The sequence below is a fragment of the Picosynechococcus sp. PCC 8807 genome (genome assembly GCF_001693295.1).
GTDB lineage: Bacteria > Cyanobacteriota > Cyanobacteriia > Cyanobacteriales > MRBY01 > MRBY01.
The window spans coordinates 2853716-2910186 of record NZ_CP016483.1 but is presented as its reverse complement, the minus strand read 5'-3'; the positions used below and the strand labels follow the sequence as shown (position 1 = coordinate 2910186).

Genomic DNA, 56471 nt, shown 5'->3' with positions numbered 1-56471 from the left:
GGTAGCCAAGCCGAGGGGAAGGCCCCCGAAACCACGAATCAAATGAAAAAGTCATAGCAAAATAAAAATGAAGAACCCATAATTATGGTCCATGAGTGTATTGCCGTAATAATCTTGTATTACGTCATTAAAGCCGCGCAAAATGTAGCTTTCGTCACTAAGAAAAAAATTTATACTCCTTAAGATGAACCTTGGACTCAAGGATAATTTTTAATGAGCTGTATCTCCCCAGGGGATGTTGTTACCCACCAAGCCCTCAGCGGCCGTTGAGTCATATCCGTTGCATCACTTGGGTTTCTACCCTGTGGCGATCGCCCCTCCGCACACCCCTATGGATATTCATAAAAACCAATGCTGATGAACATTGCCGATAAAATCGTGATTCTCCATCAAGCGGAGTTGCAGGGGAACATCTGGGAAAAAATCCTCCATTCCCAAGGGCTACAGTCTGTGATCTTGCCCTTCAGCGTTGATCTGCAGGGAGAGCTCCTGGATTTGGCGGCGGCCCAACAATCTTTACCCAACTTGATTTTATTAGAGCAACAACTACCCAGCTTTGATACGGCGAAATTTTGCCAGTGGATGCAAAGCTTTGAGCAACCGATTCCAGTGATTTTAATTGCGGCCCAAACCCGTAAGGTGGCCCCGGCTGATCGAGAAACGGCGATCGCCAATGGAGCAGCGGATCTTTTACCTCAATTTGATCTCAATAGCATCGCGATCGAAGCCGTCAGTGGCCTCAAAACTGTCGCCAAGGTGCTGGGAAATATCAACATCGTCAACAATACCCTCGTCACCTGCATCATGGAACTGAAACGGGAGTTAGAAGCGGGTCAAGAATTTCCCGTTGCTCCCCCTGTCGTGTCTTCAAATACACCTGAACTAAAACCGCCCGCGCCGACCGTTGCCTCACCACCACCGGAAGCCCCTGCCCCCAAAACCCGTAAATATCGAGGCCGCGATTATTAAACTCCAGAGCGATCAATAAAAACCATGGCATAATAGCTTCGCCTCAGGTTAAGGCTTTGTACCATGGATCAAGTTTGGCGAGATAAATTTTGGGTACGGGATTGGCAACCAGGCGATCGCGCCGATGCGGCCAAGGTCATTGAACAGGTTTTAAAAGAGTACGGTTTACCTTGGGAACCGGAAGGAGCCGACGAGGAATTATTTAATATCGAAACCTATTATTGGCAGCAGGGTGGGGAATTTTGGGTCATCGAGCAGGCCGGAACCATTGTCGGCACTGCCGCCTACTACTCCATTCCTAAAGGCAACAAGGCCGTCGAAATCCGCAAGATGTACCTTCTGCCTGAAGTGCGGGGCCAGGGTTTAGGAAAATATCTCCTGGAGGAACTCGAAAAGGCGATCGCCAACCGGGGCTTTGCAGAAATCTGGATCGAAACTGTCACTGTTCTCAAGGAAGCGGTTCAACTCTATGAAAGCCAAGGCTATCAACCGATGACCGATGTCGAAACCGCCCGCTGTGACCTCGCTTATATAAAAAAACTTTGATCTCAAAAATAAATACCTGTGCGCTTCTGGAACAAGAAAAAAGCCCCACCAAAGATGAGGCCCAGAATTTAAGTCAATGTGTTCGGAAAAACTTGAGTCGTACTGCTCCGATCAGAACCTTAGAAGGTAAACGTTGTTCTAAGGGTACCGATCCAGGCACTATCTTCACCAAAAGCGCCTTCAGCAGAATTATTCAACCAAATCACGCCCGGTGTAATCGAGATATTGTCATTGATTTGGTACTTATAAAATCCTTCAATGTGAAGCGGCGTTTTATTGTCGCTCAGTAGTCCGCCAGATTCGCCATCACTATAGGGAGGTGCCCCCGCAAAAATACCAAGCACATTCCCTTCTTTACCCAGGTCGGCAAATGCGAGTCCTCCACCATAACTGTAAATCTCTACATCATTAGCATCGGTGTACATCCCAAAGCCACTAAGAGAAATTTTGTCAGAAATCTGGAAGGCAACCTGTGCTCCGTAGCTGTTCGCCTCAACGGTGGTATCGACATAGTTTCCGAATAAAGTACCGACAACTGGGGTGCCGCCGCCTGCATCAAAGATGGCATTCCCTCCTGTGTGGTAGCTATTGACATAGGTCAAACCTAAACCTAGGCGATCGCCAAGATTAAAATCTAATTGAGCCAGAGCTGCATATTCACCATTGAATAAACCATTACCTTCCGTCGGATCTGCCGCATTGTCTGCCAGATAGCCAAGACTTGCACCAATACTGTCAGAGAAATTAAAGCTTAGAGCGGCCCCAGCGCCACCACCGATACGATAAATCGGGCTTTCCGAAGCAAAGGTAGATAGCGCACCATTGCCACCATCAAAGTCTTCAAAGTAGGGATTATAGGTACTGTTTACATAATCACTATGGATCCCACCAGTCGCCGCAATGTAAAGATTGCCTTTTTCACCCAACGGTCTATAGTAAGCGAGCCAATCGACAATAACATCATTCCCGCCAGTATTACCAAGGTTAAATGTCTGTAGACCCATGCCCCCCGCAGAAGAATCCAGCAAGGCCTCTGCATTGCCTGCCGCAAGACGCGTAATGAGTTTATCTTTGCCAGTGAAACTGGTTTCTAGGGTCAGACGAACTCGGTCTTGGAAAACCGTTTGGGTGTCATCATCATCAACGGTCTGCTCACTAAAATAGTCTTTGAATTGTGCCTTGACAAGATCAAGTTCTTCCTCGGTGAGCGGGTCAGGGCCGCCAACATTTCGAGCGACATCATTGACGCGGGGATCAGTTAAGAGATTTTCTACATCATTCAGGAAAGCAATTACGCCCCCTGTACCTTGGTAGGCATCGATTCCCTTGAAAAATGGATTACCCGTTTCGTCAAAATCTCTAATGAGTTCACTTTCTTCGATCAAAAGCAGATTAATCCGAGAACGAACCGCCCTTGCCAACTGACCCTCGCCAATAATTGCGCCCCAACGGGGGTTAGTGGGGGGATTGGCATCTACAGGAAGAACAAGTTCACCGAGGCGTAGGGGGATCGAATCAGGATTACCGCCTTGTTGTGACTCAGCGTCTCCATTTTCACCGCCGTCTTCGCCTTCACCGCCTTCGTCTCCGACTCGTTCCGTGTAAAAAGTTAGAGAATCATCAAGGGGGTTAGTATCGCCAAAAGCATCGGTCACTGCAAAAATGACTTCTCCTTTGAGCTTCGTGGTTGTGGAAAACTGGTGATCTTCGAGAAATTCAACGCGACCTTCGAGATCATCAACGTGGGCACCGAGGGTAGCCAGTTCCGCTTCAAATTCATTAATCAAACGACGGAGTGCAGCAAGATCTTCGGGGGTTACTTCAGAACCACCACTTTGGATCATCCGCTCGATTTGTTGTAAACAAGCGTTTAGACCAGCCGCAAATTCATAACGACTGAGGGGACGGCTACCGCGAAATGTACCATCAGGATAACCAACGATACAGTTGTAGTTTTCAACGAGATTACGCAGTGCATCAAAGGCCCAGTCAGAGGGAGAGACATCACTAAGCTGGAAAACGCTATTAACCTGGGCAAGGTCATCTTGAGTGTAGTGATTGATTTGATCAAGAAGCGCTGTGTTTGCTTGGACTGTACTGGGACTGGCCAAAGACATCCCGGCTGTCGCCGCAGCAATAGGTAATGCACGCCAAAGGGCGATAGATGTTTTCATAGAGGACTCCTCACACAAATTGTCACATAAATCTTGAACAACAATGTGTTTCGCACATATTACACATAACAACTGAGTGCTTCATCACTCCATAGAAAGATTTAATTTTTTGAATAAAGTGATGTCCTGTCGTCAAGTTTAAATCAGCAGAAATTCACGATGGCGATCGCCAAAATTATGAAATCTGAAGTTTTAATCATTGTTCTATCGCTAGAGCGGTGTGGATAAATAATTTGCTTCTTCTAGGAAGTCTTTGAGGGCGGCGGGGAAAGAATCATAGGTCAATAAGCCCCCCTCGCAATTGCCCTGATCATCAAAATTGCCCCGGCATTCTTCGAGGCCCCAATCACTGGTTCTGTCGTAGCGATTGAGCATTAAATTCCAGCCCGCTTGGGTTTCACCGAGGATGGCCTTTGTCGCCACATAGCCCGCCAGCATCCCATTCACTTCATAGCCTTCTGTTTCTGCATTTTGAATCGCGGCCCACATCGCTTGGAGTCGTTCCCGGTGGAGGGGGTAAAACCGTTCTTCTTGGGAGACATCCTGTAAAGTTAAACCGTCTAGCTGCCAAACTTGCACGGGCGGAAAACTGCCAGCATAGCTACTGTAGCGATAGAGAAACCGATTATCACTGGTGACATATTCATAAATACCATTGCCATCGGGATCTTCGACGGGAATTGGCCCCCCATCAAAGGCCCCTAAATCGACCACTTCCCAGGTATTGTTGTCGGGATTTTGGGTGAAAATTTGCACCATGGCACAGCAATGGGCACCACCGGAATATTGGGAAAAAATCACCTCTGGGAAGTCATTATTAGGATCCATCTCCGCGATTTGCACCAGGCTATACATCATAAAGGAACTGTCTTCTGTCCGCCGTAACACTTCTCGCTCATCCACCTGAATGGTCAAAGTCGGGACATAGTTGCTCCAGCCCTCTGGATTGGTTTGTTCGGCATAGCTGAGATTCGCCGTTACTCCCTGGCTGGTAATACTTCCAGAGTGATCGGGGGTTTCGTAATCAAATTCTAGAGTTGCGACCTCGGCCTGGGCACCACTGCTGAAGCCTAGGGGAAAAAGTGCTGTGCTAATAAAAAAAGTGGCGATCGCCTTTTTGATACCCATTGCTATCTCTAAATTCTCAGGAGTTTTCTTTCAAATGGTAGGCAACGCCGTTGGGCCACTGACCCAAAAGTTCAGAAAATGTTGTAGTCTCCCCCAAGCTACAAAATAAAAAAACACCCCCATCTAGGAGGTGCCACAATAAATTCCAAGCCGTCAATGCTGTTCGGTAGACCTTAATAAGCGTCCTGGAGTTCGTAAAAATCAGGGGAAACATAGTCTTTCCGCAGCGGCCAGCCGATCCAATCTTCCGGCATCAAAATCCGCTTTAGGTTGGGGTGTCCTTCATAGACAATGCCGTACATGTCATAGCTTTCCCGCTCTTGCCAGTCGGCCCCTTTCCAGATCCAATACACCGAAGGTACCACTGGATTTTCTCTCGGTAGAAATACCTTAACGCGGACTTCTTCTGGGTCAGTCACGTTGTCTCCGACCTTCAGCAAATGGTAGAAACTCACCAATTCTTTGCCTGGCCCCAAATCATAGGCCCCTTGACATTGGAGATAATTAAACCCAAAGGCATAGAGAGCAGTGCAGAGGGGAATTAGGAGATCAGCATCGACTTTAATAATCTCGATACCAGAGTGATCTCGCTCTAAGGATTCGTGGCTAAAACCGTTTTCTGTCAACAATTGGGAGACAGCACCCGCCTCGACAATAGCGGCTTCTTCGGGGGTGGGGTTTTGATTTTCTTCTGCCATCGCTTAGGCCTCCTCTCTTTGTTTTGCGGTCAGCAGTGCAGGGGGAACAGGCATTCCCATCGCTTCGGTGAGTTCTTTCGGGGGGTTATTCCAGGTATCCATGCCCAGATATTTCCCGGTGAGAATTGGCTCTACCACTTTCATGCTGTGGGCGGTGCTGTAGTAGCGGTGGGTCTGTTCTGTTTTTAAAGACCGTTCTTGAATGGTTTCGTTAGAAACTTTTTTGCGCAATTTGATAATGGCATCAATGATGGCTTCTGGTCTGGGGGGACAACCGGGAATATACAGATCCACCGGAATCAGCTTATCCACGCCCCGAACGGCAGTGGTGGAGTCGCTACTGAACATCCCGCCGGTAATGGTGCAAGCGCCCATGGCGATGACATATTTCGGTTCGGGCATTTCTTCGTAAAGACGCACCAAGGCCGGGGCCATTTTCATGGTGACGGTACCAGCGACCAAAATTAGATCTGCTTGACGAGGACTAGAACGGGGCACGAGGCCAAAGCGGTCGAAGTCAAAGCGGGAGCCAAGGAGGGCGGCAAATTCGATAAAACAGCAGGCTGTCCCGTACAGGAGCGGCCACAGACTAGAGAGGCGCGCCCAGTTGTAGAGGTCATCAACGGTGGTGAGGATGACATTCTCCGAGAGATCTTGGGTGACCTGCGATCGCCCCATGGGGTTGAGCAGTTTTTCGGTTTGCTGTTGTTCAAAGGATGTCGGATTCATGACCATTCAAGGGCTCCTTTTCTCCAGGCGTACACAAGGGCAATCACGAGGATTGCGATAAAAATGAGGGCTTCAACAAAGGCAAGTAGGCCGAGTTGGTTAAAGGCCACCGCCCATGGGTAAAGGAAAACGGTTTCCACATCGAAGACAACGAACACCAAGGCGAACATATAGTAGCGGATGTTGAATTGAATCCACGCGCCGCCGATGGGTTCCATCCCTGATTCGTAGGTGGTTTTGCGTTCAGGCCCGCCCCCTTTAGGACGCAGCAGTTTCGATGCGGTGAGGGCAAGGATCGGGACTAGGCTACTGACGATGAGAAAGCCTAGGAAATATTCATAGCCGGAGAGGACAAACACTGGTGTTGTAATACCTCGCAGTTTTTTGACTTGGAATTTTTATGTCCTATCCAGTATAAAACCTATCCCGGCGGGATCATAGGTAGATGCTCCTAATCAATGACATAAGTGAGAGTTGAGGATTGGAACGCTCTTGTACTGGAGGCGATCGCCTTTACTGGCTAAGCGGAGCCAAAACCAGCGACCGGGCTTCGACAATGCTCAACCCTCGTTAATTTGTCAGCCCTCGTTAATTCTTCATTTTTGGTAATGCGACTCGTTTTGACATTCCGCCAAAACATGAAGACGATCCCAATCGCTATTCATCAAAGCTAACTTTTTCGCCCGACTCCAACCCTGCACCTGCTTCTCCCGATAAAAAGCATTGGCTACATGATCATAAATATTCTGCATAAACCAATTTAACAGGCAAACGTTTCTTCGTATGATTAGCCCCCTGCCCATTTTGATGCTGCCATAAACGCCGCTCTAAATCCTTCGTACTACCCGTATAAAACGATCCATCGGCACATTCCAAAATGTACATATGGGGCATAGTTGAACTCCTTGTTGTCAAAAGATCGGGCTTCGACTCCGCTCAGCCTTCATCTGTCTTAAAAGCTGGTTGAGCGAAGCCGAAACCAGCGACAAACCCAACATCGACCCAATACTAGCCAAAATTTCTGCACTCTCTTGGTCAAGCTCTGCGATCGCCTTTAAAGTCTCCTCTGGTTTGCGTAATGGTTCTTCCTCCGGTGCATTGGAATTTTTGCCGACAGATCCAACGATTCCAGATCAACTGGATAAGAGGCAAAAAGACGTCATTCAAAAAGATTTATGGTTTCTTCGGCTATGAAGCAACGTTTTGAGGGAATTTTTCGGCACAATCACAGTAGAGGCATTCGGTAGTAGAGGAGAAAAAAGCCATGGCGAAAAAGAATGATACGGCGGCATTGTTGGGAGCCTTGGTGATCACCTTGGGGTTATTGGGCGCTGGTGGCTGGTGGTTTCTCCAACAAAATCAATCTCTCCAGTTGCCGACTTCCCTGGGAGATGTAATTGGCCAGGGGGAAACCGCAAATCGCCTTAGTCGAGGGGAAAGGTTACTGCTCCAAGGCGATCGCCAACCGGAAAAAGAACAGGGAATTGCGGCCTATGGAACAGGAGATTTTCCGGAAGCAATTCGGCTCTTTCAAGCTTCTCTCCAGATCAGTCCTAACGATCCTGAAACTTTGATTTATCTGAATAACGCAAAAATCCGCCAGCAAACTGCCAATCCCCAGGCGATCGCCGTAGTGGTCTCTTTACCAGTGGATACCGATACAAGCGGCGCGAAGGAAATTTTGCGGGGTGTAGCCCAGGCCCAGAAGGAAGCCCTCGATGGGGGTCGCGGATTTTTGGTGGTACTTGCTGATGATGATGGGGATCCGGCGATCGCCGCTGAGGTGGCCCAAGCCCTCGCGGATCAAGCGGACATTTTGGGGGTGGTGGGTCATTTTAGTAGTGATACCAGTTTGGCGGCGGCCCAAATCTATGAGGCCGAGAACCTGGTGATGATTTCCCCCACGAGTACGGCGGTGTCCCTCTCCACGGCAGGGGATTATATTTTTCGGACGGTGCCCAGCGATCGCTTCACGGGGACAGCCCTGGCCAACTATCTTTTAGAGCGTCTGAATCAGCGGCAGGTAGTGGTGTTTTTTAACAGTACCAGTGGCTATAGTAATTCCCTCAAGGACAGCCTCACCACAGAACTCTTTACCCGTGGTGGCACCGTGGTGGCCGAGGTGGATGTGAGTCCAGGGGGATTTAATGGTGCCCAAGCTCTCACGGACGCGAAAAATAAAGGGGTAACGGCGATCGCCCTCGTCACCGATACCCCGACCCTCAACCAAGCGCTCCAGATCATCCAGGTGAATGAAAATCAGTTGCCTATTGTCGCTGGGGATAGTCTCTACAAGCCAGAAACCCTACAAATTGGTGGGCGCGATGCCGTGGATATGGTGGTGGCGATTCCTTGGCACATTTTGAACCATACCAATGGCACCTTTCCTCAGGTGTCCCGCGCTCTGTGGGGGGGTGATGTGAACTGGCGCACAGCCCTGAGTTACGATGCGGCGATCGCCCTCATGACCGGGATTCAACAAAGTGCCACACCCGATCGTCAAGGTTTGCAACAAATTCTCGCTAATCCAAATTTTTCCGCAGCGGGGGCAGCCCAAACGATTCAATTTTTGCCGTCGGGCGATCGCAACCAGGCCTTGGAAATGGTCACCGTCCAACCAGGGGAACGGTCGGGCTTTGGCTATGATTTTGTGCCAGTGCCCTAGGTGATGCTGATCTGGGCTTGGCTTACGGGGGACTTAACAATCCGACCAATGATCGCGCTTTGGGGATGACCTCCACTTTGTAATGTTTTTAGGCAAGTGTGGGCATTTTCTGGGGCGATCGCCGCCAAGAGTCCGCCGGAGGTCTGGGGGTCAAAAAGTAATTCATAGTCTGGCCGTTGCCGTTGAGCTGGGGTGACTTGAATAAACTGTTCGGCGGTGTGGTTTTGGGGCGCGAGGGAACTGGTTAAACCCCGTTGCAGAGTCTCCCTGGCCCCCTCCAAAATAGGCAATTGATCAAGGTAGATTTCAGCCCCTAAACCGCTGGGTTGCAACATTTCCAGAAGATGGCCTGCTAGTCCAAACCCAGTCACGTCGGTACAGGCCGTGGCCCCATGGTTTCGTAAAATCGCCGCCGCTATTTTATTGGACTGCACCATCGAGGCGATCGCCCCATCGAGCCAATGTCCTTTGGCTTGTCCTTGCATTTCTGCGGCGAAAAGAGTGCCTGTCCCTAAAGGTTTCGTTAGAATTAACAGCTGATCTAGCTTTAGCTCAGTTTTGCGCCAAATTGCGTCTTTTTGCAACAAACCATTGCAGGTCAAGCCCAGCCCCAGTTGATCCGCTTCATTGGTATGGCCGCCAATTAAAGCAATATTGTCCCGATTTAAAATTTCGACAACCCCTGCCAGCAATTGTTGCAACATTCCCTGTTGTACCCTCGCTTTCCCGTGGGGCAATGTGGCAAGGACGAGAACACTGTGGGGAGTTGCACCCATACTGTAAAGATCGCTCAGGCAATGATGGGTGACAATTTGGCCAAGTAGAAAGGGATCGTTGATTAAGCTCGGAAAATAATCAATGGTTTGGACGAGGAGTTGGTCCCTGGGAATTTGAATAATCGCCGCATCATCGGGTTGATCTAGACCGACGATCACATCGGCATGGGTAGGTAAGTTTAAGCCCTTGAAGCTGCTCGCTAAGATATCTTTGCTGACCTTAGCACCGCAACCAGCACAATACATTTTAGGTTGTTCTTGGGCTGGAAATTTGCTTGTCCGGGACATCTGAGGCAAGTCGGCAAATTGCGCCATAAATTTGCGATCAATGTGGTCTTTCCAGTGCCACAACAGAGGCGATCGCCAACTCAATTTTCCCCAGGTTGCAAAGGCCTGTTTGTCCCCCGTGCCAATGAGCGCAAGATAACGTTTTTGGGGATGGTAGGCTTCTAATGTTTCGCCCAGGATAACCCGCTGTAAATTCCGCAGTAATGGTTTCCCCTGGCGCACCGCAAAAACCCCCGCTTTGGGTCGCGGTTCGTCGCGCATGGTGGCAATATCGCCAGCGGCAAACACAAAAGGATGGGAAGGCGATCGCAGGGTTTGATCTACCAACACAAAACCGCGGTTATCAGTTTGCAGACCGCTTTCTTTGATCCAAGAGGGGGCTGCTGCCTGGGTCACCCAAATCACTTTGCCTGTCAGCACCAATCCCGACTGACACCGTACCCCCGTAGGTGTCACTTCAACGACCGTTTCCTGGAGATGGACTTGGACATTCCGCTGTTGCAGCAGCTTTTGCGCTTGGCGACTGACTTCAAGATTTTGGTTGGTGCCCATAAGTTGCTGGCCCCGGTGGACGAGGTGCAACTCTAATAATTCGGGCAAAGCTAAACGTTGGCTGAGGGCATGGTGAATATTAAAGGCGAGTTCTGTGCCCCCAGCCCCGCCCCCGACAATGATGATCCGTTGGGGTTGATCAGGCGCTTGGTTTGCTGTGTCGAGAATTCGTTGCCAAGCGTCGAGAAATTGGGGGACAGGTTTCGCGGCGATCGCATAGGCTTTTACCCCAGGGATCGTTTCCGTGGCCGGGGTACTACCAATATCCAGGGAAAGGTAATCAAAGCGGACAGGGGGACGATTTTCACAATGGACAACTTTTTGGTCAAGATCAAGGCCAATCACTTGATCTTTTAAAAAGTCTGCCTGGGCGAAGTGGGCCAAGCGCCGTAGATCGATGTGGGTTTCTTCGTAGCCATAAAAACCCGCCACATAGCCCGGCAACATCCCAGAATAGGGCGTATAGGTGACATTACTGATCAAGGTTAACCGCGCCTTGGCTCGCGGCTGCATCCCCCACATTTTTAAGGCGATCGCATGGCTATGACCCCCCCCAACAAAAACAAGATCACTCATTTTCTTAAATCCCAGGCCCCGGAAACGATGAAAAAGCTGCTGCTTGCTACCCTACCGCAAGCCAAGGTCAGAACGCTTAAAATCAATAAAAATCACCGCCATTGACCCCCATGACAACTTCTTCTCGTTTTTCTGCTGCCGAACGCATTGCTTCTTTAAAAACGGCGATCGCCGGTGGTGTGACTGCTGGATTACTGAGCTTCGGACTTTTGCTACTCCATCGTTTGGTTGGTTCTGAGGGGTTGCCCTTAAATTTTGGGGGCGGCCTTGGCACCCTCACCTTGCTGGTTAATCTGGGTACTTCCGCCCTATCCGGTGCCCTGTTTGCCCTGACTTACCGCTATGCGGTGCGCACCGATGATAATCCCCAATTAAATGCTGGGGTGATTGCGGCGTTTGCCCTGGTGCGGGGGGTAGCCCTGGTGGATGCGGGATCGGCGATCGCCCAAAAGGGTTGGCCCTTTGTGGCGGCCTGTGGCGAAAATTTTGTGGTCTTTGGTTTGACGGCTTTGGCGTTGAATTTCGGGAGGCAACAGGGCTGGCTTACACCATTTAAATAAACTTTTAGAATTCGGTAGCTCGGTAAAATAAGACCGTTCTTTCCCATTGTTTGCCTGTGTTAATTTCTGGCGATCGCCCTAGCCGTCTTTGTCCCTGCGGCAGTCAAAAGCCTTTGGCCCAATGTTGTGCCCCTTATCTTCAAGGTCAACTGGCTGCCCCCACCGCCGAAGCCCTGATGCAATCGCGCTACACCGCCTACTGTTTTCGGGATGTGGATTACCTGCTGAAGACGGAACATCCCAGCCGCCATACTGCCAATAGTCGCCAATTGATTACGGCAACGGCGAATAGCGTTTCTTGGTTGAGTTTAACTGTTCTCGCGACGGCAGCGGGCCAACCCCAGGACGAAACGGGCATGGTGGAATTTGTCGCCGTTTACCAGAAAGGAAAAACCGTGGGGCAACTCCACGAGCGATCGCAATTCATTAAAGAAAAAGGCCGCTGGTTTTACCTCGAAGGGGACATTCTGCCGCCCCTACAACCGAAGAAAAATGAACCCTGCTGGTGTAACAGTGGCAAAAAATTTAAACAATGCCACGGCAAGAAACGCTAAAGGGGCAAGCTTAGTTGAGGATCTTGCAACTGTTCAATAATTTTGAGATGGGCTTTTGAGAAAGGATAATCCTTGAGGCTTTGGAGCGATACCCAGCCTGCCCCCGATAAATTTACCCGATAAATTTGCGGTTCCACCTGGATTTTGAAATGGGTGTAGGCATGAAAAACCGTGTTTAAACGGCGTTCGTATTGTGCCCCCGGAAATAAATCCGTGAGTAAGGGCTGAATATTGCCTTCCTGGTTCGGAAATTCCCACAAGCCTCCCAAAAGTCCGTCCTGGGGCCGCTGCTGGATAAAAACTCGATTCTCCAGATTAAAGGCGATCGCCGCCACTATTTTTTTCGTGGGAATTTGTTTTTTCGGGGCCTTGCGGGGAAAATCCGTCGGTTGATGCTTGAGATAGGCAGTGCAATGGTTTTGCCAAGGACAGCGGGGACAAGCTGGGGTTTTCGCCGTGCAGAGGGTCGCCCCCAAATCCATCAAAGCTTGGTTAAAATCCCTGGGATTTTCTGGATCGAGCAAGTTTTCTGAAACATCCCATAGTTCATTCAACGCTTTAGCAGGCGGCACCTCTAGGGCAATTAACCGCGCCAAAACCCGTTTCACATTGCCATCGAGGATTGCTAACGGTAAATTGCGAGCCGAACTGAGAATGCCTCCAGCCGTCGTCCGCCCAATTCCCTTGAGGCGCAGAATCTTGTCTAAATCTTCAGGAAACTGCCCTGCAAAATCCGTCACCACCTGTTGCGCGGCCTGGTGGAGATTCCGCGCCCGGGCGTAATATCCCAACCCTTCCCACTGCTTTAAAACAGCCTGTAAATCCGCTGCGGCTAAGGCTTCCACCGTCGGGAACTGTTCTAACCACCGTTCGTAGTAGGGAATCACCGTTTTTACCTGGGTTTGCTGGAGCATGATCTCCGAAATCCAGACCCGATAAATATCCGGTTCGTTGCGCCAGGGTAATGTACGGCCCGCCCGCTGGTACCAATCCAAAAGCGATCGCCGCATCACTGTCAGATTTTCCGGTGTCCACAGGGCTACCATGGTCAAAAAAATTCTCCCTTAATGCAAAAAGAGCCTCAGCCAAAACTGAAGCTCTCTTTAGGTTTAGTACCCCCAAGGGAATTCGAATCCCTGTCGCCTCCGTGAAAGGGAGGTGTCCTAGGCCACTAGACGATGGGGGCTTGCGGACTGAGCAGAAGCGTTTCTGTTTGTTTCGCTTGCGACTCACAGTTATACAATCTAACTGAAGAATTTTGAGATGTCAACCCTTTTCCCAAAACTTTTTGGGAGGATTCATCTAACGGGAAATGGCCTGCTGGGTTGTCCGATTTTCAGCCACTGGGTTGCCCTCGCCCCGCACCGCCTGGAACATCCCAAACCGACACAGGCCCGTACCAAAGGCTAGGCGCATGAGCAGAATGGTCGGAATTTCCCGTACTGACTTGATAAAACCGGGTAGACCGTATTGCAGCCAACCCCAGGGCCGAATTGCGCCGACCCAAATTGTGTGCAACCAGGAAGGAAGGGTTTCTCGGCTCCAATCGGCGTTAATCACGTGATCTTGAACAAGACCTGTCTCCTCTAGCAGTTCCGAAAAGCCTTCGATGCTCGAAAATTTCGGGTGAGCCCATTGGTCAAGGAGTTGGGTCATCACGGGTTTTTCCCACCAGTTGAGGGGAATTTGGCGATCGTCCCGTTGGTTCCAGTCGGCGACAACTAATTTTCCACCGGGCTTCAGTACCCGAAGCAGTTCCTGGGCAAAAATCGCCTTATCGGGCATATGAGGGCCAGCTTCTACAGACCAAACCACATCAAAGCTACCATCGGCGAAGGATAAATTCATCGCATCATCAACGGCAAATTTCGCAGTCAATCCTGGGGTCGTAAGTTGGGTTGCCCGCTCCACTTGCTTGGGACTGATGGTGATCCCAGTTACGTCAAAGCCATAGTCTCGCGCGAGGATGCGGCTACTGCCACCGATGCCACAGCCCACATCCAGCACTTTGGTTCCAGGGGGTAATTGATCCAAACCGCCCCAGCGCACCATCTCATGGACAAAATCTGCCTTGGCTTTGAGGAAATTTTTCGCCCTCGGGGGGTTGCCATAGTGACCAAGGTGAATGTGTTCGCCCCAGTAATATTCCAGGATGCCGTCCTCTGTCCATTCGTCGTAGGAGTCGGCGACGGTGTCGGCAGATTGGTAACGGCGGGCTGTCAGCAGATAGCTAATGAGGGCGATCGCCAAAATTGTGGCACTAATCCCCAGGGCAAGGAGCAAGATATTCATGGGTTGAGTTTGCGTGAACTGCGGCAAAAAGGGCTCAAATTATCCTAACTGATCCACGCCGGGAGACAGGCGATCGCCTGTTTTAAAGCTTTGAGAATCGAAAAATCTATCCCAGGGAAGGTTGCTTTTACATCGTTGACCAGAAGCAGATTCTATATATTTTTGTTAAGTTGGACGGGCATCTACTGCAAAATATTCACTTTTTTTGATTTTTACGCAGCTTCAAGCATCTTTTTTTATGAATTTAGACTTTCTTACCCGAAGTATTTTGGGGAATACCCTCGCCGCCTATGCCATGGCGATCGCCGTGCTGGTGGTGGGCTTTCTCCTGATCAATGGGTTCAGGGCGCTCATTCTCAGTTCACTGCGGCGCTGGGCCAAAAAGACCCAAACGACCCTCGATCCGCGCATCACGAAAATTCTTAGTCAGTCCCTAGTGCGTCTCCTCTATGTGGGGAACGTTTTTTTGGCGATTGGGAATCTCAACTTGCACCCCATTCTGAACCAAGCGGTGCGGGCTTTGACGGTTATTGCCACGACGGTGATCGGCATTCAGCTCATTTCCCAATTGGCAGAATATGCGATTCGCTCTTACCTCCTGCGCAAAGGCGACATTGAGCTAGAACAGAGTTTTAGTGCGCTGATGCCCATTTTGCGCGCCATACTCTGGGCTATCGGTGCGGTCTTCCTCCTGGATAACCTTGGCTTTGATATCTCTGCTGTGGTTGCCAGTCTGGGGATTGGGGGTTTGGCGATCGCCTTTGCGGCCCAGGGGATTTTAACGGATTTATTCAGTTACTTTTCCATCGTCCTCGACCGTCCCTTTGCCCTGGGAGACTTTATTATCGTGGGCGATTTCATCGGTACCGTCGAATATATCGGCATCAAAACCACGAGGCTCAAGAGTCTCAGCGGCGAAGAAATCGTCATGGCCAACACCGACCTCACAGGCTCCCGCATCCGCAACTTTAAGCACATGAAGCGGCGACGGATTGTCTTTAATCTCGGTGTGCTTTACGAAACGCCTAAAGAAAAATTAGAAATTATTCCGGCCCTCATCCAGGACATCATTAGCGCCCAGGAACAGGTTAGTTTCGACCGGGCTCACTTTGCCAACTATGGCGATTTTAGTTTGAACTACGAAATTGTCTACTACGTTGAAAGTAGTGACTACGCCCTCTACATGGACACCCAACAGAAAATTAATCTAGCCATCTTTGAGGCGTTCAGTCAGCGGAACATTGAATTCGCCTACCCGACGAATGTGACCTACGTCCAGGGCTTAAATACCAACGCCGAAAAGGCGATCGCCCCAGAAACTGCCACGAACAGTTAATTCATTGAATTATTGATCACAGTGCTGCCCCCAAGTTTTAAATTTGGGGGTTTTTTCTGACCAGATATCGCCCCCAGCCACAAAATTTCGTCATAATAATCAACTGTTGCGTATTTCCCCAAAAGCGATGCCCCTTGCCCCCCTCAGTTGGCCAGAACTCGAAGCCCTCACCAATTTTCAGCTTGACTACGAAAACGGCCCGACCAACGCTCAATCCTGTTTACGGCTCTTTGGTCAGTCAGAAAGCGATATTCGGGTGACTTTCTACCGGGATAACCATGCCTGGTGTCCCTACTGCCAAAAGGTCTGGCTCTGGCTAGAGGAAATGCGCATCCCCTACCGCATCAAGAAAGTAACCATGTTTTGCTACGGCGAAAAAGAAGCCTGGTACAAACAAAAAGTCCCCTCTGGCATGCTGCCAGCCCTGGAACTCGATGGACGCATGATCACCGAGAGCGACGATATTTTGCTCGCCTTAGAACAGGCATTTGGGCCGCTCACTTTCAGTCTGACGGATCCCAGAGTTTTGCCCCTGCGTCGCCTCGAAAGATTACTATTCCGCGCCTGGTGCAATTGGCTCTGTCGACCACCGCTATTTCCCGGACAAGATAAAGAGGGCCGCCGCAAGTTTATCCAAGTGGTGCAACAGGTAGAAGAAGCCCTAGCCGCCACCCCAGGCCCTTACTTCCTCGAAGAATTTAGCGTTGTTGATGTGAGCTTTACGCCCTACGTAGAGCGGATGAATGCCAGCCTCTACTACTACAAAGGCTATTCCCTGCGGGAGGAAAATCCTGGATTTGCCGCCTGGTTTGACGCCATGGAAACCCGTGCAACCTATCGGGGTACCCAGAGTGATTTCCATACCCATGTCCATGACCTTCCCCCACAAATGGGCGGCTGCTATGCCAACGGGGAACCCCAAGCTTTAGAGAACCAGCTCAAAGTTGATGAAGGGGATTGGTTCGGGCTGCCGGATGTCGCTTACCCTGAGCCAGCCAACGCCAAACAAGAAGCCCTGTACCGGGTGATTAAACATCGTCGCAATATTGTTAAGGTTAACCCTGCCAACGATCAATTTTTTGACCAAGCGTTGCGCTGTGCCCTGACCGCCATGATGACAGGAGAAGTTTGTGAACCGCCCCAGGATGCCGACAAAGCCCTGCGGTATCTGCGCGATCGCCTGAATGTACCGAGAGATATGTCGATCTATGCGGCGAAACATTTACGGACGGCTTTGGAAAATACCGCGAAACTGGCTGGCGAGAGACAAGGGGAACCAATCCCGGTGCGCCACCGCCGCGACCAAGATCCGGTTAATTTTCGTTAGGGCTGGTTAGATGTTGATAATTTCCACGGGTTCCAGGGGATCTGCTGGGGTAAAGTCAAAGATTTGACTGTAGAAATAAAATTCACTGTCGAGGGCTTTTTTAATATTTTCAGCTTGGCGAAAACCATGCTGCTCTCCTTCAAAAGGAACGTAGGCGACGGGTAAACCTTTGGTTTTAATCGCTTCTACCATCATTTCCGCTTGGTTGGGGGGGACGACTTTATCCTCTAAGCCCTGGAAGAAAATAACGGGACAGGCGAGTTTTTCGGTGAAATGGATCGGCGATCGCCTGATGTATTTTTCCTTTTCTGCGGGATATTTACCGATGAGGCGGTCGAGGTAGCGGGCCTCAAATTTGTGGGTATCGGTGGCGAGCACTTCCAGGTCAGAAATGCCGTAATAACTGGCTCCGGCTTTAAAGACATCATGGAAGGTGAGGGCGGCTAAGGTTGTGTACCCCCCGGCACTGCCCCCAGCGATCGCCAATTTTTCCCCGTCAGCTAACCCCTTTGCCACGAGATATTTCGCCACGTTGACACAATCCTGCACATCGACAATGCCCCAATTGCCATCAAGGCGTTGGTGATATTCCCGACCATAGCCCGTGCTGCCGCCGTAATTTACATCTACAAAAGCAAAACCCCGACTCGTCCAATATTGAATCCGCAGGTTTAAGCTCGCTGCAGCCATCGCCGTGGGGCCACCGTGACTTTTTACCAAGAGAGGTGGTGCCGTATCCGCAGGGGCTTGGAAATCTTGGTTTGTTGGGGGGTAATACCAGGCGTGGGCGGTGAGGCCGTTTTCCGTGGGAAAGGCGATCGCCTGGGGTTGAGACAGATAGCCAGGATCAATTTTTAACGTGCTGGCTTCCGTGACCCGTACCGTTTCCCCCGTAAACAGATCCAGGGTAACAATGGCGGTGGGTTGGGTGGCAGTACCGCCGATAAAGGCAATCATTTCCCCCTGCACCTGGAGGTCACTAATGCTGCTGTAGGGGACGGGGATCGGCGTAAGGGCACGGCGGTCGGGGTTGAGGGTCGCCAGTTTCCAAGTGCCGTGATCGTTGTAGGTGCAGACTAGGGTCGTTTCATCGATAAAGCCGAGGATCGATTCCCCAAAAACCCAGTGGGGATAGCCAAATTCCGCTTCGGCAGGATAAACCGCTTGGATAGTTCCCTCAACGTAGCGATAGAGGTTCCAATAGCCGCTGCGATCGCCACTGAAATACAACACACCACCGGGCGACCAACGGGGTTCAACGACGGATTCACCATTGCCCCCAGCTACGAGCGTTTTTTCTCCTAAGGTGCCATCCCCTTGAATCGCGGCGATCCAAAGTTGGCTGTTGTCCCAGGGCATATCGGGGTGATCCCAACTAACCCAGGCGAGGGTTTTCCCATCGGGGGAAAGACGGGGCGAAGTGTAGAAATCATTGCCTTCAACAAGGACTTGAAGGTCGCCGGAATCGAGGGTGATCGCCACCAAATCGTTTTTGGGTTCGTGGCCTGGGACGCTGTGGTCTTCGCTAACACAAATTAAACGGTTGCGGGCTGCATCAAGAATGAAATCAGCATAGCGGCGTTGATTTTCTGGGGTTAAGGCTTGGGGTTCCTGGTTTGGCGCTTGGACATAGACGCGGCGATCGCCATCGTTGGAAAAATAAACGGTGCCAGCTTCCGTAATTAAAAAAGCACCACCACCATACTCATGGACACGACTACGCACATTAAAATCCGGCGGCGTAATATCAACTGTCGTTCCATCGCCATTGCGTTTTACCAGCACACTGCGCCCTTTTTCCTGGGGTCTGCCCTCAAGCCAGTAAAGATTTGTACCAGCCCAGGCCACCGCCCCTAAACCAATGCTGCTCGAAACAATCAGGTCGGAGGTAATCGGCGATCGCCAAGTGCCGTAGGGGGCGGTTTGCGGAGTGGCCATGGTAGAAAAAACCCAAGAAAATTCAAACTGATTATTACTCTACCTTTTGGGAAGCCAGGCCCACAATGGTTATTGGCTTGTACAAATGGAATCGACCACCTCACAGCCGGAGCCAAAATCACTACACACATCGAGGGCTGCTGCCTCGGCGCTCTCAATATCAGCCCCCCAGCCGCTGCCATAGGCCTCTGGCCCCATGGCGATCGCCCCACAGGCATTGCGGAACCAAACCAAGGCTTGGCAATCACCAGACGCAGCAAAAAATTCACAATCTTCCACAGCGGCTTGCTCGGCCTCTGCTTGGGTGGGTACATCAATCACATAGCCATATTCCCCGGTGGCCTCCGAAAAGGCGATCGCCCCAAAAAAGACGCCATCAGTCGGGGCGGTAATAACCGGATCGGGTGTTGTTGGTGTGGGGGTTGTCGGGGTTGCTGGCGTGGTCGGATTAGTGGGGTTAGGATTTGGGTTTTCTCCATTTCCCGGTGGCGTTGTCCCCGGATTTGGATTACTGGGCGTTACCCCTGGTTGGACTTCCCCGGCAATTTGACGTTGTTGCACCACTTGATAAAGTTGGTAGCCACCCAGTCCCAGTAGCCCTAAACCCAGGAGTAATCCCCAGGGAGCGCCGCGTTTTTTGGAACTGTTTTGTTGTAAATCTGCCGCCGAAAAAGAAAGCTCTTCGGCCACGTGATAGGTCGGTGGGGCCTGGCCTCCCCCGGTAATCTCTGTTGGCGGTGTGACCGGCGTACCAGCCGCAGCATTAGCATTGGAACCCGTGCCAACTGGTGCTGTGGCAATGGTAGAGGCAACGATGGTCGGTAAAATTTCTGGCATGACCTCCGTGGCTTGATTGTTAGGCATCGCCGCTGTAAGGGCCGCCCGCATTGCCTTAGCCGTCATAAACCGTTCTTTCGGATTGGGCTTAATGGCAAAATTCAGCACCGCCACCAGATGTTGATCCGCGATATTTTGACTGGGCCAGGTTAATTCGCCGGTGATGGGATCATGTTGAAAATCTTGGGGCATCATTCCGGTGAGGAGATAGACCATCGTCAGGGCGAGGGCATACAAGTCACTCGAAAAAACAGGCCGACCGGACGCCTGTTCCGGGGGCATAAACCCAGGGGTACCGATCACGATGGAGCTTTTTGGGGTGGCACCACTGCTCATCATTTGGGTGCCCATAATTTCCCGGACTGCGCCAAAGTCAATTAGTACCGGTTTTTTGTCCGCTGCGCGCAGAATGATATTTTCTGGCTTAATGTCCCGGTGGATAATTTGCTTGGTTTCAATAAATTCCAAAATATCGAGGGTATCCACTAAGATTTGCCGGACGGTGGCGGCGGACTGGGGCCCTTCATTTTTTAAAAGTGCCTCTAGGGTTTGGCCTTCGATGTACTCCTGGACGAGGTAAAATTTGCCATCTTCTTCGAAATAGGCATAGAGGCTCGGAATTTGGGGATTGCTGCCGAGTTCTTCTAGTAATACGGCTTCCCGTTGGAAACGTTCCTGCACCAGACGATAGATTTCGGATTGATCCTCAATGGGCCGAAGCTGTTTTGCGACCCGGATGGGCTGGGAGGGCATGTAGCTGTCTTTTACGAGGTATGTGACGCCAAATCCTCCACTACCCAACTCACGGAGAATTTGATATCGACCAGAACCGATTGTCTGTTTCGTCATGGCTTCAGGTTATATTTCGCGATGTCAAAGGAGTACTTGGGGCCTTTGATGCTTTCATCATAAACGGAGAATCTCAAAAGTCTGGTTAGAGGTGAGAAATTCCCACTGCAAAAAGGCGATCGCCCTCTACTTACCGTCAAATATCAAGGCCGCCCCTGGGAAAATTTTGTTTCTAAAACCAACGTCCACCATGGAAACGCCACAGGGGAAATAAGATGCGCATCAAACTCTGGGACACCACAAAGATCCCCAGCCAAACCGAGCCGTAGTGAATCACAAACCAGGTTAAAGACAGATCTGCCGTTAGGGGTAAGGCGACGCCCGCAAAATTCGGTAAGCCAGCCCACAAAAACAAAAAGAATATCCCTTCCCAGAGGGCCGCCAGCCATTGTAGAATCGCCGGCCAATCTTGATCCCAACGGTAATTTTGTAAATAGATGTAAAGACAGTCCCAGCCAAGGCCAAAAACGGTGATGTAACCCCAAACCGCCCAATAGACAGCACCAACGGGATTACCCCAGAGTCCCTCTGCAAAGCAGACTGTGAGGAGGGCACCCACCGTACCCATCAAAAGAAGTCGAGTTTGCCAGCGGCCAAGGAGTGTTGGGGTCATGGGGCTTGATTGTTAATCCATTTAAACCATTGGGATAGGGAAGCCAGGGGATGCAAAGGGCGCACCTGGGAAGCATTTTCCTGAGCCAAGGCTTCTACTGATTTTAGGGCACAGTATTGCAACCCCAAAAAGCTATCGACGGCGGCATGGGGGCCACCAAAGGTAATGGCGCCGGCGGCGTACATTCGTCCTGAGCGGTTACGCATTTCCGGCATTTCAAAATCATTGTTCACCTGGAAGCGGCCAAGGGCATTCAGGGTCAGTTGGTAATGGGTCACGAGGTCATTGAGCAGGGGGGTGGATTTGACTTTACCATCGAGACCCGTGGCGTCAATGATGTAGTTGGCGGTGAGGGTGAGTTCCCCTGTGATGCCTTTTTCGCGAATCCGCGTCACCGGACGTCCTTGGGCATCGGGTTCGACGGCTACGACATCCCCAAAAACGATTCGATACCAGCCTTTATCTAAACCCGTTTGGATAATATCGCGCCAGTCGTGGCGATCGGCGGTGGTGGTGCCGCCCCAATCGGCCAGGAGGTTAGTGCGTTCCCTGGGGGCAGCGTTTTCTAATTGTTCGCGCAGGGTGCCGCCCCAACAGGCCTTAGGCCAATTAAACGGTTGCAGTTCAAAATGGTTGCTCACGGGTCGCTGGGCCAGGCCAAATTTATTTCCCACGGGTTTTGGCGATCGCATTAGGTGCAAGATCGAAATGTTGGGGTTACGGCGGCGGGCTTCGTAGATGCGCTGGATCACCCTAGAGGCGACAATCCCCCGACCCCGAATCAAGACTGTCCCCCCCTGGCGTTCGAGGGTGCTATAGACGTGGTCATGCTCTTCGTAGGCATTGACGACCGTTTTAAAATCCCCTGTTTTTTCGCGGTAGTCCTGGAGATCTGGCAAAAATTGGATCACCGGATATCCGGTACACAGATGAACATAACGGCCAATGACAAAGGCATGGCGGCCCCGTCCCGCAGAATAGGCGATCGCATAACGACCATCATCGGTTTTCCGGATTGCCCGTACCCGCCCAAAGCGATACATATGGTGCCACCCAATCCGTGCCGCCTCCCGGTCAATAGATTTGAAGACATTGCCAGAACGAGGCGTATAGGTTTCCGTCAAAATCGGTTCCGTGAAGACCTGCCAGAGATGCCGTAGAGCTGCCTGGAAATGTCCCCGCAAAAAATCGCCGTAGGCTTCCCGTAGCGCATAGCTCGGCCAACCCCAGAGATTATCCGGACAAGAATCAGAATTAGACCGCAACCGCTCGTGGGCAGGAATTTGCGAGTTTAAGCAGAGCCGTTGGTAGCGGCCATAGGGTTTTCCTTCTAGGCCCAAAGCACGAACTTGCTGGGCCGGCACCCCGTAAACCCGTAAAAAATCAACCCAGATATAACTGCCAAGCCCGGCCCCAATGGCCACATAGTCTATCTCTTCGACGGGTAATCCGGTGGCATATAACTGTTGAGGACTGACATACTGCGCTTGAAATTCTGCGGGGGGAAAGGTTTCTAATGGGGAACTGCTGCTGGGGGGATCCGGCAGTTGTTGGTCTGGCACCTGAATAAAAGAATCGCTGGAGCGGCGCTGGGTCGCAGGTTGGTTGGGGGCGGTGGTGGTAATCGAAATTTCATAGGGGCCAATCCGCACCACATCCCCAGATTTCAAGCTCCTTTGGGTTTGGCGCTGGCCATTCACAAACACGCCATTGCTACTATTTTGATCCCCAATCCACAGTTGATCGGCCTGGAGAGAAATGAGGGCATGGTATCGAGAAACTTGGGAGCTATTGAGGGTTAATTTGGCGACAGGTTGTCCATTGGCGATCGCCGCTGGCATGCTGTTGGCATCACGACCAATGGCAATGGGTAATCCCAGGGCTAAGGTTTGCATGTCACTTGTGAGGGGATCTTTCCAGCTTAACCAGACCTGCTGCAATGTTGTCATATCAATGAATTCTGAGGAGAAACAAGAGAAACCCTAGGACTGTGGCCGCACCATCATCACCGTATTTGCGGCGGCTAAGGAAAATCCACACCAGGGACACCCTTGTTTAAGCACTTGCTCATCATACCGAGAAACCTTGCCACAGGACGGATTAGGGCATTTTAAACCGTAGGCTGAGGCCGTATTGGGGACTTGGGGTTGGGGCGGGGCTGCCACCTGAACTTGGCCTGGTAGGACTAACTGGGATACCTGCAATTGAATGCGACCCAGTTGAATCTGGCTGCCCTGGGATAGATTGGCTGTTCCTTGGGTCAGTTGGAAGCCATCAATGAGGGGAGGATTAGAGGGACGCAGATTCTGAATGAGCGCAGCATCTAAGGCCGCACTAAAAAATAGCTCAACATGGAGGGAAGAAACACTGCGGTCAGCAAAGATAATGTCACACTGGGCTGGGTCTCGGCCAATCCGCAATTTTTGGGCAACTTTTGTGGTTGCAGCTTGGTGGAATGTGTAGTGGTGTAGATGATTTTGTAACGACCACGCTAGGGTTAATTTTTCCATTGTCCTCAAGACTGACTGCGCGTAGCTGTCTAAGTATAGATTGGCTTTGTCTTCTGTCAAATTATAATAATCATCCGCTAAAAAGAAGCAGAAACTTTATGGTTTTTAATGGCCAGATGTTAGCTTTATTCATGCCGATTTAGTGATGCTCTTTGTCAAAAATTTAGTTTTTAAATCAATAGTTTTTTGAACAAATCAACTCTTTTCTATGGGAAATTGATCGACATTTAAAGGTGAATCTATTTTTCAACGACTGTCCTCAAGGATTTCTAAAAAGCGAATTATTTTTTTGGAGAAAAGACACTTTTTTTGATCCAGGCCAATCCTGCGGACGTATTTTGTTGGGGTCGATTCCCGATAAAATAGGCTTGAGTGAATTTTACCGAAAAGAGCTTGGGAGCTGACTGGTATGCTAGCAATGTGCAAACGGCTAATGGCGATCGCCTTGGTTATGGGGATTATAAGTTTCGCCTGGGGCAATTTTGACCCACCAAAGGCCTGGGCCGTGGACTACAACAAGCGCACCTTTATTCAAGAAGATTTTTCCCACCAGGACTTGCGGGACAATAGTTACGATCTCTCCAGTCTCCGGGGCTGCGATTTTAGTTACTCAGACCTGCGGGGGGTGCGTTTTTTCTCGGCTAATCTCGAATTCGTCAACTTTGAAGGGGCTGATCTCCGGGGTGCCGTCTTAGATTCTGCCCGTATTGGCCACGCGAACTTTAAAAATGCCAACCTAGAGGGGGCTTTTCTCGCCAGCGTCAAAATTACGCCATCCACAGTCATTGAAGGGGCCGATTTCACTGATGCCCTGATCTTGGCGCGGGAAAATGACAAGCTTTGCGAACTGGCCAGCGGCACCAATCCCACCACGGGCCGTGACACCGCAGCAACCCTATACTGCCCCTAGGTATTTCCATTAAATTTCAAAGGCTGAATCACTGCCCACTGACCACCTGAGCGACCCTGGCGAGGTGGTTTTTGTTTGGGGTTTTATTGACTTTCAACGATCAATTCAGGGAAGCTGAAACAAAATATCTTGGGGTTTACCATGGCTGATTCTGGGCGCAATCCGTTGCAATATCTACCGCTTACCGTCGGGATGATCGGGGGCACAATGTTGATGGTGAACCGTTTACTGACTCCCGCCCTCAGTGATTCCCAGGCCCGTTCCGACGTGGTGGGGGTGATTCTCAGTGCTGTTTTGATTTTGACCACCTTACTGTGGGAGCAGATCCAGCCTAAGGCTCCAGAAGCGGTGATTCTAGAAGGAGAAGAGCAGTTTGAGCTGGCCGAGGATCTGCCGGACGCTGTCAAAACAGAGCTTGCTTGGGCATCCCACCTACTATTGACCAATACGGTGACGAAATCGGTGGTGGTTTACCATGATGGCGAGACAATTCTGCGGCGGGGCATTTTTGGAGCGAAGAAAGAATTTAATATTGGGGCGATCGCCAAACGGGTTCTTGAAACCCAAAAGGCAGTGTATCTGGTGACCTTAAAAATGTATCCGGGGCGGGTTGAATTTGATTATTTACCAGAAAATACCCAGGGCATTATTTGTCAGCCCCTCGGTGAAACAGGTCTCTTAGTTTTGGGGACAAATATTCCCCGCAGCTATACAAAACAAGATGAAAATTGGGTCGCAGCTCTTGCTGAGAAATTGGCGATCGCCCTTGCGGAGGTTTAGAGATTTTCGGGTGAAGAGTTTCCCATACAAATTAAATCTTAATAGAACAAAACCACCCATAACCTACTTTCCTGAGAACTTCCGGAACCCTTTAACTAAGACTCTCTGGAGACATTAACTGAATCATCTTGCTGCCCGACTTGACAGTTTATTCAGTTAGGTTGCTCCCTGCTGCTACAGGTGGTTGGAAGTATGGATTTCACGCTTGAGTGGTTTTGTTTCGTTCGACGAGACAGATATGCAAAGAAACAGCTTGGTTTATCTCCTTAACTAACTTTACTTTACTCAGACAGTGGCTGTTTTATCTGCCAGGGAAGTTAAGTTCTACCTAACTTCAATTCTTAATTTAACAGGGTTTCTTGACCAAAACAATTACTTTCAATGAAAGTTTATTCTTCACTGAGTAAAAACATTTTTTTCTGTGAAGAAAAGTAAATACTTGGCCTCAAGTTTACCCGGTCGATTTTCCAGGCGATCGCCCCCTTACACAAACGGCTATGGTAGCTTGGGAAAAGATTTTTCTTTGGGCCTGTCAATGCTCTACATCCAAGATTTGGTGTACCATCCTGCGGCAACGCCTGAGCCGATTTTGCAGCAGGTGAATCTTAAGTTAGCTCCCCAGGAAATGGGAATGATTGTGGGGCCGAGTGGCTCTGGGAAAACGACGTTACTCGAAATTTTGGCGGGCTTGGCCCAGCAGACCCAGGGGCAGATCCGCTGGCAAGAACAAACTTTAAGTAATCTCCACTTGCAACAGTTGGCGGGCCTCGTGTTTCAATTTCCGGAGCGTCACTTTTGCGCCTCGACGATTTTAGAGGAAGTCCGGTTTGGCCATCCAGAATTACGCCTAGAACAAATCCAAGATGCTTTGGCGGAGGTGGGTCTCGAAAATTTGGATCTCAAGGCTTCACCCCATGCCCTGAGTGGCGGCCAGCAAAGGCGTTTATCCCTCGCGGTGCAATTGATCCGCCAGCCAAACCTGTTGATGTTGGATGAACCGACGGCGGGCTTGGATTGGTCAATGCGATCGCAGCTGGCAAAATTACTGGCGAAACTCAAACAACATTGGACGTTGCTCATCGTCACCCACGATCCCCACGAGCTAGAGGCGATCGCCGACCGTTGTTGGCACATTGATCGGGGTCAAGTTACTGTGACAAAGGAGCCTGGGGTCGCAAATACGTCGGCGGAATAAACTGCTCCAGGTGCCAAGGGGCGGCAACCTTGGCAAGGGCTTGGGCATCCAGCAAATTTTCAGCGTAGGGCATGACCCCAAGCACCGGGATTTGGGTGAACTGTTGCACCATGGTCGGTGGCGTCAAAGCTTCAATTTGTCCCATGGCTTCAGGGGTACCGCAACTGAGGATGATTCCCTTGAGATTGACCTTCCGTTCCCGCGCCAAACTCACCTGGGCGATCGCCTGGCCAATGGAACCCAATTTCACTGGCACCACCAACAGCGTCGGTAACTTCCACTGCCCTGCCAAATCTGCCACCGTCAACTCGTCAGTTACAGGCGATCCTAAGCTCCCCAGGGACTCAGCAATGACAAAATCTTGAGCATTACTCAAATCCTGGAGCTCCTGCCAGACGATTCCCAGATCAATGGCTTTTCCCTCTAGGCGAGCGGCCACCGGGGGCGCAACCGGGGTTTCATACTCCAAAGGTACCTTGAGAACTGTTCCCCCATCACAGAATTTTTCGTACCATTGGCGATCGCCGATCCCTGTCTGGAGTAGTTTGATTACCCCTAGCTGAGAAAAAGGAAGAAAATGACGCCAATAGGCAATCAGGGCCGAGCTGACCACTGTTTTCCCCACTTCCGTGTCTGTTCCCGCGATTAACAAGCAATTTTGCAGCATAGAAAAATTTCAAATTGAATTTAAAGGTTTATTGAGTACAATAGACCCTGAAGATCAGCACCTTCCTTAACAATTTTTTTATTTTCTATTAACCCTAATCCTTTCCAGTGGCGATGATTGCCCCCAATGGTTTTACCGTATCTATCCAGTCTAAAAAATGGGGCTAAGTAATTGTACTTTGGTAACACATATCATCGAAACGACCAAAAGGAGGATTATGGTGTCTGCACTGATCCCTTGGATGTCCTTTATCAAACCGAAAGAGAGGTTTATTCTGCTGTGAGCCACTCCGCCACCCTCGCCTTACAATCTGTTCTGCAAACCCCCACCGATAGCAACCGTCTCCGGATTTTTTCGGGATCGGCGAATTTGCCCCTAGCCAACGAAGTGGCCCGTTATCTGGGCATGGATCTTGGCCCTATGATCCGGAAGCAGTTTGCCGACGGTGAAATGTACATCCAGGTGCAAGAGTCGATCCGGGGTTGCGATGTTTACCTCATTCAACCCTCCTGCCGTCCGGTCAACGATCACCTGATGGAACTGTTGATCATGATCGATGCCTGTCGTCGGGCTTCGGCACGCCAAATCACAGCGGTGATCCCCTACTATGGCTATGCTCGCGCTGACCGCAAAACCGCTGGTCGCGAATCCATTACAGCGAAACTGGTGGCTAACTTGATTACCCAGGCAGGGGCCGGTCGGGTGCTGGCGATGGATCTCCATTCGGCGCAAATCCAAGGGTATTTTGACATTCCCTGTGACCATGTCTACGGTTCCCCGGTGATCATTGACTATCTCAAAAGCAAAAATTTAGAGGATATTGTGGTGGTCTCTCCCGATGTGGGCGGGGTGGCGCGGGCGCGGGCCTTTGCGAAAAAGTTAGATGATGCGCCCCTGGCCATTATTGATAAACGTCGCCAGGCCCACAATGTCGCCGAAGTGATGAACGTCATTGGGGAAGTTAAAGGAAAAACCGCGATCCTTGTTGATGACATGATCGACACCGCTGGGACGCTCCAGGAAGGGGCCAGATTACTGAAGAAGGAAGGGGCCAAGGAAGTGTATGCTTGTGCGACCCATCCAGTCTTCTCTGGGCCTGCGGTGGAACGTCTCTCTAGTGGTCTGTTTGAGGAAGTTATCGTAACCAATACGATTCCGGTGCCTGCCGACAAGCAATTTGAAGAACTGACGGTGCTGACGGTGGCCAATCTCCTCGGTGAAACCATTTGGCGCATCCACGAAGAAAGTTCTGTGAGCAGTATGTTTCGGTAAATTTTGGCTTGGCTAGAACAATCAATTGATTTTGGGGAGGGAAAGATCATTTGTCCCTCTTTTTTTTAGGCAATTTTCAACCAAAGGCGATCGCCCCCGGTGATCCAGAAGAATCTTCTACAATGGGGAGCGGCCGTTATTCTCAAATTGTGTTTAGAAAGTTTTATGGTAGTTGAGCAAATCCTGGATCTCGCCAAACAAAAGGGTATCGAAGCGGAGGTGTACTACCGCAGTAGCCGTGATACTCCCATCGATTTTGAGAATAATCGCCTCAAGTCCCTCGAAACCAAAGCGAGCCAGGGGGTTGCCCTGCGGGTGGTCGTCGATGGGAAATTGGGCTTTGCCAGTGCCACAGATTTAACGCGCCTCGAAGATGTCGTCGATGCGGCGATCGCCACGGCAGAAATCGGTGATCCCGTGGATTTTGAGTTTGCCAAGGATTTTCAAGGGGTTGTGCCTGAAAGTGATTATGTGCTGCCAGAAACCGCAAAACTGGTAAAAATTGGCGAAACCCTCATCGAAAAAGTACGGGCTTACAACGACGATATTCTCGTCAGTGCGGGGTTCCATATCCGCTCTGGTCAGACCAAACTGGCCACTACCAGCGGTGTCTATGGCGAACGCAACAGCAAAATTGTTAGTGCCAGCCTGGGCGGAAATCTTGTCCAGGGGGAAGATTTTCTTAATGCCTACGGTTACGATGTCGCCAAGGATGGAGAACCCGATTACGACAAGATCCTCGCTACCCTCATCGAAAAATATACCAATGCCGAAAAAGCAGCCCAAATCACCAGCGGCCAATATCCTGTGCTGTTTACCCCCAGGGCGGCCCTCAGCGCCATCGGCGGCCTGTTTGATACGATTCTCTCCGGTCAAGTGGTGGTGCAAAAAGCCTCACCCCTAGCGGGAAAAATTGGCGAACAACTCTTTGGCGATCGCCTAAGCATTTACGAAGATCCGACCATCGGTGTTTCCGCCTGTCCCTTTGACGACGAAGGCACCCCCACCCAGAAAAAAACCTTTATCCAGAACGGTATTGTCCAGCAATTCTATTGGGATCGCCAGTGGGCCGCTCGCGGCAACGCCGAGGCCCAGGGGAATGGTTTCCGGGGCGGTCTTTCTCGTCCCAGTCCCGACATGGTGAACTTTTGCATGGGGGCCGGGAAAACCCCGTTAACGGAGCTGATCAAGGGCATGAAGGAAGGGGTGATCGTTGATCAAGTGTTAGGAGCGGGTCAGTCTAATCAGCTAGCTGGGGAATTTTCCGTGAACCTCGACCTCGGTTACAAAGTCGAAAACGGCGAAATTGTTGGTCGCCTGAAAAATACCATGGTGGCGGGCAGCATCTTTGAAGCCTTTGCAGATTTAGTTGATTTTAGTGACACCTGCGAATGGGTTGGTGGTAGTGCTTATATGCCAGCGATTCTGTTCGGCAAGTTGGGGGTTGCGTCCAGGGCGGTTTAAAATTGCCATACTTGCCCCTGCATTGTGAGCGATGATGCCTGTGAAATCTGTGATCCGATTGCTGAGTCTCTGTTGTGTGTGTGTCCTCTGCCTGGCGGGTTGTGTGGACTATGATGTGGAGATCGCCTTCGACCACCAGCACCATGGCGAAATTCACCAGCATCTCCAGTTGGGGGATGAGTTTACGAACTTTAATCAGCAAGAAGCAAAGCACTGGCTCAAAAGTGTGGAAAAACGCGCCAGGGGGCTCCATGGTTCTGCCCAGCGGCTCTCGACCCAGGAGTTGGATGTACGAATTCCCTTCCATAATGGGGCTGATTTAGTAGAAAAGTTCAATGACTTTTTTAACCCGGAAGGACAAAATCTCCAGGCGACAGATTTAGATTTGGTACAACTCAAATCGGCGATCGCCCTTGAACAAAAAAACTGGCTTTTGTTTGAACGTAACCGAGCCACTTTGGACGTAGATTTGCGGGCCTTGGGCGTTTTGTCCCAGCGGGGCAGTTTGATCCTCAGTCCCGGTTCCCTCCTGGATTTAGACGTCAGCCTAAAAACGCCTTTGGGGGCACGGGTGATTAATCGCAACACGACGACTGCGCCCGTCACCCGCAAGGAAGGCGATCGCCTAATTTGGACATTACAACCGGGGCAGCTCAATCATCTGGAAGTGGCCTTTTGGGTGCCCAGTTGGGTAGGTCTTGGCTCCGGGGGTCTAGTGGCGTTGTTATTCCTGGGTTATTACCTAAAATATCGCCGTTTGCCAGTGTAGTTGCTGATCTATCGCTATTGTTAAATCAATTGCCCTTATCTTTTGCGTCCTATGGTTGCCACCCAAGCCGAACCCTTGATTGAATTGCGGGGAATTTCCAAGGCCTTCGGGTCAAATGTCATTCTCGATGATGTTGATCTGAGCATTTATCGGGGAGAAGCCCTCGTGATTATTGGCCCCTCCGGTACGGGGAAATCCACCATCCTGCGAATTATTGCGGGACTACTGGCAGCAGATGCAGGGGACATTTATATCAATGGCATCAAGCGCCGGGGACTGATCGAGGATGGTAACGATCCCATTGGGATCAGCATGGTCTTCCAGCAGGCGGCCCTCTTCGACTCCCTCACCGTGGCGGAAAATGTCGGTTTTTTGCTCTATCAACATTCAAACCTGTCTGCGAGAACCATTCGCGAATTGGTAGAAGAACGGTTGGATATGGTGGGGTTGTCAGGGGTCGGCGATCGCTACCCATCCCAACTCTCTGGGGGGATGCGCAAACGGGTTAGCTTTGCCCGGGCAATCATGGCCAACCCCGATAATCCCAAGGACAATCCCGAAATTATTTTGTACGATGAACCCACCGCTGGCCTTGATCCCATTGCCTCAACGGTAATTGAAGATCTCGTGCGCCATCTCCAGCAAATGCAAGGGGTTTGTGGCACCTACGTGATGGTCAGCCACCAGGACAGCACGATTCGTCGCACCGCTGATCGGGTTATTTTTCTCTATGGCGGTAAGATCCAATGGACGGGGACAGTGGCAGAAATTGACCAGACCGATAATCCCCTCGTGCGCCAGTTTTTTGACGCGGCGGTGGAAGGCCCCATTAAAGTTATCGGCTAAAATTCATCCTCCCCCATACAATAAAACGTAAATTTATCCCCCCTACTGACGAATCCAATGCGATCGCGTACCCTCAAAGAAGGCTCCCTCGGTTTATTTATTTTCGCTGGACTCTCCCTGCTCGGCGTCGTGCTCATCTGGCTGACAGGGGCAACCCTGGGGAAACGCACTTATTCGATTAATGTCCGCTTTGACAATGCCAATGCGATGCAAGAGGGGGCGATCGTCCGCTACCGGGGCCTGGAGGTGGGGCGCATCATTGACGTACAACCTTCTAGCAATGGCGTTGAGATCCAAATTCAAATCCAAACCCCCGATCTGATCATGCCGCGAGAGGTCGTGGTCGAGGCCAACCAAGGGGGACTTATCGGAGAAACCTCCCTCGAAATTATTCCCCAAACAGAATTAACCCAAGCAGAAATGGCCCAGAGCCCCTTCGCAGCGGACTGCCCGGAAAAAGGAGCAATTCTCTGTGATGGTACAACCCTAGAGGGGGTGATCGGGGTGAGCTTCGAGCAGGTGCTCCGCAATACCACCAAATTTAGTGAACTGTATGGTGATCCAGAGTTCTTTGAAATTGTGCGTACCTTGGCGGACAATTCCAGTGATGCGGCGGCCCAGGTGGCGATCCTTACCGAAGAATTAGCGCTGCTTTCTAAGGAAGTGCGGGGGGAAGTGGATAATTTTGCCGAGAATGCCCAAGCCATTAGTGATGCGGCAGTGACCAGTTCCAATCAACTCAACCGCACCCTTGAACAGGTGAATACGCTAACAGGGAATTTTAATAGCCTTGTGGTCGAAAATCGCCAGGCTCTGGTGGGTACCCTCAATAGCATTGGGCGCACCAGTGATCAAATGCAGCGCACTTTGGCTTCCTTTGATACGACCCTCGATACGGTCAATCAAAATCTCAGTGCAGCGAATACCGAGGAAATTTTGGATAATCTCACGGTGCTAACGGCCAACGCGGCAACGGCTTCGGAAAATCTCAAGGATGTCTCAACGGCCCTGAACGATCCAACCAATGTGTTGATGTTGCAAAAAACCCTTGATGCAGCCCGGGTCACCTTTGAAAATACTCAAAAAATCACCTCAGACCTGGATGAGCTAACCGGAGATCCGCAGTTTCGGAAAAATCTGATTGATTTGGTGAATGGCCTCAGTCAGTTGGTTTCCTCGACGGATCAACTGCAACAACAGATTCAGGTGGCTAATCGCATCGAGCAACAGCGCCCCATTTATAACCAGCAACGACAAATCTCGTTACGCTCCAAGTCCCAAAACCCAGACCAAGGTCAGTCTAGAAATTAACCAGACAGAAATCGGCTGGAGACTTTCGGCAAAGACAAGAACCATTTTCAGAGATTGGATAATTTTTTTCTCGAAAACTCTTGGCGATCGCCAAATGAGTATGCTATATTCGTTCAAGTCAAAACGAGCGGATGTGGTGGAATTGGTAGACACGCACGCTTGAGGGGCGTGTGGAGCGATCCTTGCGAGTTCGAGTCTCGCCATCCGCATACCATAAAAAACAGAAAGCCTTCCCAAACCTCAGGGGGAGGTTTTTTTGTGTTTAAAGTTAGCCTGAAGGATCAGCAGCAGCAAGGTGTTGCTGGAGAAATTCGCACAGGAGTTTTACCTTGGTGGAAAGATGGCGATTGATCGGATAGAGGACGTAGGTACTGAGGGTGCGGTGATTGTATTCAGGCAAGACCACCGTGAGTTGTGCTGTCCAGGGGGCTGCATCGAGGATAAATTGGGGTAACTGGGCAATGCCTAGGCCCGCCGCGGCGGCGATCGCCAATGCTTCACCGTTGTTCGCACAAAAAGAGCCGGACACGTTAACAGAAACTTCCCCCTGGGGGCCGACCAAATGCCAGGTATTGCCCGTGGGGCCGTAGCGCAGACAGTTGTGATGAACTAAATCCTCAGGACTTTGGGGAATACCATGGCGTTCTAGGTAGCTGGGGGCCGCACAGAGGCTTAGTCTTGTTTCACAGAGGGGATGACTAATGAGACTGGCAGATTCGACGGGTTCAGCGATCCGAATCACGAGGTCATAGCCTTCGGCGATCGCCTCCACAAACCGATCCTCTAGGGTGAGTTGGATTTGCACCTGGGGATATTGGGCCATAAATTTTGCCACGAGGGGGGCCACCTGCATCCGGCCAAAGGTCATCGGCGCATTTACCCGTAACAGTCCTTTGGGTTCCCCGTGTAGTTGCGAAGCTGATAGCTCTGCCTCCTCTAGATCCGCCAAAATCTGGACGCATTTTTCATAGAAGGCGAGGCCCGTGGGGGTCGGTGTCACCTTGCGGGTACTGCGGTGGAGGAGTTGAACTTGGAGATGATTTTCGAGGGCAATCACCAGCTTATTCACCGCCGATCGCCCAACATTCATCTGCCGTGCCGCCGCCGCAAATCCTCCCGCTTCCACCACCTGGGTAAAGGCATACAAACTGGCTAACTTATCCATGGCCTATTGTTTCTTTTTGGGATACATTCTGTATATAAAATAGCTTATTGTCTTTTATTTGGCGGCAATCTACAATAGAAGCAATCACCTAAACCCGCTAAAAAACGCCTCGGAGGTTTTTATGATTCAACTCCGTCCCTCTGCTGAAAGGGGTCGTGGCAAACTAGATTGGCTAGAGAGCTACTTTAGTTTTTCGTTTTCCCAGTATTACGATCCGGCCCACATGAATTTTTCTAACTTGCGGGTGATCAATGAAGATTACATCGCCCCAGGCAAAGGATTCGCTACCCATGGCCACCGCGATATGGAAATCGTCACCTATGTCCTCGAAGGGGAATTGGCCCACAAAGACAACATTGGCAATGGTTCGATTATTCGTCCTGGGGATGTGCAACGCATGAGCGCGGGCACTGGCATTTTGCACAGTGAGTTTAATCCTTCTAATGATCAGCCTGTACACCTGTTGCAGATTTGGATTACCCCAGATCAGCAGGGGGTCGAGCCGAGCTATGAACAAATCTTTTTCGCCCCAGAGGAAAAACAAGGAAAACTGCGCCTTGTCGCTTCCCCTGATGGTGAGGCTGGCTCGGTAAAAATCCATCAAAACGCGGCGATCTATGCTTCGATTTTGACGCCCGAAGATACTGTGACCCATACCCTCAAAACGGGTAGAAACGCTTGGGTGCAAATTACCAGAGGAGAGCTAACCTTAAATGGAATGACCCTCGGGGCCGGGGATGGAGCCGCCATTAGCGAGGAAACAGCACTCACTTTTGCGGGTCAAGCTGCGGAAACGGAATTTTTACTGTTTGATTTGCCCTAGGGCTTATTAACAAATTCACCCACATTCTTTTGAGGAAAACACCCATGACTGAACCCACTATTGCTGCAAAAAAACCGATGGTAATGGACTTGGAGGCCGGAGATTATTTCTGGTGTACCTGTGGCAAATCTGCAGGCCAACCTTTTTGTGATGGTAGTCATAAAGGCAGCGATTTTCGTCCCCAGAAATTCACCCTGGAGGAGCCCCAAAAGGTAGCCCTCTGCCTCTGTAAGCACAGCCAGAATCCGCCCTTCTGCGACGGTTCCCACAGTAAACTGTAGTTTGCACAGCACAAAGGCGATCGCCTAATGACGACCCAACGGATTATCGGTCTCACGGGGGGCATTGCGACAGGAAAAAGTACAGTAACGACTTACTTGACCCAACGCTATCAGCTCCCCATTTTTGATGCTGATGTTCATGTCCGTAAGGCGATCGCCAAAAATCACCAAAATGAAAAACAATCAGCGTATCGGGTTTTTTCTTGGATGAATTGCTAGAAAAAGCAGCGGCGATCATTGGTAAGCAACTGCGACTTAAGTTAAATGGTCTTCAAGCATCTGTGACTACAGTATTTGCCTCTTGACCACCATGCTGTCGCCAAAGTCTGCGGTAATATTCTGGTAAATTTGGAATGAATCAGTCTTTAATTTAGACGATACCAATGAGCATAATTGTCGATCCAGAATGGACATTCATAGATGCATTGCAAGCTGCATGGGCAGCCTATCCCGGTGGAGTCCAATTTGGAGCGCCTAATAGAGTAAAGGCATTAGAGAGATGGGCTAATGTCGTTGGACGTGAGCGAGCAGTTGATGAACTAAATGCTGTGCTAAGTGAGTATCCCAGCTATAAAGAGTCTGCGAAAGCTTTTGGAATGTCAGTATCAACTCTCAAAAAAATCAGAAACAATTTCGCGACAATGCCTAGAGTGACGCCTTTCTCATCTGTATCAACTAGAGTTCAGGAGCATATAGCAGAATTGAAAGAGACGCAAAATTCTTCAATCTCCACAGAGACCCCAGAGGAAATTCTTCAGAAGTTTCTTGAACTGACGGAAAGATTGGGCGTAGATCCCGTATCTAGATTAATTGAGGTACTGGTCAACGAAGAAACCCATTCATTGATGCCTGAAAACATTCTTCAGAATTTTTTGGAAGTAAGCCAAAAAGCAGGAATCGATATAGTCTCTAGACTGGTTGACTGGATCGCTGGTACAGCAAAACCAGAAGATTTTGTCAACGTCCTCGAAAACCTTGAGCTAGATGACTTACGGAAATTAAATACTGCGATTGGCTTAGGTAATCTTAAAAATGCACTGTCAATTTGGCAGGAAAATAAGGAAAACGATAATGAAGAATTTTGGCAGAGAACCTTTGCACAGAATTCTTTTATTTTTGCCCAGCTATTTTCATTTCCCGTCATCCTTCTTGAGGACAAGGCATATATAGGCGGAAAAAGTATAAACAATCGAGGTGGTAACATTATTGACTTTCTATATGCCAGTAATTTAACTAAAAATGCTGCCCTAATAGAGATAAAAACTCCAAACACAAGGCTCTTAGGATCTCAATATAGAGGGGATATTTACAATATTTCAGTTGACCTGTCTGGCTCCGTAGTTCAGATTGCTAACTACAAAAAAGCGTTACTAGAAAACTTTAATGCACTGATCAGTCAGGAAGGAGCAGACTTCGATGTTTTCAATCCCAAAAGTATTATTGTTATTGGTAGTATTGAAAATGAATTGGATGAACAGCGAAAGAGAAAGAGCTTTGAACTATTTAGGTCAGGATTAAGTGACATTCAGATCATTACTTATGATGAATTATTCGGCAGAGTAGAATTTCTTGTGAATCTACTGCAAGATGGCCTCAGTGCTTAAGCAAGCTAACACTCCGCGGCAGCGGACAGCCAAAAATTGTTTGTTTTACTTTAAGGTTATCTGCCGCCACTGATTTGAGCCGTTATGGTGCTGACAAAAAATGAAAATATCTGAAATATTCGCAGACGAACCCAAGCAATGGGGATTCCGAGGTGATCCATATCTTTGGCGTGAGTTGAAGGAAAGACTAGATAACGTTGATATGCCAGACGCACCCGAACAACTTAAAAGCATCATCGAGAAGGAATACGAAGTAGCGACAAGTCACTCCATCAATCATAGAGAACATTTCACCGTCGAAAGATTTATGCATGGCGGTATGTCTAGCGGCAGAATAAGCCCTGAATTTTGGCATGACTGCGGGATTCCACTGTTGGTGAAACGTCATGTCGCACCATAAAGTGACAAAACCAAGAATCATTGGTCTGACGGGGGGCATCGCGACGGGAAAAAGTACGGTAACGACTTACCTGGCCCAACGTTACCAGCTCCCCATTCTTGATGCAGATATTTATGCCCGTGAGGCGATCACCCCGCCCTCGGCAATATTGACGCAAATTTTTACCCGCTACGGGGCGGGAATTCAAAACGCCGATGGTTCCCTCAATCGCCAAGCTTTAGGGGACATTGTTTTTAACGATCCCGACGAAAAACTGTGGCTCGAAGCCCGAATCCATCCCTATGTGCGCCAGCGATTCCGTGAAGCCTTAGCAACCATTCAGGAGACACAAGCGACGGTTATTTGCGCGATCCCACTGCTGTTTGAGGCGCAGTTAACGGATTTTGTTACGGAAATTTGGGTGGTTACCTGTACCCTTGAGCAGCAGTTGGCGAGGCTCCAGCAGCGTAACCAGTTGAGCATTGCCCAGGCCCAAGCGCGGATCGCCAGCCAGATGCCCCTTGCCGAAAAAATCCAGCGGGCTGATGTGGTGCTTGATAATTCTTTGGATCTTGCAACACTCCATCACCAAGTTGATCGAGCCCTCAAAAGAGGTTGCTAGAATGAGCGGTGAAATCATCATTTTAAGGTAGCTGCGATGACCATTTGGGTAAATGAACAAATTGATCCGACGGGCATTCTTCAAGCTTGTATCGCTTGTCAAAATGAAAAAGCCGCCAAGGATTGCCATGAGCAATGGAAACAAAAACTCGCCACGGATCAAACCACCATCGGCTGGGAAGCAAAGATCCGCACCGTTGATTCTTGGGATGATGTGCCCGTCAATGCCTTGAAGCTTAGTTTTTAAGATGTATTTTAAAGGCGATCGCCCTGAATTTTTCGTTGTAACCCGCCCCGAAAAGCCATGAGCCCAAAACGACGGATGCGCTGGAGTTGGTGGAAGGACGCGCCGCGCAATGTCAGTGAAAATGAATATGCCAAATTTGAATTCCTCGTGCTGGGGGCGATCGCCAGTGGTACTTTAGCGGTGATCTCTTTGGTGATGGGGCTAACGGGACAAGCCCTCAAAACGTCTCAAGAACTCGCCCAGGTGGAGTCGCTTTCGGTACAGGCCGCCAGTGAAGCAACGACGAATCGCGATCTCATTAAGCTCGAAGGCTACCTTGTGGCGGACAATCCCCTAACGCTGCCCGATGATCCCGCCCTACAGATCATTCAGGGCAAAATTGAACTGGTCGCCCGCAATGGCCCCAGCACTGCCGAAGACACGATCCAAAAGGTGCTGTTTACTTGGGAAGCCGCCGTTGAGCAGGTTTTTTTGAGTGATGGGGAGACCCGCATTCCCTTGGCGATCGCCCTGGAGCAATTTCCCCTCCCGGCAGCACAACCAGAGCCTAAGCAACGCCCCAAGATCGAACGCACCGGAGAATCGGCCCGCTTCAGCAAACCCAAGGCCATTACCTACGCTGATCAAACCTTTCCCCTCACTACTGCAGATTGGGGCAAGCTTGATTATATTGCAACAGATTTAGATCGTCGCGTCCTGCCCCACGGCCAAACAGTTACGGTGGTGGCCGCCCTGCGCGATCAACAATTGGTTGATCCCCTGGGAGGCCGGTTAAAAATTGCCCTCGGCACCGAGGCAGACATTCGCCGCACTGGGGAACGCTTTGGTCGGCTGTTGACAGTGATTTGGCTGCCCTTGGCGATCGCCAGTTACCTCTGTGGCAAAAAAGCAGCCCAGCTCAACCAAGACTTTCTCGAACGCTCCCAGCAATAACCTAAGCCATCGGTCAATCCTGAGAAAGTACGCTAAGTTGAATAGGAGCTGTTGTTTATCTTTCCCGACACATGGCAAACCAGAGCCCCCCAAATTTGGCGATCGCCTATGTCCATTTCTACGTAGACGATCTGGAGCATTGGCAGACCTGGTTTCAAACAAAATTTCAACTCAACATCACCGCTCCCCAAGCAACATTTTCGTTTTTACCTCAAAACACCGTCCAACTCAGTCGCCCAGGGTTGACTCTGATGCTCTCGGCGCCCCAAGCCCCTGCCGATCCCGTCGCCCAGTATTTAACCCATCATCCCTGTGGTGTTGCGGATGTTGCCTTTTATATTGATCAAAAAGCTTTTTTTCAATCAAAAAATACTGATCACTTCGTTACTGTAATACGCAATAATGTGGGATTTCAACATACCCTTATTTATCGAAATCCAATCCCAAAAACCAATACCAAAATCGATCATTTAGTGCTCAATGTCCCCGTGGGCAAACTCCAGGAAACAGTCCAGTGGTACGAAGCTAAATTGGGGTTTAACCGTCAGCAAACCTTTACGATCAAAACCAATTATTCCGGCCTCGCTTCCCAGGTTCTTTCCCATCCCAGCGGAATTCAACTACCCATTAATCAACCGGGAGACTGTTGTGAAAATCTTGAAACGGCACAGCGATCCCAGATCCAAGAATTCATTGAGTTTAATCGTGGGGCTGGGATTCAACATATCGCCTTAAAATACAAAAACTTACCGGATCAAATCCATCATTTTCGCCAAGCAAATGTGGCATTTCTTGATGTCCCTGACACCTATTACAAAAATCTTTGTGATCGTTATCCCCACCTAGAAACATTACCCCATTGGCCCCAAATTCAGCAGGAAAAGATTCTTGTGGATGTGGTGCGATCGCCCAAGGAAATGCTTTTGCAAATTTTTACCCAGCCCATTTTTAAAGAGCCGACATTTTTTTGGGAATTTATTGAACGCAAACAACAGGCTCAAGGGTTTGGCGAAGGGAATTTTCAAGCGTTATTTGAAGCCATTGAACAGGCCCAACGACAACGGCTGGTTTCCCCTCGCCCATAAATGCCAATAAAACTAAGCCGCTTCGGGATGCTCGATAATGCCGCCCCCCAGCACCCGATCGCCGTCATAGAGCACCGCCGCTTGGCCAGGGGTGATCCCAAATTGGGGTTCCTCAAAAACCAGTTTGAGGCGATCGCCCTCCAATGGAATCACCGTCACAGGCACCGCACCACTGCGATAACGCACCTGTACTTCCGCGCGGATGGGGCTTGTAATGCCTGGGAGCGCCAACCAATTCATGCGCTGCACCGTACATTCAGACCGACCAGCGCGATCGCGGGTACTTACTACCACCCGATTCATCACATTATCTAGCTTCACCACATAGAGGGGTTCCGGGGCGGCAATGCCCAAGCCCTTTCGTTGGCCGATGGTGTAATGATGGATGCCTGTATGGTGCCCCAGCACTTTCCCGTCGAGATCGACGATTTCTCCTTCCCGCTGTTCAATGTATTTGTCTAAAAAAGTTTTCATCGAACCATGGGCTTCAATGAGGCAGAGGTCTTGGCTTTCTGGTTTTTTCGCCGTCGAAAGCTGCATTTCCGCCGCAATTTGCCGGGTTTCGCCCTTGGTCATTTCCCCCAAAGGAAACAGCGTCCCCGCCAGCATTTCCTGGGTGAGATCATAGAGAAAATAGGATTGATCCTTATGGCGATCCACCGCCCGCAACAGTTCATAGCGTCCCGTTTGGTCGTTGTAACGAATTCTGGCATAGTGGCCCGTCGCAATCTGATCAATGCCCAGCTCTGCCTTGGCCCATTGCAACATTGGCCCAAATTTCACCATCCGATTGCACTGGGAGCAGGGTAAAGGTGTCACTCCCGCTTTATAGCCAGACACAACATAGTCAACAATGTATTTCTGGAACAAATCGCGGCTATCCACGATGTGGTGGGGAATGCCTAATTGCTCACAAATATCTGCCGCATCGACCATCCCCTCCGAGCAACATTGACCTTTGCCTTTCATCAGCCAGAGGGTGACCCCTTCGACGGTATAGCCCTGGCGATGGAGAATCCCTGCGGTGACGGAACTGTCTACGCCCCCTGATAACCCAACTGCAACTTTACCCATGGCCTTGTCTAATCTCAATATCCTTTTTGGTGAATTGCCTACAACTAGATAAATGCACTGCCTGATGTGCCTAGCGATTTACCATTGTACTGGTATCCCCTCGCTGCTGCGCTGTGTCACTCCTAAGGATGTGCTGAACTTGCTGATCACTTAGGGGATGACTTCTGTGGTGACTTGTTTTTGGGCTGACCCTGTCACAACCAATTGATTTTGTCTAAATTTGCCCACGGCGCGATCGCCATTGAGTTTGACCCGGGGGTTGGTCTGTTCATAAACCACATTGCCCACGGCCACCACTTCCTCGGCGGTGAGATTCCAATCCACTTGGTTGGCCTTGAGAGAAGTGGGCGGATCTTCGCCCGTTCCCCTGACCGCGCCGCTCAGTTGTGCCTGTTGGGTCTTGAGATTGTAGCGTCCTTGGTTGCCCCGAAATTGGACTCGTTCGGCGGTTTGGGTGAGTTGTACAGAATCTTGACCTGTAATGATACCCGCTTGGATATCCCAGGTGGCGGCTCCGCTGGCAAACTGAATCTCTGGGTCAAGGCTATTTAACAAAACATTGCCACTGACAATAATTTTCTGGGCTTTGAGTTGGGCTTCACCTTGATCTGCCCGGAGGCGATCGGTGATCGTTTCTGCGGTGTAACGCTGGACAGTGAGGCCCTCGGCGGCGGTGATTTTATCTTCAGCTACGAGCCAATTGAGCTTGCTGCCCTGGAGTTGCAAGGGGGGCTCCACAATGACCACTTCGACGGTATCGGCGAGTTCTAAATCCTGGCGATCGATAAAATATTTGCCCTGTTTGGCGCTGAGTGTGCCGTTGGGATATTTGGCTTGGAGACCCGTGGTGATCTGGAGGATGAAATTGGCGGGTTCCCACTCGGCTTTCTCGGTTTCAAAGACGGCCCCCTGACGATTATCCGTGACCAAAACCCCTGATTCGAGGATAATGCGATCGCCATCGTTAATCACCTGGCCCTTGTTCGCTTGGAGACTGAGGATCACTTCCCCATCTTGGTAGAGGTTCCCCACGAGCTTGGTGAGAGTGGCGGCTTTGCGGTCTTGGCTATAGATGGCTTCTTCGGCCTGGATTTTCCAGAGAATATTTCCCTCGGCATCGGATTGTTCGAGGAGGGCATCTTCGACGATGAGGCGATTTTCAGAATTTTGGCTTTGGGGTTCTGTTTCCGTCGCTGGCGGGCTATTGCGACAGGCCGTTATTCCCCCAAGATTCCCCATCAAGAGTAGTGCTAAGGCGAAGATTTTTGGCGATCGCCCCCATTTCCATCGACACAAACGCACCATCACCTTTACTTACTCATGACTGGGTAACTCAATTGTGCCACCACCACGATCTTCCATCAGCCTCGGTTCCGAAAACTGGCCCCGATGGAGCTTTTGGATATCCGTCTGGATTTGCTCTAGGTCAATGTAACGGTCTGCCACATTAATCAAACTATCGCTAGTCATCGATCGCAGGCTAACCACCTCAACCCGTGCTCCCCGATAGCTGACCGCATCCACCGCATAGGCCAGATCCCCGTCACCACTGACGAGCACCGCCGTATCATAGGAGCCCACGAGGGCCATCATATCCACCGCAATTTCCACGTCCAAATTGGCTTTTTTCGAACCATCCGGCAGTTGCACCAAATCCTTGGCAATGACCCGATAACCATTGCGGCGCATCCACAACAAAAAGCCTTGCTGTTTTTCGTTCGCCCGGTCAACCCCTGTGTAGAAAAAAGACCGCAGTAGCCGTGACCCGCCCGTTAAACGATAAAGAAGTTTGCTGTAGTCGATTTCGATGCCTAATTGCAGCGCTGCATAGAATAGATTAGAACCATCGATAAAGATCGCAACACGACCTCGATTTTCAAGTACCTGTTCAGGCGAGAAAACCGGATCGCTACCAAAGTGATCCAGCATTGTGATTATGCCTCTTGAGATTTTATTAAAACGAAAATATTTATGAAACAGTTTTTATAAAAAAATAGATGCCCCATTGTAAAAAAGGGAAACCCAATAACTAAGCTTACTGAGAAAGCTGGAACTTCGTCAAAACTTTTATCATTCCCTCGGTTTTGGGGCTGCGCTTAAGCAGAGGCTTCAGGGACTTCAAGGCGGGCAAAGATAGGCTGGGCTTTCGTTAGGGTTCGTTCAGACCAAGGCAGACCCCAGCGGCTATGGCTGGCAAAGGGAGCCAGATTGACAAGGTCTTCAGGGCGATTGAAGTCCCCAGGGAAACCTAATTGACGATAAATTTGATTGCTGAGATTGGGGATCACCGGGGAGAGTAAATAGGCCGCCAGACGTACGGATTCTAGGATCGTCAAGAGAATTTCTTCGACTTGGGCTTGTTCTCCCGCTTTAAATAAGGCCCAGGGGGCGCGGTCATCGATGTATTTGTTACTGGCTTGGATGAGTGCTAATACCTGATGACAGGCGGCGGTAAAGTTGAGATTGTCGTAGGCGGCACAGGTGCGATCGCCAAGGGTTTCTCCCAGGGCTTTGAGGGGGTGATCGGCGGGAATGGCAGCCAGATCTAGGGACGGAATTTCGCTTTTGCAGTATTTTTTCAGCATGCCTAGGGTGCGGTTCAACAAATTCCCCAGGTCATTGGCCAGGTCAGCATTGACCACATTCACGAAGCGAGTTTCGTTAAAATCACCATCTTTCCCCAGTTCTACTTCTTTGAGGAAGTAGTAGCGCAGGGCATCGGCACCATATTGATTGACCAGGGCGATGGGGTCGATGGTATTGCCGAGGCTTTTACCCATCTTGAGGCCATTTTTGGTGAGAAAGCCGTGGCCAAATACTTTATCGGGCAGGGGCAGGTTTGCCGACATGAGCATTGCCGGCCAGTAGACCGCATGGAAGCGCAGAATATCTTTACCAATTAAATGGAGGTTGATCGGCCACCATTTTTTCAGGGCATTTTCGAGGCTGACTTCCTCCCCGTCTTCTAACAGGGCCGTGACATAACCCAACAGCGCATCAAACCAAACATAGATCGTGTGGTTCTCGTCGGTGGGCACCGGGAAACCCCAGTCGAGATTGACGCGGGAAATTGAAAAATCCTGCAATCCCTGTTTCACAAAGTTGATCACTTCGTTGCGACGGCTGGCGGGCTGAATGAAGTCGGGATTTTCCTGGTAGAGAGCTTCGAGTTGCGCCTGATATTTAGACAGACGGAAAAAGTAGTTTTCTTCGTCCCGCCACTCGGCCTGTTTGTTGGTGTGGATCGCGCAGTGGTGGTCTTCGATCAGGTCTTTTTCTTCTTTAAATTCTTCGCAGGCAACGCAATACCAACCTTGCTGTTGGGCGAGGTAAATATCACCGTTGTCCCAGACCCGCTGGAAAAATTCGGCGACAATTTTCGCGTGGTTAGGGGCGGTGGTGCGGCTGAAGCGGTCGTATTGGATGTTGTAGTGCTGCCAAAGATCCTTGAAGCTGCCGATGATTTCGTCGCAGTGTACCTGGGGATCAACGCCTTTTTCCTGGGCGGTGCGCTGGATTTTTTGGCCATGTTCGTCGGTGCCTGTGATAAAGAGCACATCATCCCCCTTGAGGCGATGGAAACGGGCGATCGCATCGGCCACCATCGTTGTGTAGGCACTGCCAATGTGGGGCACGTCATTGACGTAATAGAGGGGAGTTGTCAGGGCAAAACGAACGGGAGAAGTCATACAGGGGCGATCGCCTAGGAATAGATTCAATACAAACTTTTTGTCGCTACTGTGTCAAACCAAGGGCAAGACAGCAGGCACATTCGCCCTATTTTACAAGGTTCTCGCCCGGCTCCCAATGAAAATTTTTTCAGGCTCACCGCTCCCTAGAAATCTGTCGGGGCAACTTGTCGATAGATGTAACGAACAATCCAACTGGCAAGGAAGCCCAACAGCGCGTAGATCACAATCGCAATGAGAAGATTGACATCAAAAATATTCGTGCCCAGGGTTGCATCGGTGCGTTCTACCGGGCTGATAAACAGCGTTGAAAAAGGCGAGACAAAAGGCCCCGAAAGAGCATAGATAAATTTTGCAAAGGTATTTTCTGGGTTGGCGCCGGATAGCCGCAGGAAAAACCGCAAGACTAACAGCACTTCCAGTAAACCCACGAGAATGTAAATGCTATTTTCGATGCGCCTAAACAAAACCCTCTTCCGAATCGCATCCACTTTTTGCTGTTCTTGGCGCAGTTTCGCGACTTCATTCACAGAGCCATCATCCTCAGGCTGAGGATTTGGGTTGGGGTACTGATTCATAGCTAGACTATCCCTGATCAAAATGTGTCACCCCATGATCTTAGCCACACAAAGGCGGGCTTAGATGTTAAGAAACATCAAGTCAGTCCCAGGAAAATCAAGAAAAATTTTGTGGAATTCAGAAGATTTAGGACAGTTTCATCAATAATGCAATGCACTGTCTGTCCCCAAAATTCATAGGGGAAATTAGGCCTTTCTACCCGCAGATTTTAGATATTCTGTGTTTACGCCAGATTCCCGGACGAGGGCTAATTTTCCAGTCCGCGCCACTTCAATGATGCCGAATTTTTCGAGCATTTGAAGGATAGCGACCATTTTGCCGGGGTCACCCACCACCTGCACCGTCACGGTTCTGTCAGAAATATCGACGATCCGCGCCCGGAAAACCTGGACCAATTGCATCACTTCAGAGCGTTGGCTCGCATCGGCATTGACCTTGACCAACATCAGTTCCCGTTCCACACAGGGTTTGGCGGTGACATCGTCCACTTCCCGCACGTGGATGAGCTTGTCGAGTTGGGCAGAAACCTGTTCAATTTCTTTTTCGTCGCAGGGAACAACCATGGTAATCCGGGAAATACCCTCTTTTTCGGCGGGGCCAACGGCGAGGCTTTCGATGTTAAAACCACGACGGGCAAAGAGTCCGGCAATGCGGGTGAGGACTCCGGCTTCGTCTTCAACAAGAACTGAGAGGGTGTGTTTCATCATGGTCTGGGGAATTGGGGCGGCGCTACGTACTAAAACCAAGGGGATATATTACTATAGCTCGCTGGCACCTTCTAGCCATTGGGAAAATAATTCATAGATGAGGGCCGGGGCTTCGTCGTGGGGGCAGTGGCCAAGGCCGGGCAAAATCTTGAGGGTGATCCGGGGATTAACGGCGGCAAGTTGGGGGGCGATCGCCACGGGGACAAAGCGATCCTGTTCGCCCCAGAGCAGCAACATTGGGCAAGGCATTTTCGCAAAAACCGTGGCCATGGGCGGCGCAAAGCCTGGCTGACCGACGCGGCGACTCAGGGCAACAAATGCTTGAGCAGCATCTTGATCCAGGGTCGGGGCCTGCACAATTGCTAACAGTTCGGCATCAATGTCTGGCCAGGAAGGATAGGCTAATTTCAGCCAATTTTTCAGGACAAAGGGACGACGCGCCACCCGAAAGATGAGTTTCAGGAGCCAGGGTTGCATGGCACTGCGCTCCAAACCATTGACAATCGGGCGCAGAGGTTTGGGGAGCATCGCTTGGCGTTGGGCAACATCCGGCACACTCATCAGGGCGATCGCCTCGACCCGATTTTTCGGATCTTGGCCCAGGTTGGCACAGACCAAAGAACCAAGGGAATTGCCCAACAAAATTACCGGACGTTGCACCACAAGGTTTAAAAAGTCGCTCAGTTGCGCTGTCCAGAGGGGGACGCCAAACTCTGCACTGCCTTTCCGCGAACCCCCAAACCCTAATAAATCCAGGGCATACACATCGCGATCCTGGGCGAGCAAGGGCATTAAATGACGCCAATGCTCCAGGGCCGCCCCAAATCCATGGAGGAGGACAAGCGGCGATCGCCCTCTGTTTTCTGGAACCGTGCGCCAAAAACTGTAACGAATCTGCCAGCCCCGCCAAATCCAGCACCGCTGTGACCCGATCCGTTGTGACCAAGGTTGAAGCACCATTGCAGCATTTATTCCCCTAGGGTGTTGGGCGATCGCCATAACTTAAATTGAGCATCCTCGCTTGAAAAATCATCACAAATTGTCCCTAAAATCTGCCCCAGGACGTAACGAAAAGTCCGCCAATGAGTAAAATGGGCATAGTTCTCAATTTTTTATTGACTGTAATAAACCTACCTACCAAATCGTAACAACATTCAACGCATAGCCTGTGAAAGATAAAAGACGCGTAAAACGTGACCTCCCGAAAATTAACGAAAGAATTCGTTTTCCAAATATCAGAGTCATCAGTGGAGACGGGGAACAACTTGGCATCATGACCCCCGCCGAGGCCCTGGCGATCGCCGAAGAAGAAGACCTCGATCTTGTCCTCGTCAGCGAAACCGCCAAGCCGCCAGTATGCCGGATTATGGACTACGGGAAGTACAAATTCGAGCAGGAAAAACGCGCCCGAGAAGCCAAAAAGAAACAGCACAATGCGGATCTCAAAGAGGTCAAAATGCGTTACAAAATTGAGGAACATGACTACCAAGTCCGGGTAAACAGTGCCCAGCGCTTCCTCAAATCAGGCGACAAAGTCAAAGCAACGATCACCTTCCGGGGCCGGGAGATCCAACACTCCAACCTCGCCCAAAAACTGCTAGATCGCATGGCCAAAGACCTCGAAGAAGTCGGTGAAATTCAACAGCGGCCCAAACGAGAAGGGCGTAACATGATGATGATTCTCGCCCCGAAAAAATCCACCTAGGCGCGATTGAGGCGGCCAACATGAAAATGTAGCTATTTATCGCTGGGGAGTCAGTTGTGCTTGCGGGCAAAGGCTACTCCCCAATGTTGTTTCTATAACGTTAAAGCCAACCATGGCCCGTCGCTGCTCAAAAGTTCCTAAAACACCCAGACTGTTTGCAAATTTAGGTTTCTCCCCCACAAGCTTAGGTTAAGCTTCGCGGGTCCCCCCCATCCAGAAGGCCCCTGTGACCATGGTTGTTTGTCCCCAATGTACCCAAGAAAACCCACCAGAAAATCGTTTCTGTCAGTATTGTGGAAGCTCTCTGACGAGGCCCTGTCCCCACTGTGAAACGCCCGTACGGTTACAGCAAGAGCAATGTGAATCTTGCCAAGGGTGGGTCAGTCGGCCTCTCACAGCCTTGATCCTGGACGCTGAAGCGGCATCTTGCCAAGCACGAGAAACCCTTGATGAAGCTGGTCGTTATCGTCTGGGCGATCGCCCAACGGTACGGGCCGAAACATTTCCTTGGCTCACGGTGATCGATACAGCCCCAGAAACCCCAACAATTCTAGAAACTGCCCTCCAAGAGTTAGAAATAACCGATCCCGCCCAGCTCGCTGATCCCGACCTCTGGCAAGATAAAGAAATTCCGGCGATCGCCCGTCAGTATCTCAGCCTGCAAGATGATTTTTCTGCGGTGCCAAAACTCCTGGAAGCTTGGCGTCAGTCAGAATATCAAGTGCTGCTGTTTGAGCAACACCCACAGCCCCTCACGCCCTTAAAAACCTACTGCCAAGCACAAAGCCCCCTCTACGAACAACTGCTGCAATGGTGTTTTCAGATGGTGCAGCTATGGCGAGAATTGGTGCCCCTCCAATGTTGCCAAACTATCCTTGAACCAACAAATTTATACCTCGACGAAGACCAAAGCCTCGTGGTACGACAACTCCTCCAGGACGATCCAGACCATCTCCCGGCACTGCAGCGACTGCCTCAACTATGGCAAGATTTGTTTCACCTATCTACCCAACCAGCGTGGCAACCCCTCTATAAGCTGACTGAAACGGCTCAAATTGGTGGTTTGGATACCGTCTCCCGCCTAAAAAAAGCCCTCCGTGCCCTCGCCCCAGAAAATACCGATGATTTTTATGGGGAAGTGGAGGGAGAGTTAGAAGCCATCGAATTACAGCCAGAGGATTTAACCACCCTGGATGATGTGTTGTTGTCGGCTGATTTAGGCCCAGAAGATCTCGCAGAAACCCCGGACGGAGAAACAGCAACGGCCAATCCTGAATCAGAAACAGAGGACTCACCCCAGATTGAACATTCTGGAGGGAGCATCGCCTCGGGGGACTTTGAACCTTTGGATTTCCCAGACGAAGAGGAAGCCTCAACGGTGGTCTTACCGATGAATTTGGTGAGTTTAGACGATGCGGGCTGCACGGATATTGGTCAAGAGCGGGATCACAACGAGGACTATTTTGGTATGCGTACCCGCATCGAAAAGCAGGAAAATCTCCTGGGGAGACAAATTCAAGGGCGTGGCTTTTATGTGGTCTGTGATGGTATGGGCGGCCATGCGGCGGGGGAAGTGGCCAGTGCCCTTTCTGTGGAAACGATTCAGGCTTTTTTCCAAGAGCATTGGCAGGACAAGTTACCGGATGAGGCCGTGATGCGCCAGGCCATTTGGGAGACCAATGAGGCGGTTTACAATATCAACCTGAAAAATTCCCGTTCTGGGAGCGGGCGCATGGGCACTACCTTAGTTTTGATGTTGGTTCAAGACAATCAGGTGGCGATCGCCCATGTGGGAGACAGTCGCATCTATCGTGTGAGCCGCAAAGGAAATCTCGAACAACTCACCGTTGACCATGAGGTGGGTCAGCGGGAATTACATCGGGGTGTCACCCCAGAGATTGCCTATGGGAGGCCCGATGCCTACCAACTGACCCAGGCCATTGGCCCCCGGGAAAATAGTTTTGTGGAGCCGGATATTAATTTTTTCCAGGTGAACGAAGATAGTCTGTTTTTGCTCTGTTCCGATGGCTTATCAGACAATGACTTAATTGAAACGACCTGGGAAGAAATGCTCCTCCCCCTCCTGAGTGCCCGGGCCAATTTAGATGAAGGGGTGCATCGCTTAATTGCCCTGGCTAATGAACGCAATGGTCATGACAACATTACGGCGGTGCTTGTGCGGTTGCGGGTGCGTCCTAATATTGGGGCCTCAAGTTTTTAGAAATCATGATTTCAGTGATTATGCCTGTTTTAAATGAGGCAGCCGGAATCGTCCCTTGTTTAAAATCTTTGCTCCAAGTTCCCAATCCTTTAGAAATTATTGTTGTGGATGGGGGCAGCCAGGATTCGACTTGTGATCTAGTGCGTCAGTTTCCGGTGACCCTTTGTCAAACCACTGGAGGGCGCGGCCAACAAATGAATCGAGGGGCGGCGATCGCCCAGGGAGACATTTTTCTGTTTCTCCATAGCGACACCCACTTACCCCAAGACTTTCCAACCCTTGTGACAGCGATCTTGGCAGATCCCCAGGTGGTGGCTGGAGCCTTTCCTTTAGGAATTGCTGATTCTCGGTGGCGATTTCGTGCTTTAGAAAAGTTAGTGCAATGGCGATCGCAACTTTTGGCTTTGCCCTACGGTGACCAGGCCATTTTTTTGCGGCGTCAGGATTTTGAAGCCCTGGGGGGGTATGCCGAAATTCCCATTATGGAAGACTATGAGCTAATGCAACGGCTGAGAAAACGGGGCAAGATTCGCCTGACAAGCCAACCTGTACAAACTTCGGCTCGCAGATGGCAGCGACTGGGTCTGTGGCGCACCACCTGGATTAATCAAAAAATGCTCCTCGGTTATCATCTCGGCATTGATCCAGAGATTCTCCGTCACTGGTATCGTCAACAAATCCGTAATTGAAGATCGTTATTGGTGGGGCTTGTTCAGATTATCAAGCTGTTCTCGGAGGCGATCGCAAAAACCATACAGTTCATCCAAAGCATTAAGGGGAGCCGGATTAATTTGGCTCCGCAGATAAATATGGCGCAATTTCCGCTCTAGACGTTGGGCCGCTTCAATGGCCTCTTGTCCAAGTTCATCCATCTGCTGCTGTTGATAAAACGCCAGTGCTTGACCCCGTAAGACTTGCAAGGTGCCCTCTTCACCGTACTGTCCCGGCATGACCCGCAGCCGCAGTAAAATTCGCTCACCCTGATAGTATTGTTCCATTTCCACTTTTTTCGGTCGGTCGATGGGCCCTGGGGGCAGGTGAGCGAGGCGCTTAAATTCATCGAGGATGCCGTGGAATGTTTCCTGGGGAATACCGGACAATGACCCTTTCATCAAACCACTTTCACTGAGAAAAATGCGGCCGGCCCGGGCGTGGTTTTCAAAATATAGGCGGCCAATACCCTCCGTTAAAATGCGGCCCAGCAGTTCTTGGTATAGTTGCAACGCAGATAAATGGTTGAGTTCTTCGAGGGGAGTGTTGAGATATTGCGGTGAAATTTGCAATTCCCCTGCATCATTCGCCGTAGCAGACGGTGACGCTTGCAGTTGTACTGGCCCCTTGGGAATCACCACCGCCGGCACATGTCGAAAAAATTCGGACAGTTCATTATTCACCGGCATCTGCAGGGCCGTTGTCTCCCCAGAAAACACGGCAGTGTCTTGATCCGCATCATTAGAAACAGACGAGGGCATGGGTGGTGGCCCATTTTCCATGACTAAAGTCGCCCGTTCTGAGATTGGTGGGGTGGCGTTTTTTTGGCCAGGGACTGGGGACGTTTTGGGTTGGGGCGGAGATTTTTGCTTGCTTTGATGGTAATTCAGGTAAGAAGACAGAATTAGCTGGTAGGTTTTGAGATCAAGCTTTTGGGCTTTGAGTTGCAGTCCGCCGCGACTGAGCAGTTTATTGACGATGGCCGCGACGCTTGAGCGTTGGGGATCGACAATGCCCAGGGTGAGACAGCGATCTTGGAGGGTGAGGGGCAGAATTTCGTGATTACGGCAAAGATTCAGGGGCAAATAGCGATCAATCAGCTGAAAGGTCTGCTGCAAGTCGAGATTAGACCAAGTAAAGGGCTCAATGGTGATGGGCAAGGGGGCTGGCATATTAGCGTCGGGGGAGACAAAATAGTTTTTTAACGGCGGAAATACTAATATAGAAAAATTTTTAAAACCAAGGACTAGCACCACCAAAGCTCAGTAAGTAGTCCAGCAAGATTGCCCTCTAGTGTAACCCCTTGGTTCAGGGGCCAGGCATGATTTCTCGAAGAAGCTTTACAGAATTTTAAGCGATCGCCCCCTTTGTCGAGATTTTCGAGCAGGCTTTACGTTTCGCAACTTCTGGATGTCATGAACTGGCGATGACAACACCGGATCTCAGGGCGGCATTGCTTTTTTCTGGAGCGATCCCCGAAACATATCGCAGCAAAAAAGGCGATCGCCACGGCAATCCTCCCACTAGCGTTACTAAAGTTCATCTGCCCATACCCTTCGTAAAAGAAGAAAATTTTTCGTAACTTTATACTTCTTTGAGCTGTCTCAGCCGACCCAAATTCACTGCCTAGAATGGGGCCGTAACCAACCTACCCAGTTCTATCCAGTTGGACTGACGCACAAATATATGGCTTCTCTCAATCTCGCAATCAATGGTTTTGGCCGCATTGGCCGCCTCGTTTTCCGTGCTGCCCTCCACAACCCCAATCTCAATTTTGTTTGCATCAATGATCTGATTTCCCCGGAAAAGATTGCCTATCTCCTCAGATATGACTCTACCCATGGTCGTTTTCCGGGCACCATCGAAGCCACCGCCGATGGTATTTATGTGAATGGCCAGTTTATCCGCTGCACGATGGTCAAAGACCCCAGTATGTTGCCCTGGGAAGAACTGAACGTTGACTATGTGATTGAATCTACTGGATGTTTCCGGGATTTTGTCGGCGTCTCCAAGCACCTAGAAGCCGGAGCGAAACGGGTAATTGTTTCTGCGCCTACCAGCGAACCCCAGCGCATTCCCACCTTTGTGGTTGGGGTAAATCACCATGATTATTCCCCGGCCTATGATCGCATTGTGTCCAACGCCAGTTGTACGACCAATTGTCTCGCCCCCATTGCCAAGGTGATCCACGATAACTTTGGCCTAGCAGAGGGGTTGATGACGACGATCCACGCGATGACAGCGACCCAGCCCACCGTGGATGGAGCCAATAAAAAAGACAATCGGAGTGGTCGCGGCGCAGGTCAAAATATTATTCCGGCATCTACTGGCGCGGCAAAGGCAGTGACCTTGGTCTTACCGGAGTTGGCTGGACGTTTAACCGGGATGGCAATGCGGGTGCCGACCCCTGATGTTTCGGTGGTTGATCTGACCTTCCGCACCGAAAAACCCACTTCCTATGGGGAAATTTGTGCCGCGATGCGTGAGGCGGCCAATGGTGAGCTAAAAGGCGTTTTGGCCTACACCGAGGATGATGTGGTTTCTACAGACTTCACCAGCGATCCCCATTCCAGCATTTTCGATGCCGGGGCTGGGATGGCGCTGAATGAGCACTTTTTTAAGGTAGTGGCCTGGTATGACAATGAATGGGGCTATGCCAATCGTGTTTTAGATTTGCTCCTGAGTATGGCTGCTAAGGAAAAAGAAACAGAAATGGCGATCGCCGCCTAAGGGAACCTCGCTTAAGATCTCTTAGAAACACAAAATCCCCTTGTGGATGCAGGGGGATTTTCAGGTTTTTATTTTTTATCTCAAACCGCAATGCATCTAACCGGCCTGGTGACGATCCAACTGGTCTAAATCCAAGTCTAAAGCGGCAATATCTGCATTATTACCAATCACCGATTTCATCCCCTCTAGGGTAGACATCATATTGCGGGGGTCGAGGAACATCACCTTACTACTGCCGCTACTCCCGATGGTTTGCCCCATTTCGAGGTATTGCTGGGCCAAGATAAACTGCAACGCTTCACTGGCCGCAGGATTGGTTTTGAGCTGTTGGGCGACAATTTGCATTGCTTGGGCAGAAGCCTGGGCGCGCATCACTTCTTCCTGGCGTTTCGCCTCCGCCCGCATGATAATCGCTTCTTTTTCTGCTTCTGCCTGGAGAATAGCTGCTTTTTTCTGAGATTCGGCCTCTAACACCTGGGACTCAGCACGACCCTGGGCAGAGTTAACCGCCGATTCTCGTTCCCCTTCAGAGGTGAGGATTGCGGCCCGTTTTTTCCGTTCAGCGGCCATTTGCAGTTCCATGGAGTCCAGCACTGCCTTAGAGGGGACAATGTCGCGCAGTTCGACCCGGGTGACTTTTACGCCCCAAGGATCCGTGGAAATATCCAATTCCCGCAGCAAGAGCTCGTTAATTTCGGTGCGGGCGGTGAAGGTTTCATCAAGTTCTAGCTTGCCCATTTCCGAGCGGATTTGGGTGAGAACCAAGTTCACCATGGCCGATTGGAGATTTTCTACCTTGTAATAGGCTTTATACATATCGACAATGCGCCAGTAAACCACCGCATCCACGCTAATGGAAACGTTGTCACGGGTGATGCAAGATTGGGGGGGGACATCTAAAACTTTTTCCCGGATGGTCTCGCGATAAACGATTTTGTCGATAAAAGGGGTGACGAAATTTAAGCCCGGTTCAAGGGTTTTTTTATAGCTACCGAGGCTTTCGACTAAATATTGATTTTTTTCGTTGACAATCTTGACGGAACCAAAAACAGCGGAACCACCCAGGGCCAAAATGATAAATACTAAAGGGTTCATTGGAATCTGCCTCAATGGTTGTTGAGTAAATATAAGCAGGATTTGTTTTCAGGCTAGCGCAGGTCGTTTGTCTTGATGGGCTTCTGTTGTGGAAAAGTTACCTGGGCTGGGGAGGTGAAACCAGGACATAAAAAAAGAGAATCAGCGCTTGGCTCATTCTCTAGGAACTGGATTATGGGAAAAAGTAGTGGTTATTGGGCGAAACCGGAGTTGTATTCGTTAAAGGATTGGATCGGTTTTTTGAGGTTCTCGCCTTCCCGTAGGGGCAGGTCAAAGAGCTTCCGGAAGGTATTGTCGATGTCGTTAAAATCGCTCTGGCCGACTTCATTAAAAATGACTTTGCCCTTGGCATCGAGAATGACGGTTTGGGGGATTTTTCCGCCGTAGTAATAACCGACTTCGTCTTTGCTATAGCTTTTTTGTTGGGGAATGGAGTCGATCGCCACGGGGATAATGCTGATCACTTTTTCGTAGTAGGACTGGATTTCGGAGACAATGGGGGCAAAACGTTTACTGTCGCTACTGTCGTCGGCATAAAAAACCAACATGGCGGGAAGTTCCCGTTCCCTAGTTTCTTGGAGGGAGAGGCGGGGCGGTACGAGGGAACCATTGCCTGCGTAAAGAACAAAAACATTGCCATCGTAGCGATCATCGTTGAGGCTCGCCCAGGCGGGGGTGACACATAGGGATAGCGTTGTTATGAGAATAACGAGGAGGCTAAGAAGAATGTGCTTGGGGGAAAGGTGCCGGGCTTGCATCATGGAATTTTTGTTTTACTTAAAGGGTTATGAACTTGGCTGGCGTCACTATGGTGAATTATCGCATTAGCCTACGGGCATGGGTAGAGCGATCGCCAGAAAACCTAAGAAGAAATACTTATCGGTACTGGGAGGTTAGATTGCGATGGTGCAGCAGAGAGATAATTTGCGATGAAAGAACAGCAACAGGCGTTATTTTTTCGGCAGTTGGGGGCAACCCTCAAAGCAGGCATGGGCTTGGGTCAGGCGGTAGCCTTGGCCATGGGGGAAATTCCCCGGCGCCAACGGGAGCCTTGGCAGGGGGTAATTTTACAGTTAGAGCGGGGCCATAGTCTCCGGGAAAGCTGGCTACCGGTGCGATCGGAGTTTTCGGCCTGGGCGATCGCCCTCCTGGAGATTGCCGAAACCAGTGGCGCTTTGGTGACCGTTTGCCGGGATGTGTCAGATACCTTGGTGGAAATGGCAGAACGGCGGCGCTTAATCCGAGGGATGCTCTTGCGGGGGCTGGTCATGGTCTGGTCTTGGGTGATGGTTATCTATCTGTTGCTGGGGGGTTCACTCCTGGCGGGAGACTTCGGGGCGACGGCATTAGTTACGGCGATCGCCTTAATGATTTTTCTGTATGGGGCGATCACTTGGGAACCGCTGCGCCTCGGTTTACGGCGGGTGCCACCGCTGCGAAACATTACTCGGTTGCAGATGCTGATTCATCTGGGTTATCTCCAGTTGCCCCTGGATTGTGGTTTACCCCTAACGGCAGCGATCGCCTGGTTAGCCGAAGGATTTCCAGATCCAGATCTCCAAACCATTTGCCGACGCATTGAACCCCAGGTGCGCCGGGGCACAGATTTAACGACGGCGATCGCCCCCTATTTTTCGCCGATGGTGCGCCAAATCATTCACTCCGGGGAAACAGCCGGCACCTTGCCCCTC

Annotated in this window: 58 protein-coding genes and 2 tRNA genes (2 of these 60 running past the window's edge); 32 read left to right on the top strand and 28 right to left on the bottom strand. The window is 50.4% G+C overall.

What is annotated here, in order from left to right; genetic code table 11:
- Positions 1–55: the 5' portion of an ammonium transporter gene (locus AWQ24_RS13960; RefSeq protein WP_065717162.1), read on the bottom strand. It extends 1400 nt beyond the left edge of the window; only the first 55 of its 1455 coding nucleotides appear in the window; its start codon is at positions 53–55; its stop codon lies beyond the left edge, outside the window.
- 296 nt (positions 56–351) lie between these two features.
- Between AWQ24_RS13960 and AWQ24_RS13955 the strand changes: the two genes are divergently transcribed.
- Both AWQ24_RS13955 and AWQ24_RS13950 read left to right on the top strand, forming a co-directional pair.
- Positions 352–969, top strand: a complete 618-nt coding sequence (locus AWQ24_RS13955; RefSeq protein ID WP_030007748.1) for a response regulator — start codon at positions 352–354, stop codon at positions 967–969.
- Positions 970–1032: 63 nt separating this feature from the next.
- Positions 1033–1515: a GNAT family N-acetyltransferase gene (locus AWQ24_RS13950; RefSeq protein ID WP_065717161.1), complete on the top strand. Its 483-nt coding sequence runs from the start codon at positions 1033–1035 to the stop codon at positions 1513–1515.
- Between the two features lie 119 nt (positions 1516–1634).
- Here AWQ24_RS13950 and AWQ24_RS13945 read toward each other — a convergent pair whose 3' ends face one another.
- The 6 genes from AWQ24_RS13945 to AWQ24_RS16775 all read right to left on the bottom strand — a co-directional run bounded on the left by AWQ24_RS13945 (position 1635) and on the right by AWQ24_RS16775 (position 7129).
- A complete protein-coding gene (locus AWQ24_RS13945; protein ID WP_065717160.1) occupies positions 1635–3689 on the bottom strand; it encodes an iron uptake porin in 2055 nt (684 codons plus the stop codon).
- 210 nt (positions 3690–3899) lie between these two features.
- The gene (locus AWQ24_RS13940) at positions 3900–4817 is read right to left on the bottom strand and encodes a hypothetical protein (protein WP_065717159.1); all 918 of its coding nucleotides are present in this window, start codon (positions 4815–4817) and stop codon (positions 3900–3902) included.
- 173 nt (positions 4818–4990) lie between these two features.
- Positions 4991–5515, bottom strand: coding sequence for an NAD(P)H-quinone oxidoreductase subunit J (locus AWQ24_RS13935; RefSeq protein ID WP_012308342.1), 525 nt, complete (start codon positions 5513–5515; stop codon positions 4991–4993).
- 3 nt (positions 5516–5518) lie between these two features.
- Complete coding sequence (gene ndhK / locus AWQ24_RS13930; RefSeq protein WP_012308341.1) at positions 5519–6250, bottom strand: photosynthetic/respiratory NAD(P)H-quinone oxidoreductase subunit K; 732 nt, start codon at positions 6248–6250, stop codon at positions 5519–5521.
- Entirely contained in the window at positions 6241–6603 is a 363-nt protein-coding gene (ndhC, locus tag AWQ24_RS13925) for a photosynthetic/respiratory NAD(P)H-quinone oxidoreductase subunit C (RefSeq protein WP_012308340.1), read from the bottom strand. Before ndhC ends, ndhK begins: the two co-directional genes overlap by 10 nt.
- Before the next feature lie 376 nt (positions 6604–6979).
- Complete coding sequence (locus tag AWQ24_RS16775) at positions 6980–7129, bottom strand: GIY-YIG nuclease family protein (RefSeq protein ID WP_397428277.1); 150 nt, start codon at positions 7127–7129, stop codon at positions 6980–6982.
- A gap of 78 nt (positions 7130–7207) precedes the next feature.
- Here AWQ24_RS16775 and AWQ24_RS16305 point away from each other — a divergent pair, with 78 nt between their 5' ends.
- Together AWQ24_RS16305 and AWQ24_RS13915 are read left to right on the top strand one after the other, a co-directional pair.
- Positions 7208–7438: a hypothetical protein gene (locus AWQ24_RS16305; protein ID WP_157096876.1), complete on the top strand. Its 231-nt coding sequence runs from the start codon at positions 7208–7210 to the stop codon at positions 7436–7438.
- 70 nt (positions 7439–7508) lie between these two features.
- The gene (locus AWQ24_RS13915; RefSeq protein ID WP_065717158.1) at positions 7509–8909 is read left to right on the top strand and encodes an ABC transporter substrate-binding protein; all 1401 of its coding nucleotides are present in this window, start codon (positions 7509–7511) and stop codon (positions 8907–8909) included.
- Here the strand turns inward: AWQ24_RS13915 and selD are convergent.
- Positions 8906–11101, bottom strand: coding sequence for a selenide, water dikinase SelD (gene selD / locus AWQ24_RS13910; protein ID WP_065717157.1), 2196 nt, complete (start codon positions 11099–11101; stop codon positions 8906–8908). The genes AWQ24_RS13915 and selD overlap by 4 nt on opposite strands.
- A gap of 110 nt (positions 11102–11211) precedes the next feature.
- Between selD and AWQ24_RS13905 the strand changes: the two genes are divergently transcribed.
- Both AWQ24_RS13905 and AWQ24_RS13900 read left to right on the top strand, forming a co-directional pair.
- Positions 11212–11661 (top strand): hypothetical protein, encoded by a 450-nt coding sequence (locus AWQ24_RS13905; RefSeq protein WP_065717156.1) that lies wholly within the window; start codon positions 11212–11214, stop codon positions 11659–11661.
- A 56-nt stretch (positions 11662–11717) separates the two neighbouring features.
- The gene (locus tag AWQ24_RS13900) at positions 11718–12215 is read left to right on the top strand and encodes a YchJ family protein (protein WP_041443673.1); all 498 of its coding nucleotides are present in this window, start codon (positions 11718–11720) and stop codon (positions 12213–12215) included.
- Here AWQ24_RS13900 and mutY read toward each other — a convergent pair.
- From mutY to AWQ24_RS13885, 3 genes are all read right to left on the bottom strand, one after another.
- Positions 12212–13261 (bottom strand): A/G-specific adenine glycosylase, encoded by a 1050-nt coding sequence (gene mutY / locus AWQ24_RS13895; RefSeq protein WP_083993545.1) that lies wholly within the window; start codon positions 13259–13261, stop codon positions 12212–12214. The two genes, AWQ24_RS13900 and mutY, sit on opposite strands and share 4 nt — an antisense overlap.
- Positions 13262–13328: 67 nt before the next feature.
- Positions 13329–13401 (bottom strand) — tRNA-Glu (locus AWQ24_RS13890).
- A 116-nt stretch (positions 13402–13517) separates the two neighbouring features.
- Positions 13518–14507 (bottom strand): methyltransferase domain-containing protein, encoded by a 990-nt coding sequence (locus AWQ24_RS13885; protein WP_065717155.1) that lies wholly within the window; start codon positions 14505–14507, stop codon positions 13518–13520.
- A 238-nt stretch (positions 14508–14745) separates the two neighbouring features.
- Between AWQ24_RS13885 and AWQ24_RS13880 the strand changes: the two genes are divergently transcribed.
- Positions 14746–15843 carry a mechanosensitive ion channel family protein gene (locus AWQ24_RS13880; protein ID WP_065717399.1) on the top strand — a complete coding sequence of 366 codons (1098 nt, stop codon included), beginning with the start codon at positions 14746–14748 and terminating at the stop codon, positions 15841–15843.
- 127 nt (positions 15844–15970) lie between these two features.
- Positions 15971–17170 carry a glutathione S-transferase family protein gene (locus AWQ24_RS13875; protein WP_065717154.1) on the top strand — a complete coding sequence of 400 codons (1200 nt, stop codon included), beginning with the start codon at positions 15971–15973 and terminating at the stop codon, positions 17168–17170.
- A gap of 6 nt (positions 17171–17176) precedes the next feature.
- Here AWQ24_RS13875 and AWQ24_RS13870 read toward each other — a convergent pair whose 3' ends face one another.
- The 5 genes from AWQ24_RS13870 to AWQ24_RS13850 form a co-directional block, all read right to left on the bottom strand.
- Positions 17177–19108: a S9 family peptidase gene (locus AWQ24_RS13870; protein ID WP_065717153.1), complete on the bottom strand. Its 1932-nt coding sequence runs from the start codon at positions 19106–19108 to the stop codon at positions 17177–17179.
- Positions 19109–19177: 69 nt separating this feature from the next.
- Positions 19178–20794, bottom strand: a complete 1617-nt coding sequence (locus AWQ24_RS13865) for a protein kinase domain-containing protein (protein WP_065717152.1) — start codon at positions 20792–20794, stop codon at positions 19178–19180.
- A gap of 172 nt (positions 20795–20966) precedes the next feature.
- Positions 20967–21407 (bottom strand): hypothetical protein, encoded by a 441-nt coding sequence (locus tag AWQ24_RS13860; protein WP_030007734.1) that lies wholly within the window; start codon positions 21405–21407, stop codon positions 20967–20969.
- A complete protein-coding gene (locus AWQ24_RS13855) occupies positions 21404–23356 on the bottom strand; it encodes an FHA domain-containing protein (protein WP_065717151.1) in 1953 nt (650 codons plus the stop codon). Before AWQ24_RS13855 ends, AWQ24_RS13860 begins: the two co-directional genes overlap by 4 nt.
- A 33-nt stretch (positions 23357–23389) precedes the next feature.
- Positions 23390–23917, bottom strand: a complete 528-nt coding sequence (locus AWQ24_RS13850; protein ID WP_062436206.1) for an FHA domain-containing protein — start codon at positions 23915–23917, stop codon at positions 23390–23392.
- 409 nt (positions 23918–24326) lie between these two features.
- On the opposite strand from AWQ24_RS13850, the gene AWQ24_RS13845 reads away from it, so the two are divergent.
- The 3 genes from AWQ24_RS13845 to AWQ24_RS13835 all read left to right on the top strand — a co-directional run bounded on the left by AWQ24_RS13845 (position 24327) and on the right by AWQ24_RS13835 (position 26802).
- Positions 24327–24827, top strand: coding sequence for a pentapeptide repeat-containing protein (locus tag AWQ24_RS13845; protein WP_065717150.1), 501 nt, complete (start codon positions 24327–24329; stop codon positions 24825–24827).
- 141 nt (positions 24828–24968) lie between these two features.
- Positions 24969–25607: a cofactor assembly of complex C subunit B gene (locus AWQ24_RS13840; protein ID WP_065717149.1), complete on the top strand. Its 639-nt coding sequence runs from the start codon at positions 24969–24971 to the stop codon at positions 25605–25607.
- Positions 25608–26142: 535 nt separating this feature from the next.
- Positions 26143–26802, top strand: a complete 660-nt coding sequence (locus AWQ24_RS13835; protein ID WP_065717148.1) for an ABC transporter ATP-binding protein — start codon at positions 26143–26145, stop codon at positions 26800–26802.
- Here AWQ24_RS13835 and bioD read toward each other — a convergent pair.
- Positions 26756–27469, bottom strand: a complete 714-nt coding sequence (gene bioD, locus AWQ24_RS13830; protein ID WP_065717147.1) for a dethiobiotin synthase — start codon at positions 27467–27469, stop codon at positions 26756–26758. The two genes, AWQ24_RS13835 and bioD, sit on opposite strands and share 47 nt — an antisense overlap.
- A gap of 279 nt (positions 27470–27748) precedes the next feature.
- Here bioD and AWQ24_RS13825 point away from each other — a divergent pair, with 279 nt between their 5' ends.
- From AWQ24_RS13825 to AWQ24_RS13800, 6 genes are all read left to right on the top strand, one after another.
- Positions 27749–28741, top strand: a complete 993-nt coding sequence (locus AWQ24_RS13825; RefSeq protein ID WP_012308319.1) for a ribose-phosphate pyrophosphokinase — start codon at positions 27749–27751, stop codon at positions 28739–28741.
- Between the two features lie 165 nt (positions 28742–28906).
- Positions 28907–30205: a TldD/PmbA family protein gene (locus AWQ24_RS13820; RefSeq protein ID WP_065717146.1), complete on the top strand. Its 1299-nt coding sequence runs from the start codon at positions 28907–28909 to the stop codon at positions 30203–30205.
- 31 nt (positions 30206–30236) lie between these two features.
- Entirely contained in the window at positions 30237–30974 is a 738-nt protein-coding gene (locus AWQ24_RS13815; RefSeq protein WP_065717145.1) for a DUF3153 domain-containing protein, read from the top strand.
- Positions 30975–31025: 51 nt separating this feature from the next.
- Complete coding sequence (locus tag AWQ24_RS13810) at positions 31026–31820, top strand: ABC transporter ATP-binding protein (RefSeq protein WP_012308314.1); 795 nt, start codon at positions 31026–31028, stop codon at positions 31818–31820.
- A 57-nt stretch (positions 31821–31877) separates the two neighbouring features.
- The gene (locus tag AWQ24_RS13805; protein ID WP_065717144.1) at positions 31878–33131 is read left to right on the top strand and encodes an MlaD family protein; all 1254 of its coding nucleotides are present in this window, start codon (positions 31878–31880) and stop codon (positions 33129–33131) included.
- Between the two features lie 127 nt (positions 33132–33258).
- Positions 33259–33340, top strand: a tRNA-Leu gene (locus AWQ24_RS13800).
- Between the two features lie 59 nt (positions 33341–33399).
- Here AWQ24_RS13800 and AWQ24_RS13795 read toward each other — a convergent pair.
- Positions 33400–34296: a LysR family transcriptional regulator gene (locus AWQ24_RS13795; protein WP_065717143.1), complete on the bottom strand. Its 897-nt coding sequence runs from the start codon at positions 34294–34296 to the stop codon at positions 33400–33402.
- 121 nt (positions 34297–34417) lie between these two features.
- On the opposite strand from AWQ24_RS13795, the gene AWQ24_RS13790 reads away from it, so the two are divergent.
- The 9 genes from AWQ24_RS13790 (at position 34418) to AWQ24_RS13750 (ending at position 40269) form a co-directional block, all read left to right on the top strand.
- Complete coding sequence (locus tag AWQ24_RS13790; protein WP_065717142.1) at positions 34418–35119, top strand: pirin family protein; 702 nt, start codon at positions 34418–34420, stop codon at positions 35117–35119.
- Positions 35120–35163: 44 nt separating this feature from the next.
- A complete protein-coding gene (locus tag AWQ24_RS13785; protein ID WP_024545080.1) occupies positions 35164–35400 on the top strand; it encodes a CDGSH iron-sulfur domain-containing protein in 237 nt (78 codons plus the stop codon).
- 27 nt (positions 35401–35427) lie between these two features.
- Positions 35428–35619, top strand: coding sequence for a dephospho-CoA kinase (locus tag AWQ24_RS13780; RefSeq protein ID WP_065717141.1), 192 nt, complete (start codon positions 35428–35430; stop codon positions 35617–35619).
- Between the two features lie 164 nt (positions 35620–35783).
- Entirely contained in the window at positions 35784–37004 is a 1221-nt protein-coding gene (locus tag AWQ24_RS13775) for a Shedu immune nuclease family protein (RefSeq protein WP_065717140.1), read from the top strand.
- Between the two features lie 100 nt (positions 37005–37104).
- On the top strand, positions 37105–37404 hold the full coding sequence (locus AWQ24_RS13770; protein WP_065717139.1) for a hypothetical protein: 300 nt from the start codon (positions 37105–37107) through the stop codon (positions 37402–37404).
- Entirely contained in the window at positions 37391–38005 is a 615-nt protein-coding gene (gene coaE, locus AWQ24_RS13765) for a dephospho-CoA kinase (RefSeq protein WP_065717138.1), read from the top strand. The genes AWQ24_RS13770 and coaE overlap by 14 nt, the downstream gene beginning before the upstream one ends.
- 36 nt (positions 38006–38041) lie before the next feature.
- Positions 38042–38251, top strand: coding sequence for a hypothetical protein (locus AWQ24_RS13760; protein WP_062436179.1), 210 nt, complete (start codon positions 38042–38044; stop codon positions 38249–38251).
- Between the two features lie 57 nt (positions 38252–38308).
- Positions 38309–39184 carry a hypothetical protein gene (locus tag AWQ24_RS13755; RefSeq protein ID WP_157096875.1) on the top strand — a complete coding sequence of 292 codons (876 nt, stop codon included), beginning with the start codon at positions 38309–38311 and terminating at the stop codon, positions 39182–39184.
- A gap of 71 nt (positions 39185–39255) precedes the next feature.
- Positions 39256–40269, top strand: coding sequence for a VOC family protein (locus tag AWQ24_RS13750; protein ID WP_065717136.1), 1014 nt, complete (start codon positions 39256–39258; stop codon positions 40267–40269).
- Between the two features lie 12 nt (positions 40270–40281).
- On the opposite strand, the gene mnmA is transcribed toward AWQ24_RS13750, so the two are convergent.
- The 7 genes from mnmA to AWQ24_RS13715 form a co-directional block, all read right to left on the bottom strand.
- Complete coding sequence (mnmA, locus tag AWQ24_RS13745) at positions 40282–41343, bottom strand: tRNA 2-thiouridine(34) synthase MnmA (RefSeq protein WP_065717135.1); 1062 nt, start codon at positions 41341–41343, stop codon at positions 40282–40284.
- A gap of 150 nt (positions 41344–41493) precedes the next feature.
- Entirely contained in the window at positions 41494–42648 is a 1155-nt protein-coding gene (lptC, locus tag AWQ24_RS13740) for an LPS export ABC transporter periplasmic protein LptC (protein WP_223209947.1), read from the bottom strand.
- Between the two features lie 9 nt (positions 42649–42657).
- A complete protein-coding gene (locus tag AWQ24_RS13735; RefSeq protein ID WP_012308301.1) occupies positions 42658–43272 on the bottom strand; it encodes an NYN domain-containing protein in 615 nt (204 codons plus the stop codon).
- Positions 43273–43439: 167 nt separating this feature from the next.
- Positions 43440–45032, bottom strand: a complete 1593-nt coding sequence (metG, locus tag AWQ24_RS13730; RefSeq protein WP_065717134.1) for a methionine--tRNA ligase — start codon at positions 45030–45032, stop codon at positions 43440–43442.
- Positions 45033–45178: 146 nt separating this feature from the next.
- Positions 45179–45610 carry a YggT family protein gene (locus tag AWQ24_RS13725; RefSeq protein ID WP_012308299.1) on the bottom strand — a complete coding sequence of 144 codons (432 nt, stop codon included), beginning with the start codon at positions 45608–45610 and terminating at the stop codon, positions 45179–45181.
- Between the two features lie 186 nt (positions 45611–45796).
- Entirely contained in the window at positions 45797–46315 is a 519-nt protein-coding gene (gene ilvN / locus AWQ24_RS13720; RefSeq protein ID WP_012308298.1) for an acetolactate synthase small subunit, read from the bottom strand.
- Between the two features lie 54 nt (positions 46316–46369).
- On the bottom strand, positions 46370–47317 hold the full coding sequence (locus tag AWQ24_RS13715; RefSeq protein WP_232318828.1) for an alpha/beta fold hydrolase: 948 nt from the start codon (positions 47315–47317) through the stop codon (positions 46370–46372).
- Between the two features lie 169 nt (positions 47318–47486).
- Here AWQ24_RS13715 and infC point away from each other — a divergent pair, with 169 nt between their 5' ends.
- The 3 genes from infC (at position 47487) to AWQ24_RS13700 (ending at position 50933) form a co-directional block, all read left to right on the top strand.
- Positions 47487–48023 (top strand): translation initiation factor IF-3, encoded by a 537-nt coding sequence (infC, locus tag AWQ24_RS13710; protein WP_012308296.1) that lies wholly within the window; start codon positions 47487–47489, stop codon positions 48021–48023.
- A 232-nt stretch (positions 48024–48255) separates the two neighbouring features.
- The gene (locus AWQ24_RS13705) at positions 48256–50244 is read left to right on the top strand and encodes a serine/threonine phosphatase (protein WP_065717132.1); all 1989 of its coding nucleotides are present in this window, start codon (positions 48256–48258) and stop codon (positions 50242–50244) included.
- Between the two features lie 5 nt (positions 50245–50249).
- Complete coding sequence (locus tag AWQ24_RS13700) at positions 50250–50933, top strand: TIGR04283 family arsenosugar biosynthesis glycosyltransferase (RefSeq protein ID WP_232318827.1); 684 nt, start codon at positions 50250–50252, stop codon at positions 50931–50933.
- Between the two features lie 6 nt (positions 50934–50939).
- Here AWQ24_RS13700 and AWQ24_RS13695 read toward each other — a convergent pair whose 3' ends face one another.
- Positions 50940–52127 carry a hypothetical protein gene (locus tag AWQ24_RS13695; protein ID WP_065717131.1) on the bottom strand — a complete coding sequence of 396 codons (1188 nt, stop codon included), beginning with the start codon at positions 52125–52127 and terminating at the stop codon, positions 50940–50942.
- A 254-nt stretch (positions 52128–52381) separates the two neighbouring features.
- On the opposite strand from AWQ24_RS13695, the gene AWQ24_RS16300 reads away from it, so the two are divergent.
- Complete coding sequence (locus AWQ24_RS16300) at positions 52382–52537, top strand: hypothetical protein (RefSeq protein ID WP_157096874.1); 156 nt, start codon at positions 52382–52384, stop codon at positions 52535–52537.
- Positions 52538–52641: 104 nt separating this feature from the next.
- On the top strand, positions 52642–53685 hold the full coding sequence (gene gap, locus AWQ24_RS13690; RefSeq protein ID WP_012308291.1) for a type I glyceraldehyde-3-phosphate dehydrogenase: 1044 nt from the start codon (positions 52642–52644) through the stop codon (positions 53683–53685).
- Between the two features lie 96 nt (positions 53686–53781).
- On the opposite strand, the gene AWQ24_RS13685 is transcribed toward gap, so the two are convergent.
- Positions 53782–54780, bottom strand: coding sequence for an SPFH domain-containing protein (locus AWQ24_RS13685; protein ID WP_065717130.1), 999 nt, complete (start codon positions 54778–54780; stop codon positions 53782–53784).
- 191 nt (positions 54781–54971) lie between these two features.
- A complete protein-coding gene (locus AWQ24_RS13680) occupies positions 54972–55538 on the bottom strand; it encodes a thylakoid membrane photosystem I accumulation factor (protein ID WP_062436702.1) in 567 nt (188 codons plus the stop codon).
- Between the two features lie 171 nt (positions 55539–55709).
- Between AWQ24_RS13680 and AWQ24_RS13675 the strand changes: the two genes are divergently transcribed.
- On the top strand, positions 55710–56471 hold the 5' portion of the coding sequence (locus AWQ24_RS13675) for a type II secretion system F family protein (RefSeq protein ID WP_065717129.1). It continues 165 nt past the right edge of the window; only the first 762 of its 927 coding nucleotides appear in the window; it begins with the start codon at positions 55710–55712; its stop codon lies beyond the right edge, outside the window.

What these genes read in the sequence shown, in the direction of transcription:
- AWQ24_RS13955 (WP_030007748.1), top strand. Translation starts at nt 352, where the DNA reads ATGCTGATGAACATTGCCGATAAAATCGTGATTCTCCATCAAGCGGAG.
- AWQ24_RS13950 (WP_065717161.1), top strand. Translation starts at nt 1,033, where the DNA reads ATGGATCAAGTTTGGCGAGATAAATTTTGGGTACGGGATTGGCAACCA.
- AWQ24_RS13945 (WP_065717160.1), bottom strand. Translation starts at nt 3,689, where the DNA reads ATGAAAACATCTATCGCCCTTTGGCGTGCATTACCTATTGCTGCGGCG.
- AWQ24_RS13940 (WP_065717159.1), bottom strand. Translation starts at nt 4,817, where the DNA reads ATGGGTATCAAAAAGGCGATCGCCACTTTTTTTATTAGCACAGCACTT.
- AWQ24_RS13935 (WP_012308342.1), bottom strand. Translation starts at nt 5,515, where the DNA reads ATGGCAGAAGAAAATCAAAACCCCACCCCCGAAGAAGCCGCTATTGTC.
- ndhK (WP_012308341.1), bottom strand. Translation starts at nt 6,250, where the DNA reads ATGGTCATGAATCCGACATCCTTTGAACAACAGCAAACCGAAAAACTG.
- AWQ24_RS16775 (WP_397428277.1), bottom strand. Translation starts at nt 7,129, where the DNA reads ATGTACATTTTGGAATGTGCCGATGGATCGTTTTATACGGGTAGTACG.
- AWQ24_RS13915 (WP_065717158.1), top strand. Translation starts at nt 7,509, where the DNA reads ATGGCGAAAAAGAATGATACGGCGGCATTGTTGGGAGCCTTGGTGATC.
- selD (WP_065717157.1), bottom strand. Translation starts at nt 11,101, where the DNA reads ATGAGTGATCTTGTTTTTGTTGGGGGGGGTCATAGCCATGCGATCGCC.
- AWQ24_RS13905 (WP_065717156.1), top strand. Translation starts at nt 11,212, where the DNA reads ATGACAACTTCTTCTCGTTTTTCTGCTGCCGAACGCATTGCTTCTTTA.
- mutY (WP_083993545.1), bottom strand. Translation starts at nt 13,261, where the DNA reads ATGGTAGCCCTGTGGACACCGGAAAATCTGACAGTGATGCGGCGATCG.
- AWQ24_RS13885 (WP_065717155.1), bottom strand. Translation starts at nt 14,507, where the DNA reads ATGAATATCTTGCTCCTTGCCCTGGGGATTAGTGCCACAATTTTGGCG.
- AWQ24_RS13880 (WP_065717399.1), top strand. Translation starts at nt 14,746, where the DNA reads ATGAATTTAGACTTTCTTACCCGAAGTATTTTGGGGAATACCCTCGCC.
- AWQ24_RS13875 (WP_065717154.1), top strand. Translation starts at nt 15,971, where the DNA reads ATGCCCCTTGCCCCCCTCAGTTGGCCAGAACTCGAAGCCCTCACCAAT.
- AWQ24_RS13870 (WP_065717153.1), bottom strand. Translation starts at nt 19,108, where the DNA reads ATGGCCACTCCGCAAACCGCCCCCTACGGCACTTGGCGATCGCCGATT.
- AWQ24_RS13865 (WP_065717152.1), bottom strand. Translation starts at nt 20,794, where the DNA reads ATGACGAAACAGACAATCGGTTCTGGTCGATATCAAATTCTCCGTGAG.
- AWQ24_RS13860 (WP_030007734.1), bottom strand. Translation starts at nt 21,407, where the DNA reads ATGACCCCAACACTCCTTGGCCGCTGGCAAACTCGACTTCTTTTGATG.
- AWQ24_RS13855 (WP_065717151.1), bottom strand. Translation starts at nt 23,356, where the DNA reads ATGACAACATTGCAGCAGGTCTGGTTAAGCTGGAAAGATCCCCTCACA.
- AWQ24_RS13850 (WP_062436206.1), bottom strand. Translation starts at nt 23,917, where the DNA reads ATGGAAAAATTAACCCTAGCGTGGTCGTTACAAAATCATCTACACCAC.
- AWQ24_RS13845 (WP_065717150.1), top strand. Translation starts at nt 24,327, where the DNA reads ATGCTAGCAATGTGCAAACGGCTAATGGCGATCGCCTTGGTTATGGGG.
- AWQ24_RS13840 (WP_065717149.1), top strand. Translation starts at nt 24,969, where the DNA reads ATGGCTGATTCTGGGCGCAATCCGTTGCAATATCTACCGCTTACCGTC.
- AWQ24_RS13835 (WP_065717148.1), top strand. Translation starts at nt 26,143, where the DNA reads ATGCTCTACATCCAAGATTTGGTGTACCATCCTGCGGCAACGCCTGAG.
- bioD (WP_065717147.1), bottom strand. Translation starts at nt 27,469, where the DNA reads ATGCTGCAAAATTGCTTGTTAATCGCGGGAACAGACACGGAAGTGGGG.
- AWQ24_RS13820 (WP_065717146.1), top strand. Translation starts at nt 28,907, where the DNA reads ATGGTAGTTGAGCAAATCCTGGATCTCGCCAAACAAAAGGGTATCGAA.
- AWQ24_RS13815 (WP_065717145.1), top strand. Translation starts at nt 30,237, where the DNA reads ATGATGCCTGTGAAATCTGTGATCCGATTGCTGAGTCTCTGTTGTGTG.
- AWQ24_RS13810 (WP_012308314.1), top strand. Translation starts at nt 31,026, where the DNA reads ATGGTTGCCACCCAAGCCGAACCCTTGATTGAATTGCGGGGAATTTCC.
- AWQ24_RS13805 (WP_065717144.1), top strand. Translation starts at nt 31,878, where the DNA reads ATGCGATCGCGTACCCTCAAAGAAGGCTCCCTCGGTTTATTTATTTTC.
- AWQ24_RS13795 (WP_065717143.1), bottom strand. Translation starts at nt 34,296, where the DNA reads ATGGATAAGTTAGCCAGTTTGTATGCCTTTACCCAGGTGGTGGAAGCG.
- AWQ24_RS13790 (WP_065717142.1), top strand. Translation starts at nt 34,418, where the DNA reads ATGATTCAACTCCGTCCCTCTGCTGAAAGGGGTCGTGGCAAACTAGAT.
- AWQ24_RS13785 (WP_024545080.1), top strand. Translation starts at nt 35,164, where the DNA reads ATGACTGAACCCACTATTGCTGCAAAAAAACCGATGGTAATGGACTTG.
- AWQ24_RS13780 (WP_065717141.1), top strand. Translation starts at nt 35,428, where the DNA reads ATGACGACCCAACGGATTATCGGTCTCACGGGGGGCATTGCGACAGGA.
- AWQ24_RS13775 (WP_065717140.1), top strand. Translation starts at nt 35,784, where the DNA reads ATGAGCATAATTGTCGATCCAGAATGGACATTCATAGATGCATTGCAA.
- AWQ24_RS13770 (WP_065717139.1), top strand. Translation starts at nt 37,105, where the DNA reads ATGAAAATATCTGAAATATTCGCAGACGAACCCAAGCAATGGGGATTC.
- coaE (WP_065717138.1), top strand. Translation starts at nt 37,391, where the DNA reads ATGTCGCACCATAAAGTGACAAAACCAAGAATCATTGGTCTGACGGGG.
- AWQ24_RS13760 (WP_062436179.1), top strand. Translation starts at nt 38,042, where the DNA reads ATGACCATTTGGGTAAATGAACAAATTGATCCGACGGGCATTCTTCAA.
- AWQ24_RS13755 (WP_157096875.1), top strand. Translation starts at nt 38,309, where the DNA reads ATGAGCCCAAAACGACGGATGCGCTGGAGTTGGTGGAAGGACGCGCCG.
- AWQ24_RS13750 (WP_065717136.1), top strand. Translation starts at nt 39,256, where the DNA reads ATGGCAAACCAGAGCCCCCCAAATTTGGCGATCGCCTATGTCCATTTC.
- mnmA (WP_065717135.1), bottom strand. Translation starts at nt 41,343, where the DNA reads ATGGGTAAAGTTGCAGTTGGGTTATCAGGGGGCGTAGACAGTTCCGTC.
- lptC (WP_223209947.1), bottom strand. Translation starts at nt 42,648, where the DNA reads ATGGTGCGTTTGTGTCGATGGAAATGGGGGCGATCGCCAAAAATCTTC.
- AWQ24_RS13735 (WP_012308301.1), bottom strand. Translation starts at nt 43,272, where the DNA reads ATGCTGGATCACTTTGGTAGCGATCCGGTTTTCTCGCCTGAACAGGTA.
- metG (WP_065717134.1), bottom strand. Translation starts at nt 45,032, where the DNA reads ATGACTTCTCCCGTTCGTTTTGCCCTGACAACTCCCCTCTATTACGTC.
- AWQ24_RS13725 (WP_012308299.1), bottom strand. Translation starts at nt 45,610, where the DNA reads ATGAATCAGTACCCCAACCCAAATCCTCAGCCTGAGGATGATGGCTCT.
- ilvN (WP_012308298.1), bottom strand. Translation starts at nt 46,315, where the DNA reads ATGAAACACACCCTCTCAGTTCTTGTTGAAGACGAAGCCGGAGTCCTC.
- AWQ24_RS13715 (WP_232318828.1), bottom strand. Translation starts at nt 47,317, where the DNA reads ATGGCGATCGCCCAACACCCTAGGGGAATAAATGCTGCAATGGTGCTT.
- AWQ24_RS13705 (WP_065717132.1), top strand. Translation starts at nt 48,256, where the DNA reads ATGGTTGTTTGTCCCCAATGTACCCAAGAAAACCCACCAGAAAATCGT.
- AWQ24_RS13700 (WP_232318827.1), top strand. Translation starts at nt 50,250, where the DNA reads ATGATTTCAGTGATTATGCCTGTTTTAAATGAGGCAGCCGGAATCGTC.
- AWQ24_RS13695 (WP_065717131.1), bottom strand. Translation starts at nt 52,127, where the DNA reads ATGCCAGCCCCCTTGCCCATCACCATTGAGCCCTTTACTTGGTCTAAT.
- AWQ24_RS16300 (WP_157096874.1), top strand. Translation starts at nt 52,382, where the DNA reads ATGACAACACCGGATCTCAGGGCGGCATTGCTTTTTTCTGGAGCGATC.
- gap (WP_012308291.1), top strand. Translation starts at nt 52,642, where the DNA reads ATGGCTTCTCTCAATCTCGCAATCAATGGTTTTGGCCGCATTGGCCGC.
- AWQ24_RS13685 (WP_065717130.1), bottom strand. Translation starts at nt 54,780, where the DNA reads ATGAACCCTTTAGTATTTATCATTTTGGCCCTGGGTGGTTCCGCTGTT.
- AWQ24_RS13680 (WP_062436702.1), bottom strand. Translation starts at nt 55,538, where the DNA reads ATGCAAGCCCGGCACCTTTCCCCCAAGCACATTCTTCTTAGCCTCCTC.